Consider the following 41451-nt stretch of genomic DNA (forward strand, 5'->3'; position numbering starts at 1 on the left):
GGGAGGGGTGGGGGGTCCCTGTGCCACGTCGGGGGGGGGGGGTTCCTGGGCGGGGGGGGGGGGGTGAAGAACAAGTTGTGTTCCCCCCCCCCCCCGCCCGTCACGGACGAGCGGCCCGTGGCAGACAGAAGTGTGCCGCGGACCCTGGCCGGGGCGGGTCCGCGGCACAGGTCTGCGCCGGAAAGCGGTCAGCTCTGCTCCGCGCTCTCCAGGACGATTTGCAGCTCGACCTCCTGATCGCCCGAGACCGTGCCTTCCGTACGGACGGAGAACGCACGCGTCAGTACGTCCCGCAGCCGGTCCACCGCCAGGTGGCTGCCCTGAAGGTCGGCGGTGACGGCGGCGGACAGGTCCGCGTTCGGCCGGACGTCGCCGCGTACTTCGGAGGTCTCGAAGGTCTCGGTCCAGACCGTCGGGTGTCCGGCGGGCTGCCGCGTCCGGTCGTGCGCGGTCTCGCCGTCGGCCCGGTCGGAGGCGAAGCAGCTGCGCAGGGTGCCGAGCACGGTTTCGGCGTCGGCCGTGGACCGTGCGCTGAGCACGACCTGTGCCGGCTCGTCGTTGTGGGGTGTGCGGGTCATGTGGGCTGTGTCCTCTCCGCGCTGTGCGCCGGTGTGGTGCGGCGGGCTTCCTTGGCCGCCCGTTGGGGTACGACGGTGTACTTGGGGTCCTCGGCGGAAGCGATGCCGGCCGCGAAAATCCCGAAGCGGGTGCACGCGGAACCGGCGAGCAGGGCCAGGCCGCCCGCGGCGGCCAGCGTGCGTGACCGGCCTCCGAACGCGGCGCCCACGGCGGCACCGGCCGCGGTGAGCGTCCGCGCCGTACGGAGCAGCGTGCCGGCCCGCCCCTGGCGCCAGGTCTCCGCGACCATGCCGAGGCGCCGCTCGGTGGCCTTGGTGACCGCTTCGTCGGCGGCTGCGGCCAGTACCGCGGCGCAGCGGGCGGGCGCGGTCTCCCGTACGGGGCCGGCGAGGAGCGCCATCCCGGAGGCGGCGGCCGTCGCCGACGCGGCGAACAGGTACGGGAGTTCGCGGTGCGCGCCGTGCCAGGCGGGGACAGCGGTGTCCGCCGCGAGGACCGCGGTGTAGGCGGCGACGGCCGGTCCGAGGAGCGCGGCGGCGCCGGTCGCCAGGGCGCCCGCCCGGGGCAGCCTTCCGGTGACCGCCGATGCGGCCGCGGCGCCCGCGGCGGGCCCGTAGGCGGCCAGCAGCCAGGAGCCGACGCTCATCGGCGAGGTCGGTTTGACGACCCGCAGCATGTTCACGAACCGGCCCGGCCTGCCGAGGTCGTTGACGAGCGCGGCGGTGGACAGGGAGACCGCCGCGAGGGAGGAGACCTTCATGGCGGTCGCGGTGGTGGTGCGGCCCGTCGCGTGGGCACCGGCGGCCAGCACCGATCCGGCGCCGGCCAGGCCGCCGAGGAAGAAGTAGCCGGCGATGTCCCGGGCGCGCCAGGCGGGTGCCTTGATGACCGGCCTGCCGTAGTACGACTCGAACTCGACGGGCGGTGCCATGAGCTGCTCACCGCGTCCGCCCCGGCCGCGCTGGCCGTCCTTGCGCCGTCCTCGCCCGTCGGCGCCCGGTCCGCCGCGCAGCATCTCCGGCGCGGCGTCGCGCCCCGGGCGCTCGCCCTCGGAGCCCTCGCGGGTGACATCGGAGCCGTTCATCGCCGTCCCTTCCGTCCGGTGGCCGTGCCGAGGTGCTTCAGCGCGGGCACGGCGAACGACAGCGCGACGCCGCCTGCCAGCGAGAGCGCCGCGGCGCCCGCGTGCTTCCACATGGCGGGCAGGTCGCGGGTGGTGACGACGGGGTCCGGTGGCAGTCCGTAGACCTCGGGTTCGTCGAGGAGCAGGAAGAACGCGCCGTCCCCGCCGACGCCGTCGGCCGGCTCGTGCCCGTACAGCCGCGCGTCGGTGACGCCGGCAGCGTGCAGCTGGTCGACGCGGAGCGCGGCCCGCTCGCGGAGTTCGTCCAGCGGCCCGTACTGGATGGATTCGGTCGGGCACGCCTTGGCGCAGGCGGGTTCCTGCCCGGCGCCGAGCCGGTCGTAGCACAGGGTGCATTTGAAAGCGCGGCCGTCGGAGGGGCGCTGCTCGATGACGCCGTACGGGCAGGCGGGTACGCAGTAGCCGCAGCCGTTGCAGATGTCCTCCTGGACGACGACCGTGCCGAACTCGGTGCGGAAGAGCGAGCCGGTGGGGCAGACGTCCAGGCACGCGGCGTGCGTACAGTGCTTGCACACGTCGGAGGCCATCAGCCAGCGCAGCTCGCCGCCGGGAGCGGCCGGGTCGCCGTCCGGCCCGTCGGCCAGTGGCAGTCGCGTACGCCCCTCAGCGGTGACCGGCTGTTCGATGAACGCCACATGCCGCCACGTCGAGGCCCCCAGACCCTGCGTGTTGTCGTAGCTCATGCCCGAGAGGGACAGCCCGTCCTCCGGCAGGGCGTTCCACTCCTTGCAGGCCACCTCGCACGCCTTGCAGCCGATGCACACCGACGTGTCGGTGAAGAACCCCGTCCGGGGCGGTGCTCCGGAGTGCCCGGCGTCCCCGGCCGGATCCGGCTCGACGCCGCTGAGCAGGTGATCACTGAGCAGGTGGTCGCTCACGGGCGGGGCTCCGTTCCGGTGGTCTCGTCGATGCCGGCGCGCCGCCGGTAGGCCGCGACCAGTTCCGGCAGTTGGGGTCCGCGCGGGCGGCGGCCCGGCCGGATGTCGGCGGTGAGCGCCTTGTCCTCCTGGATGTGGGCGTTGGGGTCGAGGGCGATGGCCACCAGTTCGTTGGCGGCGTCGCCGGTGGCCACGCCGTTGGGCCCCCAGTGGAAGGGCAGGCCGATCTGGTGGACCGTACGGCCCTGGACGGTCAGGGACGAGATCCGGCGGGTGACCATGACGCGGGCCTCGATGGCGTTGCGCGCGGTGATGATGGTGGCCCAGCCCAGGTGCTCCAGGCCGCGTTCGGCGGCGAGCTGCGGGGAGACCTCGCAGAACATCTCCGGCTGGAGTTCGGCGAGGTAGGGCGACCAGCGGCTCATGCCGCCCGCGGTGAAGTGCTCGGTGAGGCGGTGGGTGGTGACGATGTACGGGTAGACGCCGGCGCCGGGTTCGTCGCCGCTGGGGTGGTAGCGGTTGCCTTCGCGGGGGTGCAGGCGGCGGACCGGTGAGCGCGGCGTGGCCGGGTACAGGGCGTTGCCGAACGGGGAGTCCTGCGGCTCGTAGTGCGTGGGCAGCGGCCCGTCCACGAGGCCTGCGGGCGCGTACAGCCAGCCCTTGCCGTCCGCCTGCATGATGAACGGGTCATCGCCGCGCAGCGCGTCGGGGCCGGTCGCGCCCTCCGGTGGCTCGTAGTCGGGAGCGCGGTCGGGGATGAAGTCCGGGATGTCGTGGCCGGTCCACTTCCTCTCGGCCGCGTCCCACCACACGTACGCCTTGCGTTCGCTCCAGGGTGTGCCGTCGGGGGCGGCGGACGCGCGGTTGTAGAGGATGCGGCGGTTGGCGGGCCAGGCCCAGGCCCATTCCTTGGCGACCCAGTCCTGTGCGGTGTGCGGTTTCCTGCGGGCCGCCTGGTTGATGCCGTCCGCGTACACGCCGCAGTAGATCCAGCAGCCGCACCGCGTCGAGCCGTCGTCCTTCAGCTCGGTGTACGCGGTCAGCGGGGCGCCGTCCGGGCCGTGCCCGTTGATCTCGGCGAGCACGGCGTCGGCGACCGGCTCCCGAAGCGGCCCGTGCACCGGGTAGTCCCAGGTCAGATCCTGTACGGGCCGGTCCATGGGGTCGGTGGAGCCGGCCAGCTTCGCCTTGATGCGCCGGCCGAGGTGGTACATGAACCACAGGTCGCTGCGGGCGTCGCCCTCGGGTTCGACGGCCGTGTGGTGCCACTGCACCCAGCGGTTGGTGTTGGTGAAGGAGCCTGACTTCTCGGTGTGCGCGGCGGCCGGGAAGAAGAACACCTCGGTGCCGATGTCCTCGGTGCGCAGCTCACCGGTCTCGATCTCGGGGCCGTCCTGCCACCAGGTCGCCGACTCGATGAGCGAGAAGTCCCGTACGACCAGCCACTCCAGGTTGGCCATGCCCAGGCGTTGCAGGCGGGTGTTGGCGGAGCCGACGGCGGGGTTCTCGCCCATCAGGAAGTAGCCCTTGCAGACGCCGTCGAGCTGGGCCATGACGGTCTCGTACGTGGAGTGCGCGCCGGTCAGGCGCGGCAGGTGGCCGAAGCAGTAGTCGTTGTCCGCGGTGGCCGCGTCGCCGTAGTACGCCTTGAGCAGGCTGACGAAGTAGGCCCGCATGTTGCCCCAGAAGCCCTTCTCGGTGCGGCTCGTCCGCACGAAGGTGTCCAGGTCCTCGTGCGCGTGGGCGTGCGGCATCGGCAGGTAGCCGGGCAGCAGGTTGAAGAGGGTGGGGATGTCGCTGGAGCCCTGGATCGAGGCGTGGCCGCGCAGGGCCTGGATGCCGCCGCCGGGGCGGCCGATGTTGCCGAGGAGCAGTTGCAGGACGCTCGCGGCCCGGATGTACTGCGCGCCGGCCGAGTGCTGGGTCCAGCCCACGGCGTAGCAGAAGGCGCTGGTGCGGTCGCGGCCCGAGTTTGCGGTCAGCTCCTCGCACACCCGCAGGAACGTCTCCCGCGGCACTCCGCAGATCCGCTCGACCGTCTCGGGGGTGTAGCGGGCGTAGTGGCGCTTGAGGACCTGGTAGACGCAGCGCGGGTGTTGCAGTGTCTCGTCGCGCGGCGCCTGCTGTCCGGTGCGCGCGCCGCCGGAGCCGTGCGTCTCGGAGCCGCCGGCCTGCTGGACGCGGGCCTCGTACAGCTCGTCCACCTCGCCCGAGGGCGCCTGCACGTCGACGCCTTCGTACTGCCAGGTGAGGGTGTCGTAGTGGGATCCGCCCTCGTCCAGGCCGGAAAAGACGCCGTCCAGATCCTCGGTGTCGCGGAAGTCCTCGCCGACCAGGGTGGCGGCGTTGGTGTAGTTCAGGACGTACTCGCGGAAGTCCTTCTCCTCGGTCAGTACGTGGTTGATGATCCCGCCGAGGAAGGCGATGTCGCTGCCCGCCCGCAGGGGGACGTGCAGGTCGGCCAGGGCGCTGGTACGGGTGTAGCGCGGGTCGACGTGGATGACGCGGGCGCCCCGGGCCTTGGCCTCCATCACCCACTGGAAGCCGACGGGGTGTGCCTCGGCGAAGTTGGAGCCCTGGATGACGATGCAGTCCGCGTGCTGGAGGTCCTGCATGAAGGTGGTCGCGCCGCCGCGCCCGAAGGAGGTGCCGAGGCCGGCAACGGTGGAGCTGTGGCAGACCCGGGCCTGGTTCTCCACCTGCACCACGCCGAGGCCGGTCAGCAGCTTCTTGATGAGGTAGTTCTCCTCGTTGTCGAGGGTGGCGCCGCCCAGGCTGGCGATGCCCGTCGTGCGGGCCGTGTAGAGCCCCTCGTCGGACTCCCACTCCCAGGTGCGGCGGCGGGTCTCGACGACCCGGTCGGCGACCATGTCCATGGCCGTCTCCAGGTCCAGCGGCTCCCAGTCCGTCGCGTACGGGCGCCGGTGGAGCACCTGGTGGCGGCGGGCCGAGCCGGTGGTGAGCTGGAGCGTCGCCGAGCCCTTGGGGCAGAGCCGGCCGCGGCTGACGGGCGAGTCCGGGTCGCCCTCGATCTGGACGACCCGCTCGTCCTTGACGTACACCTGCTGGCCGCAGCCGACCGCGCAGTACGGGCAGACGGAACGCACCATCCGGTCGGCGGAGTCCGTGCGCGGGCGCAGCCGCTCCGTGTACGGCGACATCGCGGCGCGGCCCCGGCCCAGCGGGTCGCCCCCGGTCAGCTGCCGGTACACGGGCCAGTCGCGAACCCGTTTGCCCACGCCCATTGCTACTCCTCCAGCGGGTCTGCGGTCTGCCACGGCGGCGGGTGCCTCCTCAAAGGCTCGCCCGCCGGAGCCCCGGCGGCGAGCGGGGGCGGCAAGCGGGGCACCGGGGGCGGCAGGTCGCGCCGCCGGTGCCCGACCGGCGGCGCGAGGGCGGGTTCCCCGCACCGGGCGGGGAAAACCCGTACGGACCGGTGAAGATCGACGGGGGCCGGGGGCACGTCCGGCCGGTGCCGCTGCCGGCACGCCCGCTCGTTCGCCGTACGGGTGAGTGTGCGCTCGCCCGTCGCCGTACGGGTGAGCGGCGCCACGGGCGGAATCGGGCGGTGCGGTGATTGACCCGTACGGGCCCGGGGAACCCCTGGCGCATGGCTGTCGATCACACGCAGGCACCGGTTCTGGAGGCGCTGGCCCGCTACCGCGAGGCCGGGGAGGTCTCCTTCACCCCGCCGGGACACAAGCAGGCCCGCGGCGCCGATCCGCTGGTGCGGGAGGTGCTGGGCGACGCGGTCTTCCACAGCGATCTGCTGGCCTCCGGCGGCCTGGACGACCGGCTGAGCCGGGGCAGGGTGCTGGAGCGGGCCGAAGCGCTCATGGCGGACGCGGTGCACGCCTCGCACACGTTCTTCTCCACCTGCGGCAGTTCCCTGTCCGTCAAGGCGGCGATGCTCTCCGTCGCGGGCCCGCACGAGAAGCTGCTGGTCGGCCGGGACGCGCACAAGTCCGTGGTGTCGGGGCTGATCCTGTCCGGCGTACGGCCGATCTGGCTGGACCCGCAGTGGGACGCGGAGCGCCGGATCGCCCATCCGCCGCCGGTCGAGGCGTTCGAGCGGGCCTTCGAGGAGCATCCCGACGCCCGCGGGGCGCTGGTGACCAGCCCCACCCCGTACGGCGCGTGCGCGGATCTGAGCACGCTGGCGGAGGTGTGCCACCGGCGTGGGCGGCCGCTGATCGTGGACGAGGCGTGGGGCGCGCATCTGCCCTTCCACCCGGACCTGCCGTCCTGGGCGATGGACGCCGGTGCCGACGTCTGCGTGACCAGCATCCACAAGATGGGCAGCGGGCTGGAGCAGGGCTCGGTGTTCCATCTGGGGGGCGATCTGATCGAACCGACCGTGCTGAAGTCACGGGCGGACCTGTTCGACACGACCAGCCCTTCGGTGCTGCTGTACGCCGGGCTGGACGGCTGGCGGCGGCAGATGGCCCTGCGGGGCCGGGACCTGATGGGCCGGGCCCTGGACCTGGCCGCGCGGGTCCGGGCCGGCATCGAGAAGATCGACGGGCTGCACGTCAACGACCGGGCCGACTTCTGCGGTCCGGGGCTGGCCGACGACTTCGACCCGCTGCCCGTGGTGATCGACGTGAGCGGGCTGGGCACGTCCGGCTACCGGGCCGCCGACTGGCTGCGTGAGCACCGCTCCGTCGACGCCCACCTCGCCGACCACCGGCGGATCAGCGCCCAGCTCACCCACGCCGACGACGACACGACCGCCGGGGTGCTGCTCGACGCCCTGCGCGACCTGTCGCGGCATGCCGCGGGCCTGCGCCCGGCTCCGGAGGTCGAGGTGCCGACGCCGGGCGAACTGCGGCTGGAGCAGGTGTGCCTGCCGCGCGACGCCTACTTCGGCGAGGTCGAGGACGTACCGGTGAACGCGGCGGCCGGCCGGATCGCGGCCGAGATGCTGACGCCCTATCCCCCGGGCATCCCGGCAGCGCTGCCCGGCGAACGGCTCGACGAGCCCGTGGTGCGCTATCTGACGAGCGGGGTGCGGGCCGGTATGAACGTGCCCGACGCGGCCGACCCCGAGCTGAAGACCGTCCGGGTGCTCGTCGAAGGGAACGGCTGACATGCGTACGGCGCTCATCGTGATCGACATGATCAACACGTATGAACACCAGGACGCCGAGCAGCTGTTGCCGTCGGTACGCGACGCGCTCCCCGGCATGCTGCGGGTGCTGGAACGGGCCCGCGCGAGGGAGTCGGACGTCGAAGTCATCTACGTCAACGACAACTTCGGCCGGTGGCGCTCGCACCACGACGAGATCGTCCGTACGGCGCTGGACGGGCCGCACGCCGACCTGGTGGAGCCCCTGCGCCCCGACGACGCCTCACTGTTCGTGGTCAAGGCCCGGCACTCGATCTTCTACGAGACGCCGCTGGCGTACCTGCTCAGCCAGCACGGCATCGACCGGACAGTGCTCTGCGGCCAGGTGACCGAGCAGTGCGTGCTGTACTCGGCCCTCGACGCGCACATCCGCCACCTGGACGTCGCGGTCCCGCGCGACGCGGTGGCCCACATCCACGGCGACCTCGCCGAGGCCGCCCTGCGGATGATGGAGCGGAACATGGGCGCGGATGTGACGGATTCGAGGGCGGAGAAGCTGTTCGGGTGAGCCGCTCACGCCCCCTGACCTGACGGCAGGTCAGCCCGGGCGGGCTCCGGACGGCCCCCGCCCCGGTACGGCGGGCATTGTCCCTGCGCACAGGCGGTCCCGCCGCCCGGCATTCTCTTTGCACACGAATGGTCGATATGTCGACATAGGAGTACTTTGGGAGGTGGCATCGGGGGCATCACCGGACCTTGGTGATGACATCTCTTCGAGGGAGCGAATGATGCTTGCCCAGACCCTTCAGCCCACCGGCCTCACCCTCGACAAGGAAGCACTGGGATGGGTGGCCGCCCAGCCCGAAGCGCCGCTGAGCGACGCGCCGGTGCCCTCACCGGAAGCCGCCGCCGGTGGCGTCGGCGTCCTGCTGCTGGGGCTCCTCCTCTCGCCCAAGGAGCCGAAGGAAACGAAGCGCCGGTGATCTCCGAGCGTTCACGGACCGCCCACAGCGAATCGGCCGACCAGTTGGCCCGTCGCGCCCTCGATGCCCTCCGGGGCACCGGGGGCGCCGCCGTGGCCGCGGCCCACGTGGAGGCCGCGGCGTCGGCGTCCGGAGGCGGCCCCGGGGTGGCGCTGGGCGCCGTCCGCATTCTGGGGGCGGACGTCCTCGCGCCGTATGTACTGACCGGTCAAGCCGCGCCCGCCGGCGATACGGCCGCCATCAGCCTGGCACTCAGTGCCCTGCCGCCCGACGAGACGCCGCCCCCGGCACCGCCCGCAGGCACCGAGGAAGCGTGGATCATGGCCTGGATCGACTGGGGCCTCGCCACCGTGCTGTCCCGCCTCGATCCCGCCAACTCGCCGGTACGGGCAGCGCCCCTCCCCCAGGGCCCCCCGCGGTGCGACGACGCCGCGCCCCGCAACCTGCCACCGACCACCGGCGCGGACGGCGACATCCCTCCGGACTGCCCCGGCGCCCCCGTACGGGAAGGCTGGGTGTCCTGGTCCGTACGGATGGGGAAGCTCGCCTCACTCGCCCTGCCGGGACTGGACGGGCCGGTGCACGACGCCGCCCGCTCCGGCGCCCTGGGCCTGGCCCGCGGTGCCACCCGTGCCACGCTGCGGCGGGACCACCCCACCGCCGCCCGCATCACCCGCTGGCTCGCCTGGCTCCGCGCCGACGGGGCCGAGCTGCCGCTGGACCCCGCGCCCCTGACCGAACACATCGGGCTGCTCGGCGGCGGCGACCGCCCCACGCTGGACACCGCCGTCGCCCGCCGGCTGCTCGGCCTGGAGGACATATGAGCCCGGCCCCGGCGCAGACCGCGCACGCCATCGGTTCCCGGGCCCTGGCCTGGCTGCACGCCAACCGCGAGCACGGCAAGCTCTCCGACTGCCCCCGGGCCGACCTCGTCGACGACGCCGACATGTACAAAGGCCTGGGCGAAACGGCACTCGCGGCCTCCCTGGTCCTGCGCGGCGGCGTCGCGGGAACGGCCGAACTGGCCATGGCGCGCGAGCTGCTGGAGTTCTGCTGGCAGCAGGTGGACCACGGGGCGCTGCTGTACGAACGGCTGCTGCGCCACCCGCTCAAGACCGACCCGTTGGAGACCTACGCCCACTTCGTCCGCGGCGGCTACCACCACCCGCAGTTCGAACGGCTGGCCGCCCACACGGGCACGCTGCGATCGACGCACGCCGTGGAGCACGTACCGAACCGGCGGCTCGCGGTGGCCAACGCCGCGCGCGTCGTCGGCCTCGACCACGGCCCGGCAGCCTACGACTGGGGCGCGCTGACCCGCGAAACCTGGCTCGGCTCCACACCCGAGCCCTGGCACATCGACTGGCTGACCGGATACGGCGTCACCCACACCGCCTTCCACCTCACCGACTGGGGCCGGCTGCCCGCCGGGCTCCCGGCCGATCTCGCGGAATACCTCACACGGTGGCTCCCGGTGTGGACCGACATCTGGGCGGAGAACGGCCAGTGGGACCTGACGGCCGAGCTGATGATCGTCGGCGCCTGTCTGCCGGAACCCTGGGCGGAGACCGACGACTGGCAGCGGCTGGCCGCCCTCCAGCACGAGGACGGCCTCGTGCCCCGCGACGACCAGCCCGTCGAAGGCGACCCGGCCGAACTCTTCGACGCGCACCAGCACCCCACCGTCGTGGCCGTCGTCGCAGGCACCGTCGCCCTGACCCGGGCACTGGGCGACACGGGACAGCCCGGTCCATGACGCCGCGAGCGCCGTCCGCAGCGGCAGCCCCCGACCTGCCCGAGGCGCTGCTGCGGGACCTGCCGGAAGCGCTGCTGTCGGCGGCCCCGGACGCGAGCGCCGTCGCCGTCGGCCTGTACCGGCGCGGGCAGCGGTCCTTCCTCGTCCGGGGCAGCACCGCGTTCGCGGGCGGCGCGCCGGTGGAGCCCTCCACCCGTTTCGAGCTCGGCTCGCTCTCCAAGACGTTCACCGCGCTGCTCTTCGCCGAGCAGGCCGCCCGGGGCGAGGTCGGCCACCACGACCCCGCCGCCCGCCATCTCCCTCCGGGTACGCGCCTCCCCGTACGCGGCACGGACATCACCCTCACCCACCTGGCCACCCACACCTCGGGCCTGCCCCGCCTGCCCCCGGGGCTGCTGCGCTCCGCCGCACGCCGCCTCATGACCAACCCGTACGCCGGCTTCACACGTGCGGACGTGCTGCGCGCCCTGGCCCGTACCCGGCTGCGGTCCCGGCCGGGCACCCGGGTGCGGTACTCCAACTTCGGTGCCGGCCTCCTGGGGCACGCGCTGTGCGGCGCGTCCGGCGGGCTCCCGTACGAGGACCTGCTCGCGGCCCGCGTCCTGCGGCCCCTCGGCCTGCACGACACGAGCGCCACGGCCGACCCGCCTCCCGGCGGCAGCCAGGTCACCGGCTACCGGCGCCGCCACCCCCGGCCGCCGTTCGCCATCCCGGGCCTGCCCGGCGCGGGCGCCGTCCGCTCCAGCGCGCGCGATCTCCTCACGTTCACCGAAGCGCTGGTCGGCCCGGGGAGCGCGGCCGTCACCGGCGTACCGTCGGCGCCCTTGCGCACGGCCCTGGAGGACGTCACCCGCCCCCGGCTCATCCTCCCCCGCGGCACATCCCAGCTCGCCCTGATCTGGAACATCCGCCTCCGGTCCGACGGCTCGGGCCTCTACCACCACTCGGGCGGCACCCGCGGCTGCACGGCCTTCGCCGGGTTCAGCCCACGGCACGACACCGCGCTGGTCGCCCTCGCCAACTGCACGCCGGGCCGCCGCGCCCCATTCGTCCAGCAGGCGTACGACGCGCTGACGGACCTGCTGCGCACCCCGCCCACCTGACCCCGAACCGGCCCGAGGGCGCCTACCCGTACGCCTCCCCGCCGACCTCCAGCCCCGCCGTGCCCGCCGTCGTATCGGCCAGCCAGGCCCGGAAAGCCTCCAGGTCGGACTCCGGCAGCCCGACCTCGATACGTACGTCGGCCCCGTACGTCACCTCGCGCACAGCCCGGCCCGTGGTCCGCAGATCGTTCTCCACCCGCCCCGCCCGCTGGTGATCGACAGTGACCGTGACCAGGCGGAAACGCTGCCGGGTTACCGTGCCAAGCGCGTCCAGGGCCTCCCCCACGACACCCCCGTACGCGCGGATCAGACCGCCGGCCCCCAGCTTGATACCGCCGAAGTAGCGCGTCACGACCGCGACGGCATACCTGACCTCGCGGCGCACCAGCATCTGCAGCATCGGAACGCCAGCGGTGCCACCCGGCTCCCCGTCGTCACTCGCCTTCTGCACCCCGCCGTCGGCCCCGAGGACGTACGCGAAACAGTTGTGCCGCGCCGTCGGGTGCTCCCTGCGGACGCGCGCGATGAAGTCCTGGGCCTCGGTCTCGGTCGCGACGGGGGCGAGCGCGCAGATGAAGCGGGACTTGTTGATCTCGATCTCGTGAACACCCTCGCGCGCGAGAGTCCGGTACTGCTCCTGCATCAGGCCACTCTATGCGCCGCAGAAAGCACCCGCCGCCCCCCTGCGCGCCCAGGCCCCATCCGCTCCCCCTACCTCCCTTCCCTCTCCCTCCCCACCCCCTGCCCTCCCGCACCGCCCTGGCCACGGCCGTCTTCGTCGCGGGCGTCATTCTGGGCAGCGTGACGGCCCCGGCCTGCGCCCCTCACGCACAACCGCACACCACACGGAACCCGCCACCCAGGGGAATCCTGGCCCCCTCGCACACGTTGTCCTCTCCAGACGGCCACCGACGTGCGGCCACACCGACCGGACCCCGGTCAGAACCGAGGGAGGCAGCTGTGTACGGCGACCCGGCGACCATCAGCAGGATCCTGCGCGAAACCGGCGACACATGGGCCGTCGTGGGCCTGTCCACCCATCGCAACCGCGCCGCGTACGGCGTCGCCGACGTCCTCCAGCGCTACGGCAAACGCATCGTCCCGGTCCACCCGAAAGCCGAACCGGTCCACGGCGAACAGGGCTACCCGTCCCTGTCCGCGATCCCGTTCCCGGTCGACGTCGTGGACGTCTTCGTCAACAGCACCGCCGCGGGCACCATCGCCGACGAGGCGGTGACCATCGGCGCCAAAGCCGTCTGGTTCCAACTCGGCGTCATCGACGAAGCAGCGTACGACAAGGTCAGAACCGCCGGCCTGGACATGGTGATGGACCGCTGCCCGGCCATCGAGATACCCCGGCTGGGCTGAGGGGCGGGACCTGTCGGCACGAGACAGCATCCGCCTCAGGTGGTGCCCAGGCGAAGGAGCCCTCCACGGGCAACCCAAGCAGCGGCGTCACACCTGCCGCCTGCCGCCTGCCGCCTGCCGCCTGCCGCCTGCCGAACATCCTCGGCCGTGGTGCGTGAGTTAGCGTCCGGGCATGATCGTGATACGTGCTGCGGGTCCAGGGGATGCCGAGGAGATTGTCAGGCTGCGTCGGCTGATGTTCGGGGCCATGAACGGGCGGGACGAGCCGGGGGAATGGGAGCGGAACGCGGTCGAGAGTGCGCGGCGGCAGTTTTCGGAGGAGTCGCCGTGCCTTGTCGGGTTCGTTGTGGAGGCCGTGGGCGGGGTGGGGTTGGCGGCGTGTGCGGTGGGGCGGGTCGAGGAGCGGCTGCCGGCTCCGGGGCATCCTTCGGGGCTGTTCGGGTTCGTGTTCACCGTCTGTACGGATCCGGAGTATCGCGGGCGTGGGTACGCGAGGGCCACGACCGAGGCGTTGTTGGAGTGTTTCGCCGAGCGTGGTGTTTCGCGTGTGGACCTGCATGCCACGCCGGACGCCGAACGTCTGTACCGCAGCCTCGGGTTCACGGAGCACAGCACGCCGCTGTCGCTGGACCTGCGCTCGTGGCGCGGCTCGCCCGGTTAGGACGCGCGGTCGATCAGGAAGGTCTGGTTTTCACGTCCGGTGCACTTCTGGACTGTCACCTCGGCGCCGGTGGCCGTACGGGCGTCGCGCACGCCGAGGCATTGTTCGTCGTCGGTGCGGATGGTGTAACGGGCGGGGGGTCTTGCCGTGTCCGGGGCCGGGGTCCGGGTTGGGACGGGGATTGCCGGGACGGGGTTCGATGCGGAACGTGCCGGCTCGGGTGCAGGCTTCCCAGAGTCCGAGCAGGCCGTCCGCCGCTCCGCCTGACAGGGCTTTCAGGCAGCCCCTCCCGTGGGCGGGGTGGACCCACGCGATGACGGCTCGTCGTCTCAGCGGGTGAGCGGGGTGAGCACGGCCGTCGTCATCACCAGCCGCCGGCCACCGTCGTTGAGGTGACCGTGCATCTCCTCGGACTCGAACGCCGCCGAGCCGCCGAGCCGCCGAGCCGCCGAGCCGCCGAAGAACCGTGCCCGGGCCCGGAGACGCCACCCCCTCAGCGCCACCCCCTCAGCGATGCCGCTCGATGAGCGTGCGGGCCATGTCCTGCGCCCGCCGGGCGGCCTCGGTGTCGCCCTCGGCCGCCGAGATGATCGAGCCCTTCATGAGGATGTGCCAGGAACGGGCGAAGTTCTCGGTGTCCCGGAGCCCGGCCTCCTCGGCGAGGGTCCGCACGATGGCGCGGATGTTCTCCAGGTGGCCGATGCTCGCCTTTCCCAGCGGGTGCTCCCAGCCCATTTCGAGCAGAACGTTGATGAAGGTGCAGGCGTCGAAGCCGGGCCCGCGGAACCACTCGTCGAACACGTCGAAGACGGCGAGGAGCCGTTTCTCCGGGTCGGCGCCCCGCTGCCGCGCGCCGGCCTCCACGAAGCCCCGGGTCCAGCGCTCCTCGCGGCGTTCGAGGAACGCCAGCACCAAAGTGTCCTTCGAGGGGAAGTTGCGGTAGAGCGTGGCCTTGGCCACGCGGGAGCGGGCGATCACCTCGTCGACGCCGACCGCGCGGATGCCGCGCCGGGAGAACAGCTCGTAGGCCGTCTCCAGGATGCGCTCGCGTGCCTGGGCCGGCGGACGGACTGCCGGCACCGTGGTTTCGGCGGCCGTCGCGTCCCCTGGAGCCATCGTGTCCCCCTGACAACGTGGTGGTGATTGTGGACAGGCTCGTCCGACCCTGCCACGGTAAGGGCATGGCCCCTGAGACAGAACTGTCTGGCCCGGACTTCCTGAACATCTTGACGGTCCGCACCCGTCTGCACGGTGACCGGGCCGTGCTCAGCCCGAGAGGGGAGATCGACTGCGCTTCCGTAAGCCTTCTCGACCAGGCCCTGGACGGCCTGCCGCCCATGACCAGCAGCGTCACCCTGGACATCGCGGAGGTCACCTTCATGGACTCGGCGGGTCTGCACTTCGTGGAGCGGCTGCACGCGTTCGGCCACCGGCGCCGTATCCGGGCCCGCACCCGCAACTGGGGCAGCCAGCCGAGCCGGCTCCGGGAAGTCGCCCGCCGTCCCTGACCTCCCGGGTCCTGGCTTCCCTCGCCCTGACGTGCCCGGTCCTGGTGTGTCTGGTCCCGACGTGCCCGGTCCCGACGTGCCCGGTCGTGACGTCCTGGTTCCGGAGGATTCCCGCCCTTCGGCGGTCCCGCCCGTGCGGCGCCGGGGTGGCCGGGCGCGGCACCTGATGCGCTTACCCGACCCCGCCGCCCACCGCTTCCTCCGGTACGTACACCACCCACACCTGCCCGGACGCGAAGGTGAGCGGTGTGCCCGACGCCGTGGTGAAGTCCGTGCCGCCGTCGGGGGACGGGCGCGACCAGCGGGCTTCGTACGCCTTGCCGTCGCGCAGCACCCGTGCGGGCCCGGAACCGGTGGTTTCGGTGTACGGGGAGTAGGCGCCCCAGCGGTCGTGGTAGCGCGAGGGGCGGATCCGTACGCCCTGGACGACGACCGTGGGGGCCGCGAGCAGCTGCCCGGACGCGGCCTTGACGGGGGTACCGTCCATGGACACCAGCCAGCCCCGCCGCTTCGCCGACCAGTCGAAGGAGAACCGGGCGGCCGGGTAACGGGCCGTGTACGAGGGTGTGTTGCGGCCGCCGGACGGGGCGGCGCCGAAGCGGAACCCGATGTCGCGTGCGGTGCTCGCGCCGGGTGCCGCCTTCAGGGCGCGTTCGGGGCGGAGGTAGAGGTTGTGGGGCGCCGCGCGGTCCCGGCCGCGGAAGTAGCCTTCACCGGTCTTCCCCGGCGGCAGCGGGTACAGCGGGGCCGCCTGGACGGCGGGCTCCAGCTTCGCCTGCGTGCCGGAGTAGGCGAAGGCGGGGCGGCCGAACTGGCGCAGCAGTTCGAGGTCCGACTCTCGGGCGCTGCGTACGGGGCCGACGGCCGGCGGCAGCCGGGAGGAGTAGACGGCCAGCAGCCGTGACAGCCCCGACTCGACCCGTTCCACGTAGACGATGTCGGCGGCGTCGAGGCCCGTCTGGGGGCGTGCGGCACGTACGTTGTCGATCTTCACGGCGAGCACCGGGGCGGCCCGCGCGGCCTTGCCCGTGAACGGCGAACGCCCGGCGGGCGTACCGCTCTGACAGCCGCTCGCCACACCGGCCAGCAGGACGCAGAGCAGCGCCGCTCCGGCCCGCACCGTACGTCTCCTCGCGCGCACCGCCGTCCTCCCGTCCGTGCCGCCCCGTCCGTCGAGGACACCACAAGAACGGCCGTGTGGCGAGAGGGCGCAGGCGCCGAGGGCGTCCGTACGGTCCGGGGCGGCCCGGTACCCACCGCCGCGCGCCGCGATGGCATCCTGGCGGCGTGAACCGACCCGAGATCCACTTCACTGTCGCCCCCGAGCTGCGGCTCTTCGTCTCCGCCGGCCGTCGCCAGGGCCGCACCGCCCTGCGCACCGACGGGTCGTCCACCCTCGGACACGTCGTGGAATCGCTCGGTGTCCCGCTCACCGAGGTGGGCCGCCTGCTCGTGGACGGGCAGGAGGTGCCGGTCTCGCACGTGCCACGGGACGGCGAGTCGGTCGAGGTGTGCGCGGTCGAACGGCCGCAGGAGGTGCCGGGCGCCCCGCTGCGCTTCCTGCTCGATGTGCACCTGGGCACCCTCGCGCGGCGGCTGCGGCTGCTGGGTGTGGACGCGGCGTACGAGAGCGAGGACATCGGTGACCCGGCCCTGGCCGCGCGGTCGGCCGCCGAGCGGCGGGTGCTGCTGTCCCGGGACCGCGGCCTGCTGCGGCGGCGCGAGAACTGGGCCGGGGCGTACGTCTACAGCGACCGCCCCGACGATCAACTGCGCGACGTACTGGGCCGGTTCGCGCCGGAACTCGCGCCGTGGACCCGGTGCACCGCCTGCAACGGCCTGCTGGAGGAGGCCGAGAAGGGCACCGTCGAGGAGCGGCTGGAGGGCGGTACGCGGCGTACGTACGACGTGTTCGCCCAGTGCACCGCCTGCGACCGCGTGTACTGGCACGGCGCGCACCACGCCCGGCTGGAGGCCGTCGTCGACGCCGCGGTACGCGAGTTCGGCGGCGCGGCGGCGGCCCGGGACGGCTCTGCCGCGCAGGGGTGAGGGCCCTCCCCGGCCCTCAGGGAGCGTCGGCGGCCGCCCCGGGCACCGGCGTGGCGGGCTCCGGCCCCACCGGCAGCGCGCCGTCCGCGCCGGTCTCCAGCGCGGCCAGGGCCAGGAGTTCCCTGGAGGTCACGCCCTCGGGCACCGGTACCGGCGCCGGGGTGCGCAGCGGCGGCTGCCACCCCGCTTCCGGGTCCCAGGAGCGGACGACCTTGGCGGGCGCCCCGGCCACCACCGAGTGGTCGGGGACCTCGCCCCGTACGACCGCACCGGCCGCGACCACCACGTTGCGGCCCAGCCGGGCACCCGGCAGTATCACCGCACCGGTCCCCACCCAGCTGCCCGGGCCGACGGCGACGGGCTCGCTGCGCGGCCACTGCTTGCCGACCGGGAGTTCGGGGTCGTCGTAGCTATGGTTGGTGGTCGTGACGTACACGCCGGGACCGAAGAAGCAGTCGTCGCCGATGGTCAGCCGGACGTCGGCGATCACATGGCTGCCGCGGCCCAGGACGACGCCGTTGCCGAGGGTGAGGATCGGGTCGGCGCCGAGGTCGAGGTCGGGCATCATCCCGGCGGTCAGCGTCACGTCCTGGGCGATGATGCAGTACTCGCCGATCTCGATCCAGGGTTCGCCGAAGACGGTGCCCTGCGGGAACGCCAGCCGGGCGCCCGCGCCGAGCCGGCGGAAGCGGTACGGTCCCGGGCGTTCGGCGGTGACCGCGCCCGCCTCCCGTACCCAGCGCGCTCCGCGGTGCACCGCGCGGGACACCGCCCGGCGGCGCCACGCCGCCACGGATGAGAACACGTTCTTCTTCGGCACCCGCTCACCGTACTCAGGCCGGTGCGTCACCCGCCCCGCCACCCCCTGTGATCTTCACCCCACCGGCGGGCGGACGGCGGCCCGGCACCGAGGGGACAGAGCCCGGCGGCCCGCCTATCGTTGGGACATGGAACCCGCCGCGCAGGCTGTCGACGGCCGTAGCGAGTCGCCCGAGGAGCGCGCCGACCGGCGGTGGAACGAGCTGCTGCAAGAGGTCAGGGTGGCCCAGACCGGCGTGCAGATCCTCTTCGGCTTCCTGCTCACCGTCGTCTTCACCCCGCGCTTCCCCGCCCTGGCGCCGGCCGACAAGGCGATCTACGTGGTGACGCTCTGCCTGGGCGCGGCCGCCAACGGCGCCCTCATCGGGCCGGTCGCCTTCCACCGGCTCGTCACCGGGCGGCACCTGAAGCCGCAGGCGGTCGCCTGGGCGTCCCGGCTGACCATCGTCGGCATCGTGCTGCTGCTCGCCACGATCATCTCGGCGTTCCTGCTCATCCTGCGCGTCGCGCTGCACGACAGTGCCGTCCCGTGGATCGTCTCGGGTCTGGTGGCGTGGTTCCTGCTGTGCTGGTTCGTGCTGCCCGCCTGGGCGCGGCACCGGTACGCGGCTGACAGGTGAGCCCTGCCGTGCCGCCGCGTGCGTCCGCTCCGTGTCGGACGGCGGGGCGCGGGCACCCGGGGTACGGTCCGACCACAGGTGACCGCGGCACCACGGCGTGCCCGCCCCCGCCGACTCCGAGGAGCTGCCATGATCCGCGCCCTGGCGTTCGTCTGCACCCTAAACCCTTCCCCCGCCTCCTCCAGCAGCCAGCTGCTGGCCGACCAGGTGCTGGCCGAACTGGCCGGCCTCGGGGTGCAGTGCGAGTCCGTACGCGTCGCCGACCACGACGTCCGTCCCGGCGTCGCGGTGGACATGGGCAGCGGCGACGCGTGGCCGGGGCTGCGCGAGAAGATCCTGGCGGCCGACATCGTGCTGCTGGCCACCCCCATCTGGCTCGGGCACCCCTCCAGCCTGTGCCAGCGGGTGCTGGAGCGGCTGAACGCCGACATCTCCGAGACCGACGAACAGGGACGGCAGCTGATGTACGGCAAGGTCGGCGCCGTGGCCGTGGTCGGCAACGAGGACGGCGCGCACAAGGTCAGCGCCGACCTCTTCCAGGGCCTCAACGACCTCGGCTTCTCCCTCGCGCCCAACGCCGTCACGTACTGGGTGGGCGAGGCGCAGCACGGCACGGACTACCAGGACCTGGACGAGCGGCCGAAGACCGTGGCGTCCACGACGCGCACGCTCGCCGTGAACGCCGTGCACCTGGTGCGGCTGCTGCGCCAGTACTCCTATCCGCCGTCGTCGTGAGGGCCCCGGCCGGCGGGCCGCCGGATCAGCGGCCGCGCCGGCTTCGCCGTACGGGTCCCAGTACGGCGCCCACCGCCGCACCGGCCGCCGCCGAGGCGGCCGCCACGAGTACGGGGTGACGCGCGAGGGCCGCCTGGGGCGAGTGCGGGTGGGAGCTGTCGTCGAAGACGCCGTGCGCGCCGTGGTCGGTGCCGTCCGGGCCGTCCGCCGGCTGCCACAGGTTCTCCGGCCGGCCCGTGTCCGCCCGTTCGTCCGTCTGCTGCGAGTCGTACCCCGTACGGGCGAGATAGCGGTCCAGGAGGGCGGGCGCGATCCGGTTGCCCACGATGGCCGCCACCGTGGAGAAGCCGACGTAGTACTGCTTGCGCCGCGGGTGGGCCGCCGCGTGCAGCACGGCCCTGGCGGCGACCTCCGGCTGGTAGACCGGGGCGACCGGACGGGGCGTCTTCGGCAGCCGGGAGAGCACCCAGTCGAACTGCGGCGTGTTGACGGCCGGCATCTGGACGACGGTCACGGCCACGCGGCTGCCCTGGTGCAGCAGTTCGGTGCGGACGCTGGACGTGAAGCCGTTGATGGCGTGCTTGGCGCCGCAGTACACCGATTGCAGGGGTACGGAGCGGAAGCCGAGCGCCGAGCCGACCTGCACGATCGCGCCCGAGTCCCGCGGCAGCATCCGCCGCAGCGCGGCCCGTGTGCCGTTGACGAACCCGAGGTACGTCACCTCGGTGGCGCGCCGGTACTCCGCCGCTTCGACCTCCGTGAACGGCGCGAACACCGTGCTGAAGGCGTCGTTGACCCACACGTCGATCGGTCCGAAGGCATCCTCCGCCGCCTGGGCCGCCGCTTCGACCTGGTCCGCGTCGGCCACATCGGTGGGCAGTACCAGGGCCCGGCCGCCCCGCTCCTCGACCTCGGCCGCCGCGGCGTCGAGCCCGGTGCGGCCGCGGGCGACCAGCGCGACATTGGCGCCCTGCGCGGCGAAGAGCCGCGCCGTGGCCCGGCCGATGCCGGCGCTGGCCCCGGTGATGACGACGGTCTGCGGCCCGGGCCGGTGCCGGCGGCTCACCGGGCACCACGCGAGGCGCCGCCGAAGAGACGGGCGAGGGCACGGAAGGGCAGGGTGACGACGGAGGCGAGCGTGCTCCCGATGGCGCGGAACACGTCGGCGATGGCGCTGAGCATGGGAACCTCCTCGGGAGCCGGGTACGGCTACGGCAGCGGCGTGCCGCCGGTCGCGTTGACGATCTCCGCGGTGATGTAACTGGCCTGCTGGGACGCGAGGAAGACGTAGGCGGGCGCCATCTCCACGGGCTGGGCGGCCCGCCCCAGCGGGCTCTGCTTGCCGAACTCGGTGGTGTCCGGCAGCGTCGAGGGGATCAGCGGGGTCCACACCGGTCCGGGAGCCACCGCGTTGACGCGGATGCCGCGCTCGGCGAGGTTGCCGGCCAGTGCGTGGGTGAAGGTGACGATGGCGCCCTTGGTGGTCGCGTAATCCAGCAGGTGCGGGCTCGGCTGATACGCCTGGACGGACGTCGTGTTGATGATGCTGCCGCCCTCAGGAATATGCGGAAGCGACATCTTGGAGAGCCAGAACATGCCGTAGAGATTGGTGCGCACCACCCGGTCGAACTGCTCCGTGGAAATTCCCTCGATGCCCTCGGACTGCGCCATCTGATAAGCCGCGTTGTTGACCAGGACGTCGATACGGCCGAATTCGCGCACCACCCGGTCCACGAGAGCGCGGCACTGCTCCTCCTCGCGGATGTCGCACGACACCGCGAGGGCCCGCTGTCCCGCCTCCTCGACCAGCCGGACGGTTTCCCGCGCGTCCTTCTCCTCTTCCTCCAGATAGGTGAAGGCGACGTCCGCTCCTTCCCGGGCGAAGGCGAGGGCGACCGCGCGCCCGATGCCCGAGTCACCGCCGGTGATCAGCGTACGGCGGTCCCGCAGCCGCCCGGTGCCCTCGTACGACGTCTCGCCGTGGTCGGGCCGCGGCGCCATGCCGTCCGTCGCGCCGGGATGCGGCTGGTCCTGCTGGGGGAATTCCGGCTTCGGGTGCTCTTCCACGGGATTTCGCTGGTCGTTACCGGTCATCGTCGATACCTCCAAAATCTGACCATGTCTACGCGGTACCCGTCCTGCGCACGGGAACACGTGGCGTCTTTCCCCCCTTTCCGGCCCATTGGAGATCCGTCGCCGACCGTCGCCGGGCCCTTGCCCGTCCGTGTGCCGCGGCCGGAATGCGGCGGGCCGGTAACCGGCGTGCGATGGCCGCGGAAATGGTGCAGGCCATGGCACGAGCCATTTGGAGCGGGTCCCTGTTTTGGTGGATCTGATGAGCGCCTTGCAGGCCAGTGTGGACATGGCCAGGGGCTCGTCGAAGGGGAAGAAGGGAAGAACGAAGGCGGTGGCGGCGAAGCGCGGCTCCGGAAAAGGCCGTTCGGGGGAAAACCGTTCCAGGGAGGACCATTCCGGAGGAAAGGGCGCGGGCCGGTCGTCCTCCACCGACTTCTCACAGCTCAGCAAGGCCGAGCTGTACGAACGCGCCACCGAGGCCGGCGTCCAGGGCCGGTCCTCGATGACGCGGGACGATCTCATCGAAGCGCTGTCCGGCAGCAGAGGCAGCCGGAGCCAGGCGAAGAAGGCCTCCTGACCCGCGGCGTCGGGACCGGCGCGGCCGGACGCGCCGCGGGCGGCCGGCGGCCCGTCAGCGCGAGAGGTCGGGGTCGTCGACGATGTGCACCGCGGCCTCTTCGGCCGATGCCGCCCCGCCGTCGATGCCGACGTCACGGCCGACCTCGTCGTTGCGCAGCCGCAGCGCGTCGCCCTCGTCGGTGCCGGTCATCCGCCCGGCGCGCCTGTCCCCCACCTGGCGGTCGACGGGCTCGCCCTCGGCGTCCTGCTGGTCGCCGATGCCGTCGCCGTCCGGGGGTTCGACGTCCGGTTCCTCCTCGGCGAGCCGTTCGTCGAGGCTTTCGCCCGCGCGCTGCTCGTTCGCGGTGGTGCCCGTCTGGTTCACCGCCAAGGGTTTTTCGGGGGGCGAATACCCCTGGTCCAGCATCTCGTCGTAGTCCGGCTCGTCGAGAGCGTCTTCCATGTCGACTTCGTCGGACAGTCCCTGTTTGTCGGACGCGGCCGGCTGATAGACCTCGTCGCCCATCGCTTCATCGGACATGACAGCTCTCTTTCCAGCGCAGTGACGATCGTTCGGGTGCTCTCGCGGTCGCGGTGTTCCGTTACCTGCTGAGCCCCAGTGATTCCACGATGCGCTGCGCGTTCTCGTACCGCTCGTTCTCCGGAAGGCGCTCGGCCAGTGCGACCAGCCGGTCCGGTGCGTTGTTCCGCCGAAGTGTGCTGACGATGGTGTCGCGGTCGGCCGGATACAGGCTGCGGCCCAGGTGCTGGGCCATTTCGGTACGGATTTCCACGGCCTCCGGCGTCATACCGTCCGGAACGCTGCCCGGCGCGGTGGTACCGGCGGTCCGGCTCACCGGGGGCTGGTCCTCGCCCGACGGTTCCCGTTCGTGGTCCTCTTCGGCGCGCAGTGCGCGGTCGGCCTTCAATTCACCCTGGAGCTCTTTCTTCAGCATGTCGTCCCGGGCCGGGCCGGCCTTGTTCGTACCGTGATCCATTGCTTTTCTGCCTCCAGGACTCACCGATTTCTTTCCGTCCCCGCCCCGCACGTCCGGGCCCTCCCGTGCCATGCGGTACGGAGTGCCCGTTGGCCCTTTCGCGAAACAGCCCGAAGCCGAGAGCGAACGAGAGCGGCACAGGCTCCGGGGCGGCCGGCCCGGGGACGTACCTGCCGGTCAGCGGCCCGGGGACGGTTACGGGCCCCCCGGTCGGCCGGGCCCGGGCCGGGCGAACGGTCCGGACTCGGCCGGCCCGTCCATGACCTGCCGGGCGACCTCGGTCAGCTTGCGCTGGTGAGCGCGGGCGTAGCCGCGCATCACCTGGAACGCGTCCTCGGGGGTACGGTTCTGGCGCTCGGCGAGCGCACCCTTGGCCTGTTCGATGACGACCCTGCTGTCCAGGGCGGTCTGGAGCTGCCCGGTCCGGTCCCTGAGGCACCTGAGTTCGCGCAGGTCCATGCGGTACGCCAGTCCGATCGCCACGGCGTCGGCCAGCGCCTGGCCCGTCGCGACCTCCTTGCGGGCCAGCGCCCGGTACTGGTGGAAGAAGTTGAGGGACCCCAGCCGCCGGCTCCGGTAGCGCACCGGCAGGGCGGTGGCCGCGCTGAAGCCCTCGTCCATCGCCTGGGCGGTGAAGCGCGGCCAGCGGGCCCGGGAATCCGGGTGGCCCAGCGGTACGTCGGTGAGCCTCGTCCCCGTACGCCAGGCGTCCCGGCAGGGGCCCTCGTCGAGTACGGACCGGACCCGTTGCAGCCGGGCGCCCGCGTCTCCGAAGCCCACCGCCAGTGTGGGCCGCTCCCGGTCGCGTGCCATCAGCACGCCGCCCGCCTGCACCCCCGGGAGCCGTACGCAGTACGTGGCGAGCCGTTCCACGGGTCCGGCGTCCTGGCCGGCGGCCGGGTCGACGAGTGTGAGCAGGGCGGCGATCAGCGATTCTTCCCGGTCGGACGCTGACATGACGGGTTCTCCCTTCGGCAGCGGCACCGGCGGCTGCCGCTCATGGGCCGGGTGCACCGCCCCGGGCCTTGCTTCCCGGGTATCCCGGAACAGACCGCACACGCTCCTGCCCACAGCCTCCGGCGACGGGCCCCGACCGGACCGGGACCGGTCCGGAACCGGTCTGGGGCTGGGGCGCTGAAACGGGCCGGAAGGGGTACCCGCGCAGACATGCGCTTAGCCGTCCTCGACGCCGGTTCGAATTCCGTACATCTGCTCATCAGCGAGGTGGTCGGCGGTGTGCCGTTGCCCGCGCACTCCCTGAAGGATCCGGTCCATCTGGCCGAGCACGTGGCCAGGGACGGGACGGTGCCCCCGAAGGCGGCACAGCGGCTGGCGGCTGCGGTGGCGCAGGCCCGGGAGCAGGCCGGCCGGTGGCACTGCGACCGGCTGTTCGCGTACGCCACGGCGGTGGTCCGGGACGCGGCCAACCGCGACGAGGTGCTGGAGACGGTGCGCGCCGGGAGCGGTATGCGGCTGGCGGTGCTGCCCGGTGAGATGGAGGCGGAGCTGACGTTCCGCGCGGCGCGGCGCTGGATCGGGCTGCAGGCCGGCCCGATGGCGCTGCTGGACATCGGCGGGGGTTCGCTGGAGGTCGCGTTCGGCCGCGGTGCCCTGCCGGACTCCGCCTTCTCCCTGCCCCTGGGCGCGGGGCGGCTGACCCGGGAGTTCCTGCCGGGCAAGGGCAGACCCGACCGTGCAGCGCTGCGGGAGCTGCGCCGGTACGTGCGCGCGACGCTCAAGGACGTGGCGGCCCGGGTGCGCTGGGAGGAGCCGCACACCGTCGTGGCCACGTCCCGGGTGTTCCAGCAGCTGGCCCGGCTGTGCGGGGCCGCGCCCGGCCGGGACGGTCCGTTCGTCGAGCGCCGGCTGGCCCGTACGGACCTGAAGGAGGCGGTACGGCGGCTGTCGGCGCTCACCGCTGCCGAGCGGGCTGAGCTGCCCGGCATCTCGGCCGCCCGCTCCCGCCAGGCACCGGCCGGGGCCGTCGTCGCCCATCAGGCCATGAAGAGCATGGGGATCGACGAGGTCACCATCTGCCCGTGGGCGCTGCGCGAAGGCGTGCTGCTGCGCCACCTGGAGCAGGGCGGTCAGGACTGGTGGCCGAGCCCCGTAGCGCGGCACGGGGACGCCTGGGCAGGCGGTGAGCCCGGCAGCGGCACCGTGCCGCGCCGCCTGTCGCTCGACCGGGCACCGGCCGGCTGAACGCGCACTCCGTACGGGCCGGTGCCGAACCCGGCCTGCCTGGTTCCGCACCGCCCGTCCCGGGCCCGGAACCGGACCCACACACCATCCACGCCGAGCCGCACCGGGCGTTCCGCGCCCGTGCTGGAGTCATCATGCACCTGTCGAACTACCGCATCGCCGACCGCCTCGTGATCGAGGTCCCCGAGATCATCGACATCGCCAACACCGGTGAGGTCGCCGCCGGCCTCCAGGGCCTGCTGCGCGCACCCGAGGCCAACGAGGTCGTCATCGACCTGCGCGCCCCCATCATCACCGTGGCCGGCCTCCAGACCCTCCTGAACTGCCAGCGGACCGCGCGCGAGCGCGGCGTGACGCTGAGCGTGGCCACGGACCGCCCCATGGTCCGCAAGGCGTTCCGGCTCACCGGGGCGCACCGCACCATCCCGCTGCACAGCTCGCTGGAGGACGCCCTCGCCGCGGCATAGCCGTACGGATCACCTCGCCCCGGCCGCCACCCGGAAACGGCCGCACGGAAACGCCTTATGACACACCATTCGTACACATCGTCCCAGTCGCCGTTCAAAAGGGGTGTTTACCGACTGGGGTGACGAGTTACCCGTCCCCCAGCCTTCCGCAAGCGGCCGCCGGAAGGCAGGCGCCGGGCCGGTTGAGAACACAGCCGCCGGCGCCGCTTCTTCCTTCCGGCCACCCGCCAGGTCAGGAGGACGGCCGGTGGTCGTGGCGCCGGGGAAGCCGCTGGGGCGCGCCGGACCGGAGGACCAGCGGGTGGGCGGGCAGCCGGGTCGGCGGCGAGGAGTGCCGGTACCGGTCGATGGCGGCGGCCCGGCCGTACGGGCCCGGCCTGCGGTACTGCCGGCCGCGTGCAGTGACGTCCGGTGGCTCGGCCGAGGGCGGCCGGTGCGGGTGACGGGGGCGGAGCAGGGCGTCTTCGTACCGGCCCAGGGCGATCACGAGTCCGAGCATCGCCAGAGGCCAGAGGGCGGCGAGCAAGGGCATGGCCGCTCCCTTCCTTGCCGGTCGTACACGCTGGCTGGAGCTTCACGTCGTCTGTCGGGTCACCCTGCGGCGACACGGCAAACCACCGGGCAGGGGCGACCACTCCAGCGGTCCCGCGGGCGGCGGACTTTCCGGCCGACGTATCCGGTACCCGCCGGGAGGGGAACCACCAGGTCAGCGCAGCGCACCCGTTCGGCGGCCCACTTCCGTCACGGCCTGAAAAGCCTTTCGGCGACTTGCGCGCCCTCGTCATCCGTGCGCACCGGCCGGGCGGCACGGCAGCGCGCCGGAACCCGTACGGGGACGGTCCTCATCAGTCCAGCCGGGTGAGATCGGGCCGCAGCCGGTGCCAGGCCGGCTGCCGGAGGCGGTCGGCGGAGGTCCAGCCGGAGAAGGTGACCTCGGCGACGAGCCGCGGCTCGACCCAGTGGGCGCCCGGCACGTCGACCGCGTTCAGGAAGGGTGAGGTGTCCCGCCGTACGACGTCCAGGTACCCGGCCAGTTCCCGGCGTTCGCGGCCGGAGAGCCCCGACCCCACGGAGCCGACGTACCGCAGCCCGCCCGGCTCGTCCACCCCCGCGAGTACGGCGCCGGGCAGCCCGGCGAGGCCGCCGCGGCCCTCCGTCCAGCCGCCGATGACCACGTCGAGGGTCACCAGGTGCTTGGTCTTGCGCCACTCGGAGGACCGGACGCCGGGGGCGTAGCGGGACGTCAGCCGTTTGGCGACGACTCCCTCGAAACCGGCGTCCAGGGTCGCCTCCCAGGTCGCCCGCGCGTGGCCGGTCACGTACGCCGGGACCGACCAGTGCGGCCCGTCGTCGAGCCCCAGCCCGGACAGGACGTCGCGGCGTTCGACGTAGGGAAGTTCCAGCAGCGGCCGCCCGTCGAGACGGAGGACGTCGAACAGGACGAGGTGGACCGGGTGGTCCGCGGCCAGGGCGGCCGCGCGGCGCCGGCCGGTGACGCCCATGCGCCGCTGGAGCAGTCCGAAATCCGGCCGCCCTCCCGCGTCCAGGACGACCACCTCGCCGTCCAGGACCGCTGGCCGGTCCCGCAGCCGTTCACCGAGCGGCGCCAGTTCGGGGTACGTCGCCGTCGCGTCGTTGCCCGCCCGGGTGACCAGGCGCAGCGTCCCGTCACCCGGCGCGTCGGCCAGGCACCGTGCCCCGTCCCACTTCGCCTCGAACGCCCACTCCCGCTCCTCCGCGGCGGCGGGCAGCGGGCCGGGGGTGGCCAGCATGGGCCTGAGGGCGGACGGCGCGGAGGTCGGGGTCATGCCCCGATGATCGGCCGCTGTCCCGCGCCCGGCCACCGGGCGCGGGGGACGCCCTACCGGCCCTCCGCCACCGCGCGGTGGCTCTTCGCCAGCTCCATGTACATCGTGGCGTTCAGCCGGATGCCGTCGCGCTCCTCCTCGGTCAGCTCACGCTTGATCTTCGCGGGCACTCCGGCGACCAGCGAGCCCGGCGGCACCCGCATCCCCTGCGGCACCAGCGCCTGCGCCGCGACCAGCGACCCGGCGCCGATGTGCGCGCCGTTGAGGACGGTGGCGCCCATGCCGATCAGCACGTCGTCCTCGACCGTGCACCCGTGCAGGACGGCGTTGTGCCCCACGGAGACCCGCTCGCCGACCGTCACGGGGAAGCCCGGGTCGACGTGCACAGTGCAGTTGTCCTGGATGTTGCTGTCCGCGCCCAGCGCGATCGGGCCGCAGTCGGCGCGCAGCACCGCGTGGTACCAGACGCCGGTCCCCGGGCCCAGCGTGACGTCGCCGACGACGACGGAGGTCGGCGCCGTGAAGGCCGCCGGGTCGATCGACGGCTCCTTGCCGCCCACGCCCGCGATCAGTGCTCGCTGCTCCATACCGTGCTCCTCGTCGCCGGACCGTTCGGGTTCGCGCCTGGGGGCACAGTAGGCGACGGTTCCACGGGGGCCGCGGGCGGGACCGCGATCGCGGACCGGGAGGGCCGCGATCAGGAAGCGGGCGGGACCGCGGGCCACAGCCGCGCGGGGCTCAGGACTTCGGCCGGGTCTCCATCGGTACCGGTCCGAGCATCTGCTCGCTGATCCAGTGCAGCGACTCCGGCATCCGCTGGATGTACGTGTGGCCGCTGTGCCGGCCGTCGGGGATCTCGAACAGCGTGTGGTGGATCGGGCCGCCGGTGTGCTCCCGGATGAACTTCTTCACGTACGGCACCGCCTCCTCCTTCGACCCCAGCTCGAACGCGAGGTAGACCTCGGGGCCGCCCCTGGCCTTGAGCTGCTCGGCCAGCCGGCGCGGGTCGTTGGCGCGCTTCTCGGCGGGGTGCCCGTTCCACATCGGCGAGTCCGGCACGGTGTCGGGCCCGTTCGCGATGACCGCCTTGAACTTCTCCGGGCGCTTCAGTACGGCCTTCAGCCCCGCGAAGCCGCCGGAGGAGGAGCCCATGAAGGCCCAGCCGTCGCGGCTGTCGTACGTGCGGAAGTTGGCGCGGGCGAAGTCCGGCACGTCCTCCGTCAGCCAGGTGCCCATCTTCGGCTGCCCGGGGATGTCACTGCCGTCGTGGTACTTCTTCTTCGGGTTCAGGACCGGCATCACCAGGATGAACGGCAGCGTCTTGCCGGACTGCGACCATTCGGCGATCTTCTCCTCCAGCTTGAAGTCACCGCCGATCCAGTAATTGTTCGGGTACCCGTACGAGCCGGGCAGTGCTATGAGGACCGGGAAGCCGCTCTTGGCGTACTGCGGCTGGTTGTACTGCGGCGGCACCCAGGCCCATATGTTCCCGGTGAACCCCGACTTCTTGCCGTGCCACCGGGTCTTGACTATCTGCGTCCCGTCGTCGCCCGTGGTGCGCTCGGTCACGAAGTGCGATCGCGGCCCCGTGGGCTGGACGACCTTGGCGGTCCCGCTGCTCGCCTCGCGCGCCTGCTGCCGCAGCTGCGGCACGTGGGAGGCGTCGACCTCGTCCCGGTCCTTGCTGCCGCAGCCGGCCACGAGCCCCATCGCCATCAGACTCACCGCGGCGACGGCCGCGGTACTGGTACGCAGGCGCTTCATCGGGACGAACTCCTTGCAAACTCGTGTCCGGCGGGGCAGCGGGCGCCGCCTCCACCGCTTCAGGCGAAAGACACCACCATAAGATCCGCCGACCGGCCGTCCGCGGCTCCCCCAGGGCACCGGTCCGGCCGCCCGCCGTACGACGGCGTCACGGTCGCGCACGCCGTCGTGCGTCTCCAGGGGTATGGATGTCGAACAGGCGGGTTCAGGTTCCCCCGATCGGTATGCCGGGTTGCGGTTGATTCGCGTACCGGCTCTGGGCATCGTGTTTTTCCGACTGGCGACAGCGCGGCACGAGGCGGTGCCACGGACGGGGTGACCGATGAGCGCAGGGGCCGAAGGCCCGCCGCCGCCCGGGATCACGGGGCGCGCGGCGGAGCACAGCGCGCTGCGAGAGCTGCTCGCCCGGACGCCGCTGGTGACCGTGACCGGGCCCCCGAACGTGGGGAAGAGCACACTCGCCCGCGCCGTCCTGGCAGCGGCCGCGCGGGACGACGGCCGCCCCGGCGGCGGCTTCGTACGGGTCGGCTGCCGGGAGGACGTGGACGCCTCGGGCGTGGCCGCGGCCCTCAACCGGGCGGCGGGCCTGCCGTACGACACTCAGCCGCAGGCGCTGGCCGCCCACTGCGCCCGGCGCGGCCTGACCGTCCTGCTGGACGACTGCGATCCGATGGCCGGCGCGTGCGCGTGGCTGGTGCGGCAGTTGCTGCGCGGCGGTACGGGAGGCGCGACCGCCCGGCCGGGGGCCGCTTCGGGGAGCTCCGCGCGGGCGGGGATGCGGATCGTGGCCACCGCACGGCAGCCGCTGGGGCTCGGCGTGGAACGTGTGGTGGCGGTACGGCCGGCTTCCGTGGCAATGGACGGTGGGCTGTCGTCCGAGCCGTACGGCGGGTTGTCGTCCGAGCCGGACAGCGGGTTGGCGTCCGGGCCGTACAGCACGCCCTTCGGTCCGGCCGGCGCGCCGCATTCTCCGCCGTACGGAATGGCCCGCGACCTGGTCACCGCCCCGGGCACCCCCCGGTCCGCTCCCCCGCCGGCCGCCGCCTTCGCTCCCTGCTCCCCCGCCGACCGTCTCGTATGGGCGCGGCTGTCCGTCCTCCCGGGGGACTTCGACAGCTGGCTGGCGGGGTGCGTCGCCGGTCGCAGTGACGTTTCTGCGCAGGAGGTCGAGGCCGCTCTCGTACGCCTGCGCCGCGCCTCCGTCCTCGCCCGGGTACGGCAGGCACCGGACACCGGCCCGCACACCGGGCCATACACCGGCCCCCACCCCGAACCCGGCCCCGCCTCCGTACCTGCCCAGCCGCCGACCCCGCCCCGCTATCACCTGCCCGCCGCCGCCCGCTCCGTCGGCCTCGCGCACCTCCGGGCGGCGGGTGAGGAGGCCGCGGCGCTGCGCGCCTTCCGGATGGCCTGCGCGGCGCTCGCCGCCGAGGCGCAGATCGCATGGCAGGGCTCCGACCGCCGGGTGGCCGTCGGCCTGGCCGAGACCGAGCGGCACAACCTGCGCGCGGCGCTGACCCTGCCCCCGCGGGACGCGGAAGACGCCCTCACCGCGCTGGACACCGCCGTCTCCCTGTGGTTCCGGTGGGCCGTCTGCGGCCGCCGGAGCGAGGGGCGCGCCCACCTCGCCCGGCTGCTGCGCCATTCCCGGGAGGACACCGCCGTACGGGCCCGCGCCCTGTGGCTGGCAGGCTGGCTCGCCGCGCAGGACCACGCCCACCGCACCGCCGGCTCGCTGCTGGACCGGGCCGGACGGGCGGCCGCCCGGCACGCCGACCCGGACACGCTGGCCCGTGTCGCCCACGCCCGCGGCGTCCTCGCACTCCGCCGCGCGGACACCCGTACCGCCGTCGCCTGCCTGCGGCGGGCGGCCGAGCACACCTACCAGGACGCCTGGTACGGGCCCGGGCCCGCGCACAGCCAGGTCCTGCTCGCCATCGCCCTGGCCGCGCCGGAACCGGCGAGCGTTCCCGGCCCCGGCACCGTCACCGGCCCCGCCGCACACGACGAAGCCCGCAGCGTCCCCCTGCCGGGGACCCGCTGCGGGCTCCACCTCACCTGACGGAACGTCCGCCCGTCACTCCGCCATCGCGTCGGCCGGCTTGGCCGCGGCCACCTCGCGCCGGGCCGCCGCCTTCGCCGCGCGCCGCTTCATCACGACGAACGAACCGACACCGAACAGCACCGCGGCCACCAGGCCCACCCAGGAGAACCGCTTCAGCCAGGACTCGGCGACGACACCCACGTAGTAGATCAGCGCGGTCGTGCCACCGGCCCAGACGACGCCGCCGAGCACGTTGGCGATCAGGAACTTCCAGTACGGCATCTTCAGCACGCCCGAGAGCGGGCCGGCGAAGATGCGCAGCAGGGCGATGAAGCGGCCGAAGAAGACCGCCCACATGCCCCACTTGTCGAACTTCTCCTCGGCCATCGCCACCTGGTCGGGCCCGAAGTGCTTCGGGAACTTCCGCCCGGCCCAGTTGACCAGCGGCTGTCCTCCCTTGCGGCCGATCAGATAGCCGATGGAATCCCCGATGATCGCGCCGGCGGACGCGCAGACGCCCAGCACCAGCGGATCGATGTGGTCCGTCGTCGCGGCGAGGAGCGCCGAACTCACCAGGACGATCTCACCGGGCAGCGGAATGCCGAGGCTCTCCAGGCCGATGACCAACCCCACCAGGAGGTACACGCTCACGGCCGGTACCGTCTCCAGCCACTCCATCTGCAACGCCGCATCCTCCACTAGGTGTAAGGCCCCCGTGGGCCGCCGCCCGGCGTCCGGCGACGCCGTCGATGATCGCGTTTTCCCCGCGTCCGCGCGCCGTGGCGCGCCCGGGAAGCCTACTCGATCTCTTCGGGCGGTCCCGCTGCCCGGCGGCGCGGCCCCGGCCCGCCGCGACGGACGCGACGGGCCGGGGTGACGCATGGGGCGGCGGGCCGGGAGCCGGGCCTTTTCTCCGTACGAGTGCTCTGCACGGGCTCATGGGTGCACGAGTGCTCCGTGAGAACTCTCCGTACGAGACGCGCCTCGGCGGCGTGAAGTTGCCTCGGACCTGAAGGAAGTCCGGAGAAGACCGCCCGCGGTCCGCCGGGAGGGCGGGAGCGCACCGCACCGGAGTACGGACCGGACGGCGCCCAGGCCCTACGCGGCGGGGGTGTTCGGGCGCAGCGTCCAGACGATGGTCATCTCGCCGGTGACCGCGCCGTCCTCCCTGGTGATGGCGACGTTCACCGGGAACTCCGGGCGCTCCCCCGCGTCCAGCTCGGCGACGATGTCGGCGACCGTCCGGCCGAGCTCGGCAGTGGCGGTGACCGGGCCCATGGCGAGCTTCTTATAGCCGATCTCGGCCCGTACGGCGAGCGGCACGGCCCGCGAGAGCTGGTCGCCGAAGGCCGCGAGCACGATCGCGCCGCTGGCAGACTCGGCGAGCGTGAACATCGCGCCGGCGTGCGGGCCGCCGACGTGGTTGTGGTAATCCGCCTGGTCGGGCAGCCGGACCACGGCCCGCTCGGGGGTGGTCTCGGTGAACTCCAGGTTGAGCGTACGGGCCATCGGCACGGTGGCCGCCATCATTTCGCCGATCGACGGCTTGGTCTCGGAGGGCATGGCGGCATGTTACCTACGAGTAGCTTGCTGGGGGAAGCCCCGCCCGGCATTCCGGCCCGCAGACCCGGGCGCTTATCGTGGTGGCCCATGTGGCCAGGTCAGCAGCCGCCCGGAGGCGAGCAGAACCCGTATCCCGCGCGGCACGCGCTCCCGTCGCGGCCCCGGGTGTGCCCGTGCTGACCGGCCGCGCGGACGACCGCGACGGCACCCGCCGCCCCCGCCGCCGCCCCGCCTGGGCCGGACGCAACTACACCCTGCTGACCACCGCCGCCGTGGTCGCCAACCTCGGCAGCGCCGGTTCGCTGATCGCGGCGGCGTTCGCGGTGCTCGGCACCGGCGGCTCGGCCACCGACGTCGGCCTGGTCGCCACGGCCCGCACAGTGCCGCTCGTCGTCTTCCTCCTGATAGGCGGCGCGGTCGCCGACCGGCTGCCGCGCCACCGCGTCATGGTCGCCGCGAACGCGCTCAACTGCGTCTCGCAGGGCGTCTTCGCCGTCCTCGTCCTGACCGGCGAGGCACGGCTGTGGCAGATGGCGGTGCTGGCCGCCCTCGGCGGCACCGGACAGGCGTTCTTCGCGCCGGCCTCCGAAGGCATGGTCCTCTCCACCGTCTCCGGCGAGCACGCGGGCCGGGCCTTCGCCTTCTTCCGCATGAGCATGAACGGCGCGAACATCGGCGGCGCCGCGCTCGGCGGCGCCCTGGTCGCCGCCGTCGGCCCCGGCTGGGTACTGGCCGTCGACGCCGCCGCCTTCGCCGTCGCGGGCGCGCTGCGCGCCTTCCTCGACGTCGGCCACATCCCCGGGCGCGCCCCCACCGCCGGACTCCTCAAGGACCTGCGCGACGGCTGGCGCGAAGTGGTCTCCCGGCCCTGGCTGTGGGCCGTGATCGGACAGTTCGCGGTCGTCAACGCCGTCGTGGTGGCCGCCGAGGCGGTGTACGGGCCGATGGTCGCCGAGGAGCACCTGGGCGGCCCCCGGCCGTGGGGACTCGCGCTGGCCGCCTTCGGAGCGGGCACGGTCGGCGGCGCGCTGCTCATGATGCGGCTCAAGCCCCGCCGCATCCTGCTCACCGGCATCCTGTGCGTCTTCCCGCTCGCCCTCCCCTCGGCAGCGCTCGCCGTTCCGGTGCCGGTCCCCGTCCTCCTCCTGGTGATGTTCGGCACCGGCATCGCGCTGGAGGTGTTCGGCGTGCTGTGGATGGTGGCGCTGCACCAGGAGATACCGGAGGAGAAGTTCTCCCGGGTCTCGTCGTACGACTGGTTCGGCTCGCTGGCGATCACTCCGGTGGCCACCGCGCTGGCCGGGCCCGTACAGGACGTCATCGGGCGGACCGCCGCACTGTGGGGCTGCTCCGCGCTGATCGCGCTGCTGACGGCGGCGGTGCTGTGCGTACCGGACGTGCGCGGGCTGCGGCGGCGGCCCGCCGGCGCTCCGGCGTCCCCCGGCTCACCGGCCACCGCGCCGGAGAAGACCACGGCGGCCACCCCGGCCGCCGGAACGGCCACCCCGGCCGCCGGGACCGCCGATCCGACGGGTGGGACCGCCGTCGCGGGCTCCTGAGTAAACCCCACTCAGCCGATACTGAACGCGCCGTCCGGCGGGCGGGGCGACGGCACGGCCTGCGCGTCGTACACGGGCGCGGCGTCGCCGATCAGCCGCCGGAGCCCGTCGCCGTGCTCGACCCGCGCGGGGAACACGTCGGCGGCGGCGCGCCGGGCCACCTGCGTGAGCGGCAGCTCGACACGGGACGCGGCCAGCACGACGTTGCCGAAGCGGCGGCCGCGCAGCACGGCCGGTTCGGCGATCACGCAGAGGTGGCCGAAGACGGTCGCACAGTTCGCCAGCTGGGCCCGCAGGAAGGCGAAGGGCGCGCTGTCGGCGAGGTTCGCCGCGTAGATCCCGTCCGGGCGCAGCACGCGGGCGGCGGCGCGCGCGTACTCGACCGAGGCCAGGTGCGCGGGCACCCGCGAGCCGCCGAAGACGTCCGCCACGATCACGTCCGCGCTGTGCTCCGGTGCCGCTTCCAGTGCCGTACGGGCGTCCTCGGCCCGCACCACGATGCCGCAGTCCGGGGGCAGCGGCAGTTCTTCGGCGACCAGCGCGAGCAGTCCCCGGTCGGCTTCGACGACGTCCTGGCGGGAGCCGGGACGGGTCGTGGCGAGATAGCGCGGCAGGGTCAGCGCCCCGCCGCCGAGGTGCAGCACGTCGAGCGGCTCGCCGGGCGGGGCGGCCGCGTCCAGGACGGCCGCGAGCCGGCGCGCGTACTCGAATTCCAGGTCGGTCGGCGCGTCGAGGTCGACGTACGACTGCGGGGCGCCGTCCACGGTCAGCAGCCAGGCGCGCGGCCGGTCCACGTCCGGCATCAGCTTGGCGGTGCCGCAGTCGACGACGCGGGTGACGGGGACCGGCTCGGCCGTCCCGCCCCCGACCGGCGTACCCGGTATCTGCTCGGCTGCTTCGTCCACCGTCCCATTGTGCCGGTACGAAGGCGCGCGGAGACCCGCCCCGAACCGGCCGCCTGCCGCCCCGGGCCCTACCACCTGACCCACCAGCCCCTGACCGCCCAGGCAGCCGGCCCCTTACCGAATGCCGCACTCCCTCACTCCGCCCACACCGAAGCGACCTCCTTCAGATGTGCCGCGGCCTGGCGGCGACCGGCGCGGGCCGCGGCGGCGCGTTTCGCCGGATCCAGGACGTTGCGACCGAAAGCGGCGCGCGCCGCGCGGTCGGGCACCAGCACGCACACCCGCGCGCCGCGCCGCGCGAGGGCCGCGCCCTGCGACCGTGCGGTGGCGATGGGCCCGCCGCCGGACGCCACCGGCGCCAGGACGACGACCCGGCCGTACCCGGCGGCGAGGTCCGCGTTGGCGCTGGAGTGCACCCCGCCGTCGATCCACCACTTCCCGCCGATACGCACCGGCGGCCACACACCGGGGACCGCACAGCTGGCGCTCACCGCCTCGACCAGGTCCGCCCCGCTGGTGTCGTCGAAGGCCGTCCGTTCCCCGGTCGCCGCGTCCACCGCGGTGATCATCAGGCGTCGGGCAGGCCAGTCGTGGCTGACCAGGCGCCGTGCGAGGGCATCGCGGCGGCTGGGCCCGGCGGCCGCGCGGGAGCCGAGCGCGAGGCGCCCCATCCGTACGCCGAAGTCCACGGCGTCGCGCGAACGCAGCGCCAGGTACAGGAACCGGGCCAGCTCCCGCGCCCCCATGCGCGCCGCGGTCTCCCCCGTCACGGGGGCCAGCTGGCGTGCGAACAGCTCGTCCGGCGTCAGCCGCCCCGACGTGAGCTGGGCGCCGACGATCGAACCGGCCGAGGTTCCGATGACCACATCGGCCGACGGAAGGTCGATGCCGGCCTCGACGAATCCGGCGAGCATCCCGATCTCCCATCCGATGCCCGTGTAGCCCCCGCCGCCGAGTACCAGCGCCGTCCCCGTCATCGCGGTCCCTTCTCCCGGCCTCCCGCGCTCCCTGTACGGCAGTGTGGCAGCCCAGGCCCGTACCGCCCCATACCCGCTCCCCGTGCCGCCCCGTCCCCGTACGCAGGGAACGGGGCGGTACGGGCCTCCCGCCTCGCGGTCCCGGCTACACCTCGGCGACCGTACGGACCGTGCCGGCCGCCACCGTCCTGCCCCCCTCGCGGACGGCGAACCCGAGTCCGGGCTCCAGCGGGACGTCGCGCCCCAGCTCGACGGTCATCGTCACCGTCTCGCCGGGCCGGGCGATGCCGCGCTCACCGAGGTCGACGTCGCCGACCACGTCCGCCGTACGGATGTAGAACTGCGGGCGGTAGCCCGTGGAGAGCGGCGTACGGCGGCCGCCCTCCTCCGTGGACAGGACGTACACCTCGGCGGTGAAGCGCCGCCGAGGTGTGACGCTGCCCGGCGCCGCGACGACGTGCCCCCTGCGCACCTCGTCCCGGTGCAGGCCGCGCAGGAGCAGCGCGACGTTGTCACCCGCCTCTGCCGACTCCATCGGCTTCCCGAAGGTCTCCAGGCCGGTCACGACCGTCTCCGTGTCGGCGCCCAGCACCGCCACCCGGTCGCCGACGCGGACCGTGCCGCGCTCGACGGCGCCGGTGACGACCGTGCCGCGCCCGGTGATGGTCAGGACGTTCTCCACCGGCATCAGGAACGGCGCGTCCAGATACCGCTCCGGTGTCGGCACGTAGGTGTCCACCGCGTCGAGCAGCGCCTCGATGGCCCGGCTCCAGCGCGGGTCGCCCTCCAGGGCGCGCAGCCCCGAGACCCGTACGACGGGTACGTGGTCCCCGTCGTACCCGTGCGCCGACAGCAGCTCGCGGACCTCCAGCTCCACCAGGTCGGTCAGCTCGGGGTCGCCCGCGTCCGCTTTGTTCAGCGCGACGACGATGTACCGGACGCCGACCTGCTTGGCGAGCAGGACGTGTTCGGCGGTCTGCGGCATGATCCCGTCGAGCGCGGAGACGACGAGGATCGCGCCGTCGAGCTGCGCCGCGCCGGTGACCATGTTCTTGATGAAGTCGGCGTGGCCCGGCATGTCGATGTGGGCGTAGTGCCGGGTGCCGGTCTCGTATTCGACGTGCGAGATGTTGATGGTGATGCCGCGCGCGGCCTCCTCCGGGGCCCGGTCGATCCGGTCGAAGGGCACGAAGGTGCCGCTGCCCCGCTCGCTGAGCACTTTGGTGATCGCGGCGGTCAGAGTCGTCTTGCCGTGGTCGACGTGGCCCATGGTGCCGATGTTCAGGTGCGGCTTGGTCCGCACGTATGCCGTCTTGGACATGGCTGTTCTTCCTCGCGAAGCACTGCGGTGAATACGGCGGCCTGACATGCCGCCGTGGGAACCCCTGAGCCCCACCGACCCTCCCCCTGCGGGGTCCGCCGGTCGATCCGGAGAGGGTCAGCTTCGCGCGCCGTCGGCCGCGGGGACGGCGGTGCCTGCCGCGGCCGCGGATGCCGCGGGGACGGCGGCGGCGCCTGCCGCGACGGGGTCGGTGGCGAGGGCGGCGACGGCGGTGCCGGGGAACGGCACGGCATCGGCGGCCGCGGCCTCGATCGCGATGATCAGGGCCGCGAGCGAGTCGACGACAGCCTTCGGCGCGTCCGCGACTGCGGACGTGAGCACGAGGTAAGGCTGCCGGAACATGCGCCAAGGATCTCGCGCGGCACGCGCCAGGTCGAACGATTTACCAGCGCACCGAGTTGCCCGCCTTCCCTCCTCCCGCCACCCCCTCTCCCCCTCCCCCCATACCCCCTCACTCCCACCCCCTCCCTCCTGCTTCTCCCCTCCCACCCTCCCCCGTCACCCCACAGCGATCACGAATCCACCTCCTCGCCACGCTTGTCGGTTACGCTCCCGGGATGCTCGAACCCGCCGCAACGCCCGACGGCCTCGCCGCGCGCTGCACGCGTGTGCTCTTCTCCCCCTGGGCCCGCCTCGCCGTACTCCTCGTCCTGCTCGCAGGCGCCGCCGCCGCGATGATCGTCTGGCAGCCGCAGCGGCTGCTGGCGCACGGCTGGCCGCCCGAGTGGGCCGGCGGCGGCGCCGTGGTGCTCTTCGGACTCGCGTACGGGGTGTGCACCACCGCCTTCGTCCCCCGCCCGGTCCTGAACCTCGCCGCCGGCGCCATCTTCGGCAGCCTGCCCGGCTTCCTGTCCGCCCTGGCCGGTACGGTCCTCGGCGCGGGCCTGGCCTTCGGGCTCGGCCGGCTGCTGGGCCAGGACGCCCTGCGGCCCTTCCTGCGCGCCCGGTGGCTGACCGCCGCCGACCGGCAGCTCAGCGACCACGGTTTCCGCTCCATGCTGGCGATCCGGCTCTTCCCCGGCCTGCCGTTCTGCGCCACCAACTACTGCGCGGCGGTCTCCCGTATGGGCTGGGGCGCGTTCCTGCTGGCCACCACCCTCGGCAGCGTGCCGAACACCGCCGCGTACGTCATCGCCGGCGCCCGCGCCTCGACACCCACCTCGCCCGCCTTCCTGATCTCCACGGCCTTCATCGCGGTCTCCGGTCTGGCCGCGGTGCTCGTGGCCTGGCGCAAGCGCGCGTCACTCCGGGGGCGTTGACGGGCAGGCGCCCGGAAAGAGCCCTTTGAGCACTCGGACACTTTCGGGCGCTACGCTGCCCCTCGACCGGTCACTGATCCCGCCGACCGCACGTACGCACTTCCGTCCTTTCCGCCCTCGTGCCGCCCGCCCCGCGTCTTCGCTGGGTAAGCGCTTGATCACCCTCTGGATAGCGTAGCTCCGATGCACTGGTTCGAATCCTTCATCCTCGGCCTGGTCCAAGGGTTGACCGAGTTCCTGCCCATCTCCTCCAGCGCGCATCTGCGCCTGACCGCGGCGTTCGCGGGCTGGCACGACCCCGGCGCCGCCTTCACCGCGATCACGCAGATCGGCACCGAGGCCGCCGTACTGATCTACTTCCGCAAGGACATCGCACGGATCGTCTCGACCTGGGCGCGCTCCCTCGTCAACCGCGACCTGCGACACGACCACGACGCCCAGATGGGGTGGCTGGTCATCGTCGGCTCCATCCCGATCGGCGTCCTGGGCATCACCCTCAAGGACGCCATCGAGGGCCCCTTCCGCGACCTGCGCCTGATCGCGACCACCCTCATCGTCATGGGCGTCGTCCTGGGCTTCGCGGACCGCCTGGCCGCCCGCGACGAGTCCGGCGGCCGCCACCGCGCCGTCAAACAGCGCAAGACCCTCACCGACCTGAACGTCAAGGACGGCCTCGTCTACGGCGTCTGCCAGGCCATGGCCCTGATCCCCGGCGTCTCCCGCTCCGGCGCCACCATCAGCGGCGGCCTCCTGATGGGCTACACCCGCGAAGCGGCAGCCCGCTACTCCTTCCTCCTCGCCATCCCCGCCGTACTGGCCTCCGGCGCCTACGAACTCAAGGACGCCTTCGGCGACGACGCCACCGCGAGCCACGTCTCCTGGGGCCCGACCATCTTCGCCACGGCCATCGCCTTCGTCGTCGGCTACGCCGTCATCGCCTGGTTCATGAAGTTCATCACCACGAAGAGCTTCATGCCGTTCGTCATCTACCGCATCCTGCTGGGCATCGCCCTGTTCGCGCTGGTCAGCGCAGGCGTCCTGAGCCCGCATGCGGGGGAATCGGCGGGGTGAGGGGGCGGTTCCGGGCCTCTGTTCTACCTGTTCCTGCACGTACGAACGCGCAGATACCGGCAGATCCCCGCAGCTCCGCGCGGGCGATTTCCTTGGTCGACTCCCATTCCGCTCCCAGTTGACCTTGGCTGTCGGCAGCCAAGGTCACGTCTCCGGACCGCTGCTCCGGGGCGGCCAGGTGCACCCTGAGATGGGCCGCCTCTCCACCTCCGCGGTTGCACCTTGGCCTCCCTGATGCCCGACTCCCCGGACATGAGGGCACCAGGCGGAGAAGACGCATCCGCCGACTGCCGACCACGCAGATCAGCCGCGGCGCGCTCCACCGCACCCAAAAGGCTGCTGCCGCCCCGAGCGCCGACCAGGTGCCCGAACTCGGCACGGTGGTCCGTCAGCCACGCCCGGTGGAACAGGCCCTGGTTGATCACGCCCGCGTCCGTGCCGCGCTTGTACCCGACGACCACCGGCGCGTCGTTCCCGTCCAGGCCCAGCGAGTCGACCCGTCCGCCGTGCACCGGCCCGGTGCCGTACTCGCTCGCCAGGAACCGCACGCCCAGCAGCGTCTCCATGTGCGCCTCGATGAGATGCTGCACATCCGCCTCGACCTCAGCAAGGCGCGGCGCGACCTCGCTCACGCCGCCGTTCATCGTGTGGAACAGCTTCAGCCCCGGCACCTTCCCCTCCTCGGCTCCGGGACTGCAACTCCTGCGATGACCACGATTGTTTCCGCAGAGGGCCGCGAAGCGGTGAAGATGATGCGAGAGCCTGACCGTAGCCACTCGGAACCCCTGTGTCCCCCGGACATCGGGAGCCTGCCGTTCCCCCATGCGTCCCCCGTACCCCGGAGGACAACTCAGGAAGAGCGCGTTTGCCCAGGTCAAGCGCCATGCACAGGATGATGAATCGAGCACCTTCCAAGCACTTGGCCTTAGACACAAAGCAGTAGATCAGCAGCGAGGCTGTAGGAGGGCATCGTTGACCGTTGCGGCCGGCCCCGCCTCATTTCCTCACGTCAGGCTGGCCTGTGCTCGTGCGTGGTGGCCTGGGGTCCACGAGCGGCGCGCACGCCCGGCGGCGCGGGTACGGCCGTCCGGCCTAGCCGGAGCGGACCGGCGGACGGCGGACGGCGGACGGCGGACGGCGGACGGCGGACGGCGGACGGCGGACGGCGGACGGCGGACGGCGGACGGCGGACGGCGGACGGCGGGGGCGCGTACCCGAAGGCGCGCTCCCTGTTCTGCGGGTAGGTGGCCGGTTCGGGGATTCGCCGCGTGGTACGCCGCCAGCCCCCTGGCGACGGTCACCGGCCTTGACCTCACGCTGAACGCGGCGCTGCTCACGGCCGGTTTGCTGTACTTCGTGAGCCGGTCGGCGAACCGTCTGGTCGGACACCGAAAAAGCGCCGACCACCACCGAGCGCACGACGGCCCGAGCCGCACACCGGGCCCCTCGGGGCGGCACCGCGCATGCGGTCGCCCATGCTGAAGCGGGGGGGGGGGGGGGGGGGGGGGGGGGGGGGGGGGGGGGGGGGGGGGGGGGGGGGGGGGGGCGGGGCGGCGGGGAGACGATAGATCACACCCCCCCTATACC

Annotated in this window: 44 protein-coding genes and 1 pseudogene; 19 read left to right on the top strand and 26 right to left on the bottom strand. The window is 73.1% G+C overall.

The window, feature by feature from the left end; all coding sequences use genetic code 11:
• Positions 1 to 188 precede the first annotated feature (188 nt).
• From ACZ4Z1_RS27965 to fdh, 4 genes are read right to left on the bottom strand one after another with little or no spacing between them, the layout of a single operon-like run.
• Positions 189 to 578 (bottom strand): hypothetical protein, encoded by a 390-nt coding sequence (locus ACZ4Z1_RS27965; RefSeq protein WP_468489394.1) that lies wholly within the window; start codon positions 576 to 578, stop codon positions 189 to 191.
• Positions 575 to 1663, bottom strand: coding sequence for an NrfD/PsrC family molybdoenzyme membrane anchor subunit (gene nrfD, locus ACZ4Z1_RS27970; RefSeq protein ID WP_468489395.1), 1089 nt, complete (start codon positions 1661 to 1663; stop codon positions 575 to 577). The genes ACZ4Z1_RS27965 and nrfD overlap by 4 nt, the downstream gene beginning before the upstream one ends.
• Positions 1660 to 2601: a 4Fe-4S dicluster domain-containing protein gene (locus tag ACZ4Z1_RS27975; RefSeq protein ID WP_468489396.1), complete on the bottom strand. Its 942-nt coding sequence runs from the start codon at positions 2599 to 2601 to the stop codon at positions 1660 to 1662. The genes nrfD and ACZ4Z1_RS27975 overlap by 4 nt, the downstream gene beginning before the upstream one ends.
• The gene (gene fdh, locus ACZ4Z1_RS27980) at positions 2598 to 5846 is read right to left on the bottom strand and encodes a formate dehydrogenase (protein WP_468489397.1); all 3249 of its coding nucleotides are present in this window, start codon (positions 5844 to 5846) and stop codon (positions 2598 to 2600) included. Before fdh ends, ACZ4Z1_RS27975 begins: the two co-directional genes overlap by 4 nt.
• A gap of 365 nt (positions 5847 to 6211) precedes the next feature.
• On the opposite strand from fdh, the gene ACZ4Z1_RS27985 reads away from it, so the two are divergent.
• The 6 genes from ACZ4Z1_RS27985 (at position 6212) to ACZ4Z1_RS28010 (ending at position 11511) form a co-directional block, all read left to right on the top strand.
• Positions 6212 to 7690 carry an aminotransferase class I/II-fold pyridoxal phosphate-dependent enzyme gene (locus ACZ4Z1_RS27985; RefSeq protein ID WP_468489398.1) on the top strand — a complete coding sequence of 493 codons (1479 nt, stop codon included), beginning with the start codon at positions 6212 to 6214 and terminating at the stop codon, positions 7688 to 7690.
• Between the two features lies 1 nt (position 7691).
• Positions 7692 to 8237 (top strand): cysteine hydrolase family protein, encoded by a 546-nt coding sequence (locus tag ACZ4Z1_RS27990; protein ID WP_468489399.1) that lies wholly within the window; start codon positions 7692 to 7694, stop codon positions 8235 to 8237.
• Between the two features lie 220 nt (positions 8238 to 8457).
• A complete protein-coding gene (locus ACZ4Z1_RS27995) occupies positions 8458 to 8652 on the top strand; it encodes a hypothetical protein (RefSeq protein WP_468489400.1) in 195 nt (64 codons plus the stop codon).
• Entirely contained in the window at positions 8649 to 9476 is an 828-nt protein-coding gene (locus ACZ4Z1_RS28000; RefSeq protein ID WP_468489401.1) for a hypothetical protein, read from the top strand. Before ACZ4Z1_RS27995 ends, ACZ4Z1_RS28000 begins: the two co-directional genes overlap by 4 nt.
• The gene (locus ACZ4Z1_RS28005; RefSeq protein WP_468489402.1) at positions 9473 to 10408 is read left to right on the top strand and encodes a DUF6895 family protein; all 936 of its coding nucleotides are present in this window, start codon (positions 9473 to 9475) and stop codon (positions 10406 to 10408) included. Before ACZ4Z1_RS28000 ends, ACZ4Z1_RS28005 begins: the two co-directional genes overlap by 4 nt.
• On the top strand, positions 10405 to 11511 hold the full coding sequence (locus ACZ4Z1_RS28010) for a serine hydrolase domain-containing protein (protein ID WP_468489403.1): 1107 nt from the start codon (positions 10405 to 10407) through the stop codon (positions 11509 to 11511). Before ACZ4Z1_RS28005 ends, ACZ4Z1_RS28010 begins: the two co-directional genes overlap by 4 nt.
• 22 nt (positions 11512 to 11533) lie before the next feature.
• Here the strand turns inward: ACZ4Z1_RS28010 and ACZ4Z1_RS28015 are convergent, their stop codons facing one another.
• Positions 11534 to 12154 carry a YigZ family protein gene (locus tag ACZ4Z1_RS28015; protein ID WP_468489404.1) on the bottom strand — a complete coding sequence of 207 codons (621 nt, stop codon included), beginning with the start codon at positions 12152 to 12154 and terminating at the stop codon, positions 11534 to 11536.
• Positions 12155 to 12471: 317 nt separating this feature from the next.
• Here ACZ4Z1_RS28015 and ACZ4Z1_RS28020 point away from each other — a divergent pair, with 317 nt between their 5' ends.
• Positions 12472 to 12879: a CoA-binding protein gene (locus tag ACZ4Z1_RS28020; protein ID WP_468489405.1), complete on the top strand. Its 408-nt coding sequence runs from the start codon at positions 12472 to 12474 to the stop codon at positions 12877 to 12879.
• 172 nt (positions 12880 to 13051) lie between these two features.
• Positions 13052 to 13540 (top strand): GNAT family N-acetyltransferase, encoded by a 489-nt coding sequence (locus tag ACZ4Z1_RS28025; protein ID WP_468489406.1) that lies wholly within the window; start codon positions 13052 to 13054, stop codon positions 13538 to 13540.
• A 329-nt stretch (positions 13541 to 13869) separates the two neighbouring features.
• Here ACZ4Z1_RS28025 and ACZ4Z1_RS28030 read toward each other — a convergent pair whose 3' ends face one another.
• Together ACZ4Z1_RS28030 and ACZ4Z1_RS28035 are read right to left on the bottom strand one after the other, a co-directional pair.
• Positions 13870 to 14043, bottom strand: coding sequence for a hypothetical protein (locus ACZ4Z1_RS28030; RefSeq protein ID WP_468489407.1), 174 nt, complete (start codon positions 14041 to 14043; stop codon positions 13870 to 13872).
• A gap of 4 nt (positions 14044 to 14047) precedes the next feature.
• Entirely contained in the window at positions 14048 to 14656 is a 609-nt protein-coding gene (locus ACZ4Z1_RS28035) for a TetR/AcrR family transcriptional regulator (protein ID WP_468489408.1), read from the bottom strand.
• A 65-nt stretch (positions 14657 to 14721) separates the two neighbouring features.
• On the opposite strand from ACZ4Z1_RS28035, the gene ACZ4Z1_RS28040 reads away from it, so the two are divergent.
• On the top strand, positions 14722 to 15048 hold the full coding sequence (locus tag ACZ4Z1_RS28040) for an STAS domain-containing protein (RefSeq protein ID WP_468489409.1): 327 nt from the start codon (positions 14722 to 14724) through the stop codon (positions 15046 to 15048).
• Positions 15049 to 15220: 172 nt separating this feature from the next.
• On the opposite strand, the gene ACZ4Z1_RS28045 is transcribed toward ACZ4Z1_RS28040, so the two are convergent.
• Positions 15221 to 16189: a DUF3048 domain-containing protein gene (locus tag ACZ4Z1_RS28045; RefSeq protein WP_468489410.1), complete on the bottom strand. Its 969-nt coding sequence runs from the start codon at positions 16187 to 16189 to the stop codon at positions 15221 to 15223.
• 146 nt (positions 16190 to 16335) lie between these two features.
• Here ACZ4Z1_RS28045 and ACZ4Z1_RS28050 point away from each other — a divergent pair, with 146 nt between their 5' ends.
• Positions 16336 to 17097: a Mut7-C RNAse domain-containing protein gene (locus tag ACZ4Z1_RS28050; protein WP_468489411.1), complete on the top strand. Its 762-nt coding sequence runs from the start codon at positions 16336 to 16338 to the stop codon at positions 17095 to 17097.
• 16 nt (positions 17098 to 17113) lie between these two features.
• Here ACZ4Z1_RS28050 and ACZ4Z1_RS28055 read toward each other — a convergent pair whose 3' ends face one another.
• Complete coding sequence (locus ACZ4Z1_RS28055) at positions 17114 to 17917, bottom strand: acyltransferase (protein WP_468489412.1); 804 nt, start codon at positions 17915 to 17917, stop codon at positions 17114 to 17116.
• Between the two features lie 127 nt (positions 17918 to 18044).
• Here ACZ4Z1_RS28055 and ACZ4Z1_RS28060 point away from each other — a divergent pair, with 127 nt between their 5' ends.
• Both ACZ4Z1_RS28060 and ACZ4Z1_RS28065 read left to right on the top strand, forming a co-directional pair.
• The gene (locus ACZ4Z1_RS28060) at positions 18045 to 18536 is read left to right on the top strand and encodes a DUF6328 family protein (protein ID WP_468489413.1); all 492 of its coding nucleotides are present in this window, start codon (positions 18045 to 18047) and stop codon (positions 18534 to 18536) included.
• 129 nt (positions 18537 to 18665) lie between these two features.
• On the top strand, positions 18666 to 19271 hold the full coding sequence (locus ACZ4Z1_RS28065) for a flavodoxin family protein (RefSeq protein WP_468489414.1): 606 nt from the start codon (positions 18666 to 18668) through the stop codon (positions 19269 to 19271).
• A 25-nt stretch (positions 19272 to 19296) separates the two neighbouring features.
• On the opposite strand, the gene ACZ4Z1_RS28070 is transcribed toward ACZ4Z1_RS28065, so the two are convergent.
• Genes ACZ4Z1_RS28070 through ACZ4Z1_RS28080 form a run of 3 tightly spaced genes read right to left on the bottom strand, consistent with a single transcriptional unit; the run spans position 19297 to position 21365 of the window.
• Positions 19297 to 20337: an SDR family oxidoreductase gene (locus ACZ4Z1_RS28070; protein WP_468489415.1), complete on the bottom strand. Its 1041-nt coding sequence runs from the start codon at positions 20335 to 20337 to the stop codon at positions 19297 to 19299.
• Positions 20334 to 20453 carry an LPFR motif small protein gene (locus ACZ4Z1_RS28075; RefSeq protein ID WP_275126499.1) on the bottom strand — a complete coding sequence of 40 codons (120 nt, stop codon included), beginning with the start codon at positions 20451 to 20453 and terminating at the stop codon, positions 20334 to 20336. Before ACZ4Z1_RS28075 ends, ACZ4Z1_RS28070 begins: the two co-directional genes overlap by 4 nt.
• A 27-nt stretch (positions 20454 to 20480) precedes the next feature.
• Positions 20481 to 21365 carry an SDR family oxidoreductase gene (locus ACZ4Z1_RS28080; RefSeq protein ID WP_468489416.1) on the bottom strand — a complete coding sequence of 295 codons (885 nt, stop codon included), beginning with the start codon at positions 21363 to 21365 and terminating at the stop codon, positions 20481 to 20483.
• A gap of 241 nt (positions 21366 to 21606) precedes the next feature.
• Between ACZ4Z1_RS28080 and ACZ4Z1_RS28085 the strand changes: the two genes are divergently transcribed.
• The gene (locus tag ACZ4Z1_RS28085; RefSeq protein WP_468489417.1) at positions 21607 to 21924 is read left to right on the top strand and encodes a hypothetical protein; all 318 of its coding nucleotides are present in this window, start codon (positions 21607 to 21609) and stop codon (positions 21922 to 21924) included.
• A gap of 54 nt (positions 21925 to 21978) precedes the next feature.
• On the opposite strand, the gene ACZ4Z1_RS28090 is transcribed toward ACZ4Z1_RS28085, so the two are convergent.
• The 3 genes from ACZ4Z1_RS28090 to ACZ4Z1_RS28100 all read right to left on the bottom strand — a co-directional run bounded on the left by ACZ4Z1_RS28090 (position 21979) and on the right by ACZ4Z1_RS28100 (position 23860).
• Positions 21979 to 22446 (bottom strand): DUF5709 domain-containing protein, encoded by a 468-nt coding sequence (locus ACZ4Z1_RS28090; protein WP_468489418.1) that lies wholly within the window; start codon positions 22444 to 22446, stop codon positions 21979 to 21981.
• A gap of 61 nt (positions 22447 to 22507) precedes the next feature.
• On the bottom strand, positions 22508 to 22903 hold the full coding sequence (locus ACZ4Z1_RS28095; RefSeq protein WP_468489419.1) for a DUF2795 domain-containing protein: 396 nt from the start codon (positions 22901 to 22903) through the stop codon (positions 22508 to 22510).
• Between the two features lie 195 nt (positions 22904 to 23098).
• A complete protein-coding gene (locus tag ACZ4Z1_RS28100) occupies positions 23099 to 23860 on the bottom strand; it encodes an ANTAR domain-containing protein (protein WP_468489420.1) in 762 nt (253 codons plus the stop codon).
• Positions 23861 to 24070: 210 nt separating this feature from the next.
• On the opposite strand from ACZ4Z1_RS28100, the gene ACZ4Z1_RS28105 reads away from it, so the two are divergent.
• Positions 24071 to 25105, top strand: coding sequence for a Ppx/GppA family phosphatase (locus ACZ4Z1_RS28105; protein ID WP_468489421.1), 1035 nt, complete (start codon positions 24071 to 24073; stop codon positions 25103 to 25105).
• Between the two features lie 134 nt (positions 25106 to 25239).
• Entirely contained in the window at positions 25240 to 25572 is a 333-nt protein-coding gene (locus ACZ4Z1_RS28110) for an STAS domain-containing protein (RefSeq protein WP_468489422.1), read from the top strand.
• Positions 25573 to 25804: 232 nt separating this feature from the next.
• On the opposite strand, the gene ACZ4Z1_RS28115 is transcribed toward ACZ4Z1_RS28110, so the two are convergent.
• The 4 genes from ACZ4Z1_RS28115 to ACZ4Z1_RS28130 form a co-directional block, all read right to left on the bottom strand.
• Positions 25805 to 26104, bottom strand: a complete 300-nt coding sequence (locus ACZ4Z1_RS28115) for a hypothetical protein (RefSeq protein ID WP_468489423.1) — start codon at positions 26102 to 26104, stop codon at positions 25805 to 25807.
• A gap of 313 nt (positions 26105 to 26417) precedes the next feature.
• On the bottom strand, positions 26418 to 27380 hold the full coding sequence (gene ligD / locus ACZ4Z1_RS28120) for a non-homologous end-joining DNA ligase (RefSeq protein ID WP_468489424.1): 963 nt from the start codon (positions 27378 to 27380) through the stop codon (positions 26418 to 26420).
• 53 nt (positions 27381 to 27433) lie between these two features.
• The gene (locus tag ACZ4Z1_RS28125) at positions 27434 to 27967 is read right to left on the bottom strand and encodes a gamma carbonic anhydrase family protein (protein WP_468489425.1); all 534 of its coding nucleotides are present in this window, start codon (positions 27965 to 27967) and stop codon (positions 27434 to 27436) included.
• A 151-nt stretch (positions 27968 to 28118) separates the two neighbouring features.
• Positions 28119 to 29144, bottom strand: a complete 1026-nt coding sequence (locus tag ACZ4Z1_RS28130) for an alpha/beta hydrolase (protein ID WP_468489426.1) — start codon at positions 29142 to 29144, stop codon at positions 28119 to 28121.
• A 322-nt stretch (positions 29145 to 29466) separates the two neighbouring features.
• Here ACZ4Z1_RS28130 and ACZ4Z1_RS28135 point away from each other — a divergent pair, with 322 nt between their 5' ends.
• On the top strand, positions 29467 to 31206 hold the full coding sequence (locus ACZ4Z1_RS28135; protein ID WP_468489427.1) for a LuxR family transcriptional regulator: 1740 nt from the start codon (positions 29467 to 29469) through the stop codon (positions 31204 to 31206).
• A 15-nt stretch (positions 31207 to 31221) separates the two neighbouring features.
• Here the strand turns inward: ACZ4Z1_RS28135 and ACZ4Z1_RS28140 are convergent, their stop codons facing one another.
• Together ACZ4Z1_RS28140 and ACZ4Z1_RS28145 are read right to left on the bottom strand one after the other, a co-directional pair.
• The gene (locus tag ACZ4Z1_RS28140) at positions 31222 to 31866 is read right to left on the bottom strand and encodes a DedA family protein (RefSeq protein WP_468489466.1); all 645 of its coding nucleotides are present in this window, start codon (positions 31864 to 31866) and stop codon (positions 31222 to 31224) included.
• A gap of 420 nt (positions 31867 to 32286) precedes the next feature.
• Positions 32287 to 32751 (bottom strand): DUF4442 domain-containing protein, encoded by a 465-nt coding sequence (locus ACZ4Z1_RS28145; protein ID WP_468489428.1) that lies wholly within the window; start codon positions 32749 to 32751, stop codon positions 32287 to 32289.
• Positions 32752 to 32924: 173 nt separating this feature from the next.
• Here ACZ4Z1_RS28145 and ACZ4Z1_RS28150 point away from each other — a divergent pair, with 173 nt between their 5' ends.
• Positions 32925 to 34310, top strand: a complete 1386-nt coding sequence (locus tag ACZ4Z1_RS28150; protein WP_468489429.1) for an MFS transporter — start codon at positions 32925 to 32927, stop codon at positions 34308 to 34310.
• A gap of 11 nt (positions 34311 to 34321) precedes the next feature.
• Here ACZ4Z1_RS28150 and ACZ4Z1_RS28155 read toward each other — a convergent pair whose 3' ends face one another.
• The 4 genes from ACZ4Z1_RS28155 to ACZ4Z1_RS28170 all read right to left on the bottom strand — a co-directional run bounded on the left by ACZ4Z1_RS28155 (position 34322) and on the right by ACZ4Z1_RS28170 (position 37876).
• Complete coding sequence (locus tag ACZ4Z1_RS28155) at positions 34322 to 35113, bottom strand: spermidine synthase (protein WP_468489467.1); 792 nt, start codon at positions 35111 to 35113, stop codon at positions 34322 to 34324.
• A gap of 236 nt (positions 35114 to 35349) precedes the next feature.
• A complete protein-coding gene (locus ACZ4Z1_RS28160; RefSeq protein ID WP_468489430.1) occupies positions 35350 to 36192 on the bottom strand; it encodes a patatin-like phospholipase family protein in 843 nt (280 codons plus the stop codon).
• Between the two features lie 145 nt (positions 36193 to 36337).
• Positions 36338 to 37513, bottom strand: coding sequence for an elongation factor Tu (gene tuf, locus ACZ4Z1_RS28165; RefSeq protein ID WP_468489431.1), 1176 nt, complete (start codon positions 37511 to 37513; stop codon positions 36338 to 36340).
• Between the two features lie 117 nt (positions 37514 to 37630).
• Positions 37631 to 37876, bottom strand: a complete 246-nt coding sequence (locus tag ACZ4Z1_RS28170; protein ID WP_468489432.1) for a hypothetical protein — start codon at positions 37874 to 37876, stop codon at positions 37631 to 37633.
• A gap of 215 nt (positions 37877 to 38091) precedes the next feature.
• Here ACZ4Z1_RS28170 and ACZ4Z1_RS28175 point away from each other — a divergent pair, with 215 nt between their 5' ends.
• Positions 38092 to 38793 (top strand): TVP38/TMEM64 family protein, encoded by a 702-nt coding sequence (locus ACZ4Z1_RS28175; protein ID WP_468489433.1) that lies wholly within the window; start codon positions 38092 to 38094, stop codon positions 38791 to 38793.
• Positions 38794 to 38976: 183 nt separating this feature from the next.
• Entirely contained in the window at positions 38977 to 39864 is an 888-nt protein-coding gene (locus tag ACZ4Z1_RS28180) for an undecaprenyl-diphosphate phosphatase (protein WP_468489434.1), read from the top strand.
• Between the two features lie 289 nt (positions 39865 to 40153).
• Here the strand turns inward: ACZ4Z1_RS28180 and ACZ4Z1_RS28185 are convergent.
• Positions 40154 to 40535: pseudogene (locus tag ACZ4Z1_RS28185) on the bottom strand (DUF5655 domain-containing protein); the annotation flags it as partial.
• Positions 40536 to 41451: the final 916 nt, after the last annotated feature.

The organism is Streptomyces sp. NPDC030165 (assembly GCF_055573595.1).

What these genes read in the sequence shown, in the direction of transcription:
- ACZ4Z1_RS27990 (WP_468489399.1), top strand. Translation starts at nt 7,692, where the DNA reads ATGCGTACGGCGCTCATCGTGATCGACATGATCAACACGTATGAACAC.
- ACZ4Z1_RS28140 (WP_468489466.1), bottom strand. Translation starts at nt 31,866, where the DNA reads ATGGAGTGGCTGGAGACGGTACCGGCCGTGAGCGTGTACCTCCTGGTG.
- ACZ4Z1_RS28095 (WP_468489419.1), bottom strand. Translation starts at nt 22,903, where the DNA reads ATGGATCACGGTACGAACAAGGCCGGCCCGGCCCGGGACGACATGCTG.
- nrfD (WP_468489395.1), bottom strand. Translation starts at nt 1,663, where the DNA reads ATGAACGGCTCCGATGTCACCCGCGAGGGCTCCGAGGGCGAGCGCCCG.
- ACZ4Z1_RS28170 (WP_468489432.1), bottom strand. Translation starts at nt 37,876, where the DNA reads ATGTTCCGGCAGCCTTACCTCGTGCTCACGTCCGCAGTCGCGGACGCG.
- ACZ4Z1_RS28180 (WP_468489434.1), top strand. Translation starts at nt 38,977, where the DNA reads ATGCACTGGTTCGAATCCTTCATCCTCGGCCTGGTCCAAGGGTTGACC.
- ACZ4Z1_RS28135 (WP_468489427.1), top strand. Translation starts at nt 29,467, where the DNA reads ATGAGCGCAGGGGCCGAAGGCCCGCCGCCGCCCGGGATCACGGGGCGC.
- fdh (WP_468489397.1), bottom strand. Translation starts at nt 5,846, where the DNA reads ATGGGCGTGGGCAAACGGGTTCGCGACTGGCCCGTGTACCGGCAGCTG.
- ACZ4Z1_RS28025 (WP_468489406.1), top strand. Translation starts at nt 13,052, where the DNA reads ATGATCGTGATACGTGCTGCGGGTCCAGGGGATGCCGAGGAGATTGTC.
- ACZ4Z1_RS28085 (WP_468489417.1), top strand. Translation starts at nt 21,607, where the DNA reads ATGAGCGCCTTGCAGGCCAGTGTGGACATGGCCAGGGGCTCGTCGAAG.
- ACZ4Z1_RS28115 (WP_468489423.1), bottom strand. Translation starts at nt 26,104, where the DNA reads ATGCCCTTGCTCGCCGCCCTCTGGCCTCTGGCGATGCTCGGACTCGTG.
- ACZ4Z1_RS28100 (WP_468489420.1), bottom strand. Translation starts at nt 23,860, where the DNA reads ATGTCAGCGTCCGACCGGGAAGAATCGCTGATCGCCGCCCTGCTCACA.
- tuf (WP_468489431.1), bottom strand. Translation starts at nt 37,513, where the DNA reads ATGTCCAAGACGGCATACGTGCGGACCAAGCCGCACCTGAACATCGGC.
- ACZ4Z1_RS28130 (WP_468489426.1), bottom strand. Translation starts at nt 29,144, where the DNA reads ATGAAGCGCCTGCGTACCAGTACCGCGGCCGTCGCCGCGGTGAGTCTG.
- ACZ4Z1_RS27995 (WP_468489400.1), top strand. Translation starts at nt 8,458, where the DNA reads ATGCTTGCCCAGACCCTTCAGCCCACCGGCCTCACCCTCGACAAGGAA.
- ACZ4Z1_RS28080 (WP_468489416.1), bottom strand. Translation starts at nt 21,365, where the DNA reads ATGACCGGTAACGACCAGCGAAATCCCGTGGAAGAGCACCCGAAGCCG.
- ACZ4Z1_RS28105 (WP_468489421.1), top strand. Translation starts at nt 24,071, where the DNA reads ATGCGCTTAGCCGTCCTCGACGCCGGTTCGAATTCCGTACATCTGCTC.
- ACZ4Z1_RS28065 (WP_468489414.1), top strand. Translation starts at nt 18,666, where the DNA reads ATGATCCGCGCCCTGGCGTTCGTCTGCACCCTAAACCCTTCCCCCGCC.
- ACZ4Z1_RS28175 (WP_468489433.1), top strand. Translation starts at nt 38,092, where the DNA reads ATGCTCGAACCCGCCGCAACGCCCGACGGCCTCGCCGCGCGCTGCACG.
- ACZ4Z1_RS28090 (WP_468489418.1), bottom strand. Translation starts at nt 22,446, where the DNA reads ATGTCCGATGAAGCGATGGGCGACGAGGTCTATCAGCCGGCCGCGTCC.
- ACZ4Z1_RS28075 (WP_275126499.1), bottom strand. Translation starts at nt 20,453, where the DNA reads ATGCTCAGCGCCATCGCCGACGTGTTCCGCGCCATCGGGAGCACGCTC.
- ACZ4Z1_RS28015 (WP_468489404.1), bottom strand. Translation starts at nt 12,154, where the DNA reads ATGCAGGAGCAGTACCGGACTCTCGCGCGCGAGGGTGTTCACGAGATC.
- ligD (WP_468489424.1), bottom strand. Translation starts at nt 27,380, where the DNA reads ATGACCCCGACCTCCGCGCCGTCCGCCCTCAGGCCCATGCTGGCCACC.
- ACZ4Z1_RS28125 (WP_468489425.1), bottom strand. Translation starts at nt 27,967, where the DNA reads ATGGAGCAGCGAGCACTGATCGCGGGCGTGGGCGGCAAGGAGCCGTCG.
- ACZ4Z1_RS28160 (WP_468489430.1), bottom strand. Translation starts at nt 36,192, where the DNA reads ATGACGGGGACGGCGCTGGTACTCGGCGGCGGGGGCTACACGGGCATC.
- ACZ4Z1_RS28040 (WP_468489409.1), top strand. Translation starts at nt 14,722, where the DNA reads ATGGCCCCTGAGACAGAACTGTCTGGCCCGGACTTCCTGAACATCTTG.
- ACZ4Z1_RS28035 (WP_468489408.1), bottom strand. Translation starts at nt 14,656, where the DNA reads ATGGCTCCAGGGGACGCGACGGCCGCCGAAACCACGGTGCCGGCAGTC.
- ACZ4Z1_RS27985 (WP_468489398.1), top strand. Translation starts at nt 6,212, where the DNA reads ATGGCTGTCGATCACACGCAGGCACCGGTTCTGGAGGCGCTGGCCCGC.
- ACZ4Z1_RS28155 (WP_468489467.1), bottom strand. Translation starts at nt 35,113, where the DNA reads ATGCCGGACGTGGACCGGCCGCGCGCCTGGCTGCTGACCGTGGACGGC.
- ACZ4Z1_RS28005 (WP_468489402.1), top strand. Translation starts at nt 9,473, where the DNA reads ATGAGCCCGGCCCCGGCGCAGACCGCGCACGCCATCGGTTCCCGGGCC.
- ACZ4Z1_RS27965 (WP_468489394.1), bottom strand. Translation starts at nt 578, where the DNA reads ATGACCCGCACACCCCACAACGACGAGCCGGCACAGGTCGTGCTCAGC.
- ACZ4Z1_RS28145 (WP_468489428.1), bottom strand. Translation starts at nt 32,751, where the DNA reads ATGCCCTCCGAGACCAAGCCGTCGATCGGCGAAATGATGGCGGCCACC.
- ACZ4Z1_RS28010 (WP_468489403.1), top strand. Translation starts at nt 10,405, where the DNA reads ATGACGCCGCGAGCGCCGTCCGCAGCGGCAGCCCCCGACCTGCCCGAG.
- ACZ4Z1_RS28060 (WP_468489413.1), top strand. Translation starts at nt 18,045, where the DNA reads ATGGAACCCGCCGCGCAGGCTGTCGACGGCCGTAGCGAGTCGCCCGAG.
- ACZ4Z1_RS28110 (WP_468489422.1), top strand. Translation starts at nt 25,240, where the DNA reads ATGCACCTGTCGAACTACCGCATCGCCGACCGCCTCGTGATCGAGGTC.